Consider the following 55,829-nt stretch of genomic DNA (forward strand, 5'->3'; position numbering starts at 1 on the left):
ATCCGGCGAGCACTCCCGCAATCGGTGAGCAGACAGAGTGGCCGGGGGGTCAGAGCTCGTAGGCGGCGTCGAAGAACGCCAGCTCCAGGTCCACCGCGCGCACGAACAGTGCGGCGACCCGCTCGCGCCGCTCCGGGACGAGGGCGTCGGCGACCCGGTCCAGCTCGTCGCGGAGGAACGCCACCCACTCCTCGAACTCGATGCCGCGGTGCAGGTCGATCCACTCGCGGCAGACCGCGTCGTCCGGCGCGGTGGCACCCGGCCGCGTCGCCCAGTCCAGGTACAGCCACTCGGCGACGAGCAGCACCGCGAGCGCCTCGGCGTACCCGGCGTCGCGTGCCTCGCCCATCAGGTCGACGAACCCGACGGTCGGCGCCCGCCGGTCCGGGGCGCTCGTGCCGCCGAGCCGGTCGAGCGAGCGCTCGAAGTAGTCGTTCTCCGGCCCGGCGACGAGCCCGAGCTGCCGGGCCAGCCGCACCCGCGGTGCCGGCCGGTCCGCGTCCGCGACGGCCGCGCCGAGCAGCGCGAGGAAGGCGTCGACGAACTGGAGGTCCTGCTCCAGGTAGTGCCGCAGGACGTCGCGGTCCACCGACCCGTCCCACAGCTCGTCGACGAAGCGGTGCCCGACCGCCGCGTCCCACGCCGTCGTGCTCGACTCCCGCAGCTCCCCGGTGAACGACATGGCGTCCAGGCTAGGGGCGGTGGCAGACCGCCTCGACGTTGTGCCCGTCCGGGTCGCGCAGGAACACCGCGTAGTACGCGGGGTGGTACTCGGGCCAGAGCCGCGGCGCGTGCAGCACCTCGGTGCCGGCCGCCCGCGCGGCCTCGTGCACGGCGTCCACCGCGGCCCGGTCCGGTGCGGCGAGCGCGACGTGCAGCTCCGGCGGCGTGGCGGGCCCGCCGGGGCCGAGCCAGAACCGGGGCTGCCCGTCCGTGCCGCCGATCGCGACGACGGATCCGCCGTCGCGGGGGAACCGCATCATCTCCGACAGCCCGAGCGGGGCGAAGACCTGCAGGTAGAAGCGGGCCGACGCGTCCGGGTCCCGGACGGGCAGCGACAGGTGGTCGAGCACGGGCACCTCCTGGTCAGGGGGCACCAGCATGCCCCTGGGAGGGGGTGTCGCGTCAGGCCCCGGGGCCGATCTCGTCGTTCCGGTGGCGGCGGCCGTCGTGATGGTCGGTGTCGTGCTCACCCGGCGCCGGGAGCGTGCCACCCGCGGGTGAGCCGATCGTGCTCGCCTACGGTGTGCGGACCCCGGACGTCGTGACCGGGCGACGAGAGGTGACGGTGATGGGCGGGCGGACCCTGGTCCGCGGCGACGGGACGCCGCTGTGGCAGCAGCTGCTGGCGGACCTGCGCCGGCGGCTGGAGGAGGGCGAGTTCGACGCCGCCCTGCCCGGCGAGTTCGCGATCGCCGCCGAGTACTCGGTGAGCCGCTACACCGTCCGCGAGGCGCTGCGGCGCATGCGGGAGGACGGCGCCGTCGTCGCCAGCCGCGGCCGGGTCGCCCGGCCGGCCGGGCCGGCGCCGATCGAGCAGCCGCTGGACGAGCCGTACTCGCTCTACGTCGCCGTCGAGGCGGCCGGGCGGACGCAGCGCAGCGTCGTGCGGACCTTCGAGGTGCGGGCCGACGGGGTGATCGCGACCCGGATGGGCCTGGAGGAGTCCACCCCGCTCGTCCACCTGGAGCGCCTGCGTCTCGCCGACGGCGAGCCCCTGGCCGTCGACCGGGTGTGGCTGCCGGAGGACCTGGCCGCGCCGCTGCTCGACATCGACTTCACGCACACCGGCATCTATCCCGAGTACCGGCGTCGCTGCGGGATCCGGGTCGACGGCGGCAGCGAGAACATCCGCGCGACGATCCCGGGCCGCGGCGAGCAGGAGCTGCTCGGGATCGGCGAGGGCGTGGCCGCGCTGTCCATCGAGCGGCTCGGGCTCTCCGGGGACCGTCCGGTCGAGTGGCGGCACACCCTGGTGCGGGGCGACCGGTTCTCCGTCACCGCCCGGTTCTCCGCGCGGTCCGGCTACCGGGTCGACCTGTCCGAACCGTCCTGACCCCGCCCGGGGACGCTCAGGCCGGCACCGAGACGCCGATCCCGCCCGGGGTGTCGGCGCCGTAGCGGTCGATCTCGGCCTGGAGGTCGAGCCGGGCGGTCCGCATCCCGTCCCCGCCGTCGATCAGCGCGGCAGGCACCAGCCAGCAGACCTCGAACTCCAGCCCGTCCGGGTCGTGGGCGTAGAGGGCCTTCGTGGTGCCGTGGTCGGAGGCGCCGGCGAGGGCACCCGCCTCCTGCAGCTTCTGCCCGACCCGGGCGAGCTCGGCGAGGGTGTCGACCTCCCACGCCAGGTGGTAGAGCCCGACGGTGCCGCGCCCGGCCTGCGAGGCGCCCGCCCCGTCCCCGATCCCGAACAGGGCGAGGTCGTGGTCGTTCGACGAGCCGGCGGCCTGCAGGAACGCGCCCTGCCCGCCCGGGAGCTCGACGACCGTGCGGAAGCCGAGCGTGTCGGTGTAGAAGGCGACGCTGCGGGCGACGTCGCGGACGTAGAGGACGGCGTGGTTCAGGCGCTGCACGGGCATCGGTGGCTCCCAAGAAGTTGAACTCTCAACTCAGACGGTACGCCCGGCGCGGCGGGAGTTCAACGAGAGACCAGCCAGGTGAGGACGACGGCCGAGCGGGTGTGGTCGACGTTCGCCGCCATCCGGAGCCGCTCCAGGGCGTCCTCCAGGGAGCGCACGTCGCGCGAGCGCAGCAGGACCAGCGCGTCGGCCTCGCCGGTGATCGTCCCGGCCGTCACCACCTCGGGCACCGCCGACAACATCCGCTGCAGCTCGCTCGGCGCCACGGTGCCGCGGCAGAACAGCTCGACGTAGGCCTCGACCCCCGGTTCCCGCTCGGCGCCGGGATCGACGCGGACGCCGAAACCGGTGATCACCCCGCGCGCGGTGAGCCGGTCCACCCGCCGCCGCACGGCGGACGCGGAGAGCCCCACGCGCTCGCCGAGCTCGGCCCAGCCGGCCCGGCCGTCGATGCGCAGCAGGTCCAGCAGCTTCCGGTCGGTCGCGTCGATCTCGTTCACGGCGTCGGATGCTAGATCCGCGCGCCAGATCGGTACAGCACGCGCTGATCGTGCGCAGCAGGACGGGAAACGCACGGGTCATGCGCGGCACGATGTGCGCATGACCGCCGAGCCGATCGTGCCGCTCCCCGACGACGACCGCGCCCGCCCCGCGCCGTCGGTGCTGATGTGCCGGCCCACCCACTTCACCGTCAGCTACCGGATCAACCCCTGGATGCGGCCGGAGCAGGTCACCGACACCCCGCTGGCCGTGCGCCAGTGGCAGGACCTGCACGCCGTCTACCGCGAGCTCGGGTTCGACGTGCGGCTGGTCGAGCCGCTGCCCGGCCTGCCGGACATGGTCTACGCCGCGAACGGCGGCACCGTCGTCGGCGGTGTCGCGCTCACCGCGCGGTTCCGGTACGCCGAGCGCGCCGCCGAGGGGCCCGCCTACGGCGCGTGGTTCCGGTCGGCCGGGTTCGACGTGCGCGAGGCCGAGGCCGTCAACGAGGGCGAGGGCGACCTGCTGCTCGTCGGGGACACGATCTACGCGGGCACCGGGTTCCGCACCGATCCCGCGGCGCACCACGAGGCCGCCCGGGTGCTCGGCCGCGAGGTCGTGTCGCTGCAGCTCGTCGATCCCCGCTACTACCACCTGGACACCGCGTTCGCCGTGCTCGACCCGGCGGGCGGGCCCGGTGCGGTGGCCTACCTGCCGTCGGCGTTCGACGACGCGTCGCAGGAGGTCCTGCGGTTCCGGTTCCCGGACGCCGTGATCGTCGGCGAGGAGGACGCCGCCGTGCTCGGCCTGAACTGCTTCTCCGACGGGCGCACCGTCGTCCACGCGCCCCAGGCCGAGAAGTTCGCCGCGGAGCTCGCCGAGCGCGGGTTCGGCACCGTCGGCGTCGACACCTCCGAGCTCCGCCGCGGTGGCGGCGGGATCAAGTGCTGCACCCTCGAGCTGCGGGAGGCACCGTGACCGTCCTGGAGAACGGCACCGGCACCGGTGCGACCACCGAGCGGATCGCGCTCGACGAGCGGTACGGCGTCGCGAACTACGCGCCGCTGCCGGTCGTGCTGAGCGCGGGTGAGGGTGCCTGGGTCACCGACGTCGACGGCCGTCGCTACCTCGACGTCCTCGCCGGCTACTCCGCGCTGAACTTCGGCCACCGGCACCCCGCGCTGGTCGCGGCCGCACACCGCCAGCTCGACACCCTGACGCTGACCGCGCGCGCCTTCCACAACGACCGGCTGCCGGACTTCCAGCACGAGCTCGCCCGGCTGACCGGTACCGAGGCCGTGCTGCCGATGAACACCGGCGCCGAGGCCGTCGAGTCCGCGATCAAGGTCGCGCGGGCCTGGGGCTACCGGGTGCGCGGGGTGCGGCCCGGTGCGGCCCGGATCGTCGTCGCCGGTGGCAACTTCCACGGCCGGACGACGACCGTCGTCTCCTTCTCCGACGACCCGGCGGCCCGCGACGGCTTCGGCCCCTTCACCCCGGGCTTCGACCGCGTCCCCTACGGCGACACCGCGGCGCTGGCGGCGGCGCTCACCGACGACACCGTCGCGGTCCTGATCGAGCCGGTGCAGGGTGAGGCGGGCGTGATCGTCCCGCCGGAGGGGTACCTGCGCGACGTCCGGCAGATCACCGCGCGCCGTGACGTCCTGCTGGTCTGCGACGAGATCCAGTCCGGGCTCGGCAGGGCCGGCGCGACGCTGTGCAGCGACCTCGCCGGGATCCGGGCCGATCTCTACACCCTCGGCAAGGCGCTCGGCGGCGGGATCCTGCCGGTCAGCGCCGTCGTCGGGCGGCGTGACGTGCTCGGCGTGCTGCGTCCCGGTGAGCACGGCTCGACCTTCGGCGGGAACCCGCTCGCGGCGGCCGTCGGGTCCGCGGTGTGCGGGCTGCTCGCGACGGGGGAGTACCAGGCGGCGGCCCGCGACCTCGGTGCGCACCTGGGCGCGCGGCTGCGGGAGCTGCCCGGGCTGACCGCCGTGCGCGGGGCGGGGTTGTGGTTCGGCGTCGACGTCGACCCGCGGCTCGGATCCGGACGGGACGTCTGCGTCGCACTCGCCCGCCGCGGGGTGCTGGCGAAGGAGACGCACGGCGTCACCGTCCGGATCTCGCCGCCGCTGGTGATCACCCGGGACGAGACCGACGTGCTGGTGGACACGTTCGCGGACGTACTGCGAGACCTCGGCGCGGCCTAGCTGGCAGGCTGTGGCGCATGCCGACCCTCGTACTGCTGCGCCACGGCCAGAGCGACTGGAACGCGAAGAACCTCTTCACCGGCTGGGTGGACGTCCCGCTCTCCGAGCAGGGCGAGGCCGAGGCCCGCCGTGGTGGCGAGCTGCTGCGCGAGTCCGGCGTCGCCCCGGACGTCGTGCACACCTCGCTGCTGCGCCGGGCCATCTCCACCGCGAACATCGCGCTCGACGCGGCGGACCGGCACTGGATCCCGGTGAAGCGCGACTGGCGGCTCAACGAGCGGCACTACGGCGCGCTGCAGGGCAAGGACAAGAAGCAGACCCTGGCCGAGTTCGGCGAGGACCAGTTCATGCTCTGGCGCCGGTCCTACGACACCCCGCCGCCGCCCATCGAGAAGGGCAGCGAGTTCTCCCAGGACGCCGACCCGCGCTACGCCGGCGTCGACGCGCCGCTGACGGAGTGCCTCGCCGACGTCGTCGCGCGGTTCCTGCCGTACTGGGAGGAGTCGGTCGTGCCGGACCTGCGGGACGGTCGGACCGTGCTGCTCGCCGCGCACGGCAACTCGCTGCGCGCGCTCGTGAAGTACCTCGACGGGATCTCCGACGACGACATCGCCGGGCTGAACATCCCGACCGGCATCCCGCTGGTCTACGACCTCGACGACGACCTGCGCCCGACGAACCCGGGCGGTCGCTACCTCGACCCGGCCGCGGCCGAGGCGGCGATCGCGGGCGTGGCGAACCAGGGCCGCTGACCGCGGGAGCGGCGCGCGGCGTACGGGGTGTGGCTGCCGGGTGGCGTCCGGGTGGCGTCACCCGCTCCACCGGGTTTGCGATCACCTAGTGCTGAACCCGCGGTGAACGCGGGCCGAACAGTGTCGCGCGGGCGGGTCGCGGGCGTCACCATCCGGGGTCCGGCGCTGGCCAGAGGGCACCCCCGCTTGCCTACGATGCCCCCGTGACCACGCTCGCGTGGCTGATCGCGGTCGTCGCGCTCGGCCTGGGCCTGCTGGCCGGGGCCGCGCTGGCGCGGCGTCCGTCCGCCGGCCGCCCCGCCCGCCGCACCGCCGTCGCGTCCCGCACCCCGGACGACCGGCCGTCCGCCGCGGCCCCCACCCTCGGGGAGCTGCTGCACCGCACGTTCCGCCAGTCGGACTCCGGCCTGGCCGTCGTCGGTGCCGCGGGTGACGTGCTGCTGCACAACCCGCGGGCCGCCGCGCTCGGCGCCGTCACCGAGGACCGGCTGGACCCCCGCGCCTGGGCCGCCTGCCAGCGCGTGCAGGCCGGGGACCGGCTGCTCGAGGTCGATCTCTCCCCGCTGGACCGCACCCCGCGCGGGCCGGTCGCGGTGCAGGCGAGGATCCACGCCCTCGGCGACGGGTTCACCCTGGTCGAGGCCGTCGACACCTCCGAGGTGGCACGGCTGGAGGCCACCCGCCGCGACTTCGTCGCCAACGTCAGCCACGAGCTCAAGACGCCGGTCGGCGCGGTCGCGCTGCTGGCCGAGGCGCTGCTCGACACCCTCGACGGCCTGGACCCGGCCGAGGGCTCCGAGGACGACGCCGCCGAGGTCCGGCGGTTCGGCGAGAAGCTGCTCCGCGAGGCCACCCGGATGGGCAACCTCGTCTCCGAGCTGATCGCCCTGTCCCGGCTGACCGGCGCCGAGCGGCTGCCCGAGCTGGCCGCCGTCGAGGTCGACGACGTCGCCTCCGAGGCGCTGGCCCGCAGCCGCAACTCCGCGGAGTCGCACGGCGTCGAGATCACCGCCGACGGACCCTCCGGGCTGGTCGTCGACGGGGACCGGACGTTGCTCGTCACGGCGCTGACCAACCTCGTCGAGAACGCGATCGCGTACTCGCCCACCGACTCGTCGGTGTCGGTGAGCCGGCGGGAGGTCGGCGGCTCGGTCGAGATCGCCGTCACCGACCGCGGCATCGGCATCGCCCCGGAACACCAGAAGCGGGTGTTCGAGCGCTTCTTCCGGGTCGACCCGGCCCGGTCCCGCGCGACCGGCGGCACCGGGCTCGGCCTGGCGATCGTCAAGCACGTCTGCGCGAACCACGGCGGTGAGGTGCGGCTGTGGAGCCGTCCCGGCACCGGCTCGACGTTCACCATGCGGCTCCCCGCCCGGCTGGGCGTCGAGGGCCCCAGGGGGGCGGCCGGTAGCGAGACCCCCGAGACCGTGACAACCGGAGGATGAGATGACCAGGGTGCTGATCGTGGAGGACGAGGAGTCCTTCGCCGACCCGCTCGCGTTCATGTTGCGCAAGGAGGGCTTCACCACGGCCGTCGCGGCCAACGGCAACGACGCGCTGAGCGAGTTCGACCGCAACGGCGCCGACATCGTGCTGCTCGACCTCATGCTCCCCGGCATGAGCGGCACCGACGTCTGCAAGGCGCTCCGCTCCCGCTCCGCCGTCCCCGTGATCATGGTGACGGCCCGGGACAGCGAGATCGACAAGGTGGTCGGGCTGGAGCTCGGCGCCGACGACTACGTCACCAAGCCGTACTCGGCCCGCGAGCTGATCGCCCGCGTCCGCGCCGTGCTCCGCCGCGGCGGCGAGGCCACCGGCGAGACCGAGAGCGGCAACGGGATCCTCGAGGCCGGCCCGGTCCGGATGGACGTCGAGCGGCACGTCGTGTCGGTGAACGGCGACGACGTCCCGCTCCCGCTCAAGGAGTTCGACCTGCTCGAGTACCTGCTCCGCAACGTCGGGCGGGTGCTCACCCGGGCCCAGCTGATCGACCGGGTGTGGGGCGCGGACTACGTCGGCGACACGAAGACGCTCGACGTCCACGTGAAGCGCCTGCGCTCCAAGGTGGAGGACGACCCGTCGACGCCGAAGCACCTGGTCACCGTGCGCGGACTGGGCTACAAGTTCGATGTGTGACGTGGTGGCCGTCCGGGAGTGGATAACGGCTCGGTAACCTGACACCCGTGCGACTGGCCGTCCTAGACGTGGGGTCCAACACCGTTCATCTGCTCGTGGTGGATGCGCACCGTGGTGCCCACCCGAAGCCGATGTCCTCGGACAAGGACCAGCTACGGCTGGCCGAGCACCTGGACCGCAAGGGTGCGCTGACCAAGGAGGGCGTCAAGGCGCTCCTGGAGAGCGTGCACCGGGCCCGGGACACGGCCCGTGCCGCCGGGTGCGACGACCTGATGGCGTTCGCGACCTCGGCGCTGCGCGACGCCACCAACTCGGCCGAGGTGCTCGCGCTCGTGCAGCGCGAGACCGGGGTGACCCTCGAGGTGCTGCCCGGCGAGGACGAGGCCCGCTGGACCTTCTTCGCCGTCCGCCGGTGGTGCGGCTGGTCGGCCGGGCGCCTGCTGGTGCTCGACATCGGGGGCGGGTCGCTGGAGCTCGCCGTCGGCCGGGACGAGACGCCGGACGTCGCCGCCTCGGTGCCGCTCGGCGCCGGGCGCCTCACCCGCGAGGCGTTCTCCGCCGACCCGCCGCCCCGCGCCGAGCTGACGGCGCTGGCCGAGCGGGTCCGCGACGAGCTCGCCCCGGTGGCCGGACGGCTGCGCGCCGGTGGCCGCCCGGATCGCGCGGTGGGCACGTCGAAGACCTTCCGGACGCTCGCCCGGCTCGCCGGCGCCGCGCCGTCCAGCGCGGGCCCGCGGACCCACCGCACGCTCACCGCGCAGGGGCTGCGCCAGCTCTCCGGGTTCGTGACCCGGATGTCCGGCCCGGACCTCGCGGAGCTGGACGGGGTCAGCGCCAGCCGCGCGCACCAGCTCGTCGCCGGGACGGTCGTCGCGCAGGCCGCGATGGACGCGCTGGGGGTCGACGAGCTCGACATCTGCCCGTGGGCGTTGCGTGAGGGCGTGATCCTCCGGCGGTTCGACATGCTCGACGGAACGAACGGGGACGACCGCTCGGCGCACGTTTCCGGGGGTGGGCTTGGACCCTTGACAACACACAGGGCACGGTGGTCGGGATGAGTGTGGACAGCCCAGAGCCGCGGCAGCGGACGGTCGCCGAGCTGCTCGCCGCCAATGGCGGCTCCCAGAGCGGACGGCGCCGTCGCCGGCGTGCGTCCGAGGACGACGACGGCCCGCCGCCCGGCTCCGGTGGTCCCGCCCCCGAGACACAGGCGGGGCCCGCGGCGCCCCGCCGCCCGGCCCCCGCGGAGCGCGGTCCCGGCGGTCCCGCCGGGTGGCCGGCCGACGGCGTCGCCCCGCGCGGCGGGGACGCCCCGGCGCCGGGTGAGCACCCGTCGTTCCCGTCCCGCAGGCCCGCTCCGCCCGAGACCCCGTTCGTGCCCAACGGCAACGCCCCGAACGGGACCCCGCCGAACGGCGGTGCGCCCTATGGCACGCCCTTCGGTGCCCCGAACGGCGCCGGTCCGAACGGCGCCCCGCACGGTCCGAACGGTCACGGCCCGAACGGTGCCGGTCCGAACGGTCACGGTCCGAACGGTGCCGGGCCGCAGGCGTTCGCGCCGAACGGCCGTCCCGCCCCGAACGGCGCCCCGCCCGCACCCGACGGCGCGCAGCGTGGCCCGTTCCGGCCCGACGACGGCTACGGCCCCCCGGACGCGGGCCCGTACGGCTCCGAGGGCGCCGACGAGATCCCGACCAGCCGCATGAACGCCCGCCGCCCCGCGGCCGGCGACCCCGACGGCGGTCCGCCCACCCAGTTCGGCGCCCCGGCGCTCACCGACGACGACGGCGCCCCGTACGACGGCGCCCCGTACGGCAGTGCCCCCTACGGCAGTGCCCCGGCCGACGCGGGCCCGCCGACCGGCGCCTACGACCCGTTCGCCGACGACGGGGACAGCGGCGAGTGGGAGCGGGACCCGCGCGCCGACGGCGGCCGGACCGGTGTCCTGCCCCGCCCGCGCCCCGACGCCGACGAGTACGACGACTACGAGGACCACGGCGAGCTCGAACACGGCGCCCTCCCCGACGACGACGAGCAGCCGCGCCGCCGCCGCTCCCGCGACGAGGCCCAGCCGCCCGCCGGTCTGGACGACGCCGCGTCCGCGGGTGCCGCGGGTACGGGCCAGGCCTGGGCGGTCGTCATCGCGCAGTGGATCGGTGGCGCCGTCGCCGGTGCCGGGATCTGGGTGCTGTTCCGGTTCCTCTGGTTCTCCTTCCCGATCGTCGCGCTGGCGCTCGCGGTCGTCCTGACCGTCGGCCTCGTGCTCGGCGTGCGGGCGCTGCTGCGCAACGACGATCTGAAGACCACGCTGTTCGCGGTGCTGGTCGGGCTGCTGCTGACGGTGTCCCCGGCGATCCTGGTGCTGCTGGACAGGTAACGATGAGCGACCGGGAGACGACTCCACGTCATGTGACGTCGTCGCCCCTGCCCGGATCCGCCGTCGCCCCGCTCCCGGTTCCCGTCGCGCTGTCCACCGCCTCGGTCTACCCGGAGGGTGTGGCGGCCGGTTTCGAGATCGCCGCCGAGCTGGGCTACGACGGCGTCGAGCTCATGATCTGGACCGACCCGGTCAGCCAGGACCCGCGGGCGATCGAGCGGCTGGCGCACCGGCACGGTGTCCCGGTGCTCGCGGTGCACGCGCCCTGCCTGGCCGTCACCCAGCGGGTGTGGGGCGCCGACCCCGTGCACCGGCTCCGCCGCACCGTCGAGGTCGCCGCCCGGCTCGGCGCGCGGACGGTCGTCGTCCACCCGCCGTTCCGCTGGCAGCGCCGCTACGCCGACGTGTTCGGCGACGAGGTCGCGCGGGCGTTCGAGCACGACGGTGTCACGCTCCCGGTGGAGAACATGTTCCCGGTGAAGCGGGGCTCGATCAGCACCGTGCCGTACGCGCTCGGCCACGACCCGACCGACATCGGGTACGGCGCCTACACCCTCGACCTGTCGCACACCGCCGCCGCCGAGGTCGACGCGCTCGACCTCATGGCGCGGATGGGCGACCGGCTGACCCACCTGCACCTCACCGACGGTTCCGGGGCCCCGCGGGACGAGCACCTGGTCCCGGGCCGTGGCGCCCAGCCGTGCGCCGAGGTGTGCCAGGCACTCGCCGACGGCGCGTTCGCCCGCGACGGGGGCACCGTCGTCCTCGAGGTGTCCACCCGCCGCTGCCGCACCCGCCAGGAGCGCACCGGCCTGCTCGCCGAGTCGCTGCTGTTCGCGCGGCTGCACCTCGCGCCGACCGTCCCGGCCGGCGTCGGCGGCTCCCGCTGACCGTCCACCCCGGTTCTACCCATGGGTAACCTGAGCCCATGAGCGGCACGACGGTCGATACCGGACGTCCCTTCGCGGACGCGCACGTCCTCGACGATCTCGGCGACGGCAGGTTCCGCGCCGGCCTCGACGACGTCTGGGCGGTCGGCCCGAAGGCGTTCGGCGGGCTGCTGATGGTGCTGATGGCCAAGGCGGGGCTCACCCGGCTGTCCGCCGACGGCTCCCCGGCCGTCGACCCGCTGGCGGTCTCGGCGGACTTCCTGCGCGCGCCCGACCTCGCGCCCGTGGAGCTGGAGGCGACCCCGCTGAAGATCGGCCGCACGATCTCGTCGGTCGCGGTACGGCTGACCCAGGCCGGGAAGCTGATGCTGCACGCGACCGTCACCGCGGGCGTCCTCCCCGGCGGGGAGCCGCGCTGGGACACCGCGGTCGGGCTCGGTCCCGACCCGGCCGCCGACGCCGTCGACCCCGCGTCCGCGCAGGGCGGCGCCCGCGGGCTGGCCTCCGCCTGCGAGCTGCGCTACCCGGCGGACGCGCTGCCGTTCCTGCGCGGGGAGACCGGGCCCCCGGAGATGTCGGGCTGGGTGCGCCCGCGTGGCGAGGAGCCGGACGTCCTGTTCGCGCTGCTGGCGGGCGACATCCTCCCGCCGACCGTGTTCAACCTCGGCGGACGTCCGGGCTGGGCGCCCACGGTGCAGCTCACCGCGCTGCTGCGCGGCCGTCCGTCGCCCGGCTGGCTGCGTGTCGACTCCCGCTCCCGCACCGTGTCGGGGACCCAGTTCGACGAGGACGTCACCGTCGTCGACGCGACCGGGCGCACGGTGTGCCAGGCCCGTCAGCTCGCCCTCGCACCGCTGGGCGGGTAGCGGGTTCCTAGGCTGCCGCCCATGACTGGGACACGGATCGCGGTACTGGGTGGCGGACGGATCGGCGAGGCGCTGCTCGGCGGGTTGCTCGCCGCCGGGCGGGACGCCGGGGAGCTGGTGTTCTCCGAGAGGTTCCCGGAGCGCGCCGCCCAGCTGTCCGCCGAGCTGGGGGTGGCCGCCGAACCGGCCGCCGATGCGGTGCGCGGCGCCGGGACGGTCGTCGTCGCGGTGAAGCCGCAGGACGTCGTCGCGCTGCTCGGCGAGATCGGCGGGGCACTGGGCGAGGGCACCCTCGTGGTGTCGCTGTGCGCGGGCCTGCCGACGTCGCTGTTCGAGGGGGCGCTGCCCGCGGGGACGCCGGTCGTGCGGGTCATGCCGAACACCCCGATGCTGCTCGGTGCCGCGATGTGCGCGATCTCCCCGGGCGCCCACGCCGGCGACGGGCACCTCGCCGAGACCGAGGCGCTGCTCGGCACCGTCGGGGCGGTGCTGCGGATCGACGAGGCCAAGCAGGACGCCGCCACCGCGGTCTCCGGCTCCGGACCGGCCTACTTCTTCCTGGTCGCCGAGGCCATGATCGAGGCCGGGGTGGCGCTCGGGCTGACCCGGCCGGCCGCGACCGAGCTGACGGTGCAGACCGCGCTCGGTGCCGCCCGGATGCTGCGGGAGACCGGCGAGCACCCGGCGGTGCTGCGGGAGAACGTCACCTCCCCGGCCGGGACGACGGCGGCGGCCCTGCGCGAGCTGGAGCGGCACGGCCTGCGGTCGGCGTTCGCGGACGCCGTGACCGCCGCCCACGACCGGTCCGTGGCCCTCGGTCGGGGGTGACGACCACCGGAGGCCACCCTCCGTCATCCCCCGATCAGCGCATCGGACGACCCGTCGTCACCCCGACGCGCCCGACCGTTCCCCGATCGGGCCCCCCTCCGGCGGACCGATCGTCACATCCGTCCCGGTAGACTGCTCACGCATCCCCCACCACCGGGCGTCCGGGGGCACTGGTCGGGGGAGGAAGGCGGTGCCCGATGGCGGCGGAACGTCCCGAGCCCCTGCGGCCGGCCCAGGTCCAGTTCCTGACGGTGGCCGAGGTGGCCTCGATGATGCGGGTCTCCAAGATGACCGTGTACCGGCTGGTGCACTCGGGTGAGCTGCCGGCCGCGCGCGTCGGCCGTTCGTTCCGGGTGCCGCAGCGCGCCGTCGAGGACTACCTGCGCAACGCCTACTTCGACGCGGGCTGATCGCGGGACCGTCCCCCGTACGGTGGTCCCCCGGTCCCGGGGTGTCACGGCACCCCGGTAGACTCGTTCTTCGGCTGCCGACTCCCACCGGTCGCACGGCCTGCTCCGTCGTTCCGGCGGGTGCGGGCGGCCCGCCTCGAGGCCACCCGGTGGTGCGGTCGCGGGCGATCTGCGTCGATACAGGAGGAGCACCCATGGGCTCGGTCATCAAGAAGCGCCGCAAGCGGATGTCGAAGAAGAAGCACCGCAAGCTGCTGCGCAAGACCCGGGTGCAGCGCCGCAAGCTCGGCAAGTGACTCGCGCACCGGCCGCGTACCCGCTCATCGGCGGGTGCGCGGCCGGTGTCGTTCACGGGGCCGCACACGGCGTTCACAGACTCGTCACGCCGTTCCCGTCCGCGGCCGTGCCCACGACGACCGCCACGCACTAGGATCGGTCCGGTCGTCCACCGTTCCTGCGGTGTCTCCGCGTGGTCCGCAGGCTCCGTCCAGTGAGGTCGCCCCATGTCGTCGCCGACCCCGAACGTCGTGCTCGTCACCGGCGTGAGCGGTTACCTCGGCGGTCACCTCGCGGCGCGGCTGGCGGCGAACCCGGACATCGACCGGGTGCTCGGTGTCGACACCGTTCCGCCGCCGCGGGACCTGTTGCGGCGCATGGGCCGCGCCGAGTTCGTGCGCGCCGACATCCGCAACCCGCTGATCGCCAAGGTCATCTCCACCGCCGGGGTCGACACCGTCGTCCACGCGTCGCTGTCGGCCAGCCCCGCCTCCTCGGGCGGCCGCGCGACGATGAAGGAGGTGAACGTCATCGGCACGATGCAGCTGCTCGCCGCGTGCCAGAAGGCGCCGAGCGTGCGGCGGGTCGTGCTGAAGTCGACGACCGCGGTCTACGGCTCCAGCTCCCGGGACCCCGCGGTGTTCGACGAGGCGACCGGGGCGAAGGACCTCCCCTCGGGCGGCTACGCCAAGGACGCCGCGGAGATCGAGGGCTACCTGCGGGGGTTCAGCCGCCGCCGGCCGGACGTCACGGCGACGGTGCTGCGGTTCGCGAACTTCATCGGCCCGCGCATCGACACCGTGCTGACCCGGTACTTCGCGCTGCCCGTCGTGCCGACGGTGCTCGGGTACGACGCGCGGATCCAGCTCCTGCACGAGGAGGACGGGCTCGCCGTCCTGGAACGGGCCGCCACCCACGAGCTCCCCGGGGTCTACAACGTCGCCGCGCACGGTGTGCTGATGCTGTCCCAGGCGATCCGGCGCGCGGGCAAGATCGCGCTGCCGGTACCCAGCACCGCGGTCGCCCCGGTCAGCCGGGTGCTGCGCGGTGCCCGGGTGGTCGACTTCTCGCCGGAGCAGATGCGGTTCCTCAACTTCGGCCGGGTCGTCGACCTGACCCGGCTGATCGACGACTTCGGGTTCGAACCCCGGTGGACGACCACGCAGGCGTTCGACGACTTCGTCCGGGGCAAGGCGCTGAGCCCGGTGCTCGGCACGGAGCGGATCGCGTCGGCCGAACGCGGCCTGCTCGGTCTCGCACGGGCACTCCGCTGAGGGCGCCGGCATGAAGGCACGCGAGAAGCAGGAGGGCGACGGCATGGCCGAGGCGCGGGTGATCCCGATCCGGGGCAACCGGGGACCAGCCCGCCCCGCGCGGGACGAGGAACCGGCGCGCCCGACCGCGGTGCCACCGGTCCCGGACGCCGACGACGACGAGCAGCCGGCCTGGGAGGCGGGGCTCGAGCAGGTGCTGGAGTTCCTCCGGCGCCGCCTCGGCGGTGACTACCAGGTCGACGAGTTCGGGTTCGATCCCGAGCTGACCGAGGCCCTGGTGCTGCCCGTGCTGCGCCCGCTCTACCAGCGCTGGTTCCGGGTGGAGACGATCGGCACCCACCACATCCCGGAGACCGGGGGCGCGCTGCTCGTCGCGAACCACTCCGGCACCCTGCCGCTGGACGCGGTGATGACCACGGTCGCCGTGCACGACGACCATCCCGCGAACCGGCACCTGCGGCTGCTCGGCGCGGACCTGATGTTCACGATGCCGGTCTCGGGCTCGCTGGCCCGCAAGTCCGGCGCGACCCTGGCGTGCAACCCCGACGCCGAGCGGCTGATGAGCTCCGGCGAGATCGTCGGCGTCTTCCCGGAGGGGTTCAAGGGCATCGGCAAGCCCTTCCGTGACCGCTACAAGCTGCAGCGCTTCGGCCGCGGCGGCTTCGTCTCCGCGGCGCTGCGCACCGGCGTGCCGATCATCCCGTGCTCGATCGTCGGGGCCGAGGAGATCTACCCGAAGCTCGGTGACCTGGCGCCGCTCGCGCGGCTCCTCGGCGCGCCGTACTTCCCGATCACCCCGACGTTCCCGCTGCTCGGCCCGGCGGGTCTCGTCCCGCTGCCGTCGAAGTGGTACATCGAGTTCGGCGAGCCGATCCGCACCGACGGCCACACCGCCGCCGACGCCGAGGACCCGATGCTGGTGTTCAACCTGACCGACCAGGTCCGGGAGACCATCCAGCACACGCTGTACCGGCTGCTGTCCCAGCGCCGGAACGTCTTCCTGGGCTGACCGGGCGCCGGTCCCGGTGCCCGGTCACTTCTTGCGGTAGGCCATCCCGGCGGCGACGGCCCCCGCGACGGCGCCGGCGCCGAGCACCGACGGCACCCCGATCCGGGCCGCCTTGCGGCCGGTCCGGAAGTCGCGGATCTGCCAGTTCCGGGCCTTCGCGACGTCCCGCAGCTCCGAGTCCGGGTTGACCGCGACCGCGGTCCCCACGGCGGACAGCATCGGCACGTCGTTCACCGAGTCGGAGTAGGCGGTGCAGCGGCGCAGGTCGAGCCCCTCCGACGCGGCCAGTGCACGCACGGCGTGCGCCTTCGCCGGGCCGTGGAGGATCTCGCCGACCAGGCGCCCGGTGTAGAGGCCGTCGACGGACTCCGCGACCGTCCCCAGCGCTCCGGTGAGGCCGAGCCGCCGGGCGATGATGCGGGACAGCTCGATCGGCGTCGCCGTGACCAGCCAGACCCGCTGGCCGGCGTCGAGGTGCATCTGGGCGAGCGCCCGGGTGCCGGCCCAGATCCGGTCGGCCATCAGCTCGTCGTAGATCTCCTCGCCGAGGGAGACGACCTCGTCGACCGGCCGCCCCGCGACGAACGAGAGCGCGGTGTCCCGGTGCCCGGCGATGCCGCCCTTGTCCTCGCGGCCACCGATCCGGAACTTGAGCTGCTGCCAGGCGAACCCGGCCAGGTCCGAGGTGGTGAAGAACTTCCGTGCGGCGAGCCCGCGGGCGAAGTGGAAGATCGAGGCGCCGACCATCATCGTGTTGTCGACGTCGAAGAACGCCGCGGCGGTCAGGTCCGGCGGCGGGGCGTCGGCGTCGGGCGGTTCGTGCTCGGCGTGCTCCGCGGCGACGGCGGCCGCGGCGGACGCCTGACCCGCCCGCTGTGCGGGATCGAGCGCGGTCGCCTGTTCCAGCACGCCGGGCTCCTCCGCGAGCCCGGTGTCGGTCCCGGCGCCGGTCGCGTCGAGTCGGACCTCGTCCGGAGCGGACCCGGGATCACTCACCACGGCGGCCTTCCTGGTGCGACGGCGTCACGCGCTCCGAGGGGGCTCGGGCGCTCTCCCAGCCTACTGGCGGGACACGGGTGCGGGCCCGGCCCGGAGCGTGATGCTCCGGACCGGGCCCGCGTACCGACGTTCGAACGTCCTGGTCAGCCGAGGGTGACCGGGCCGAGACCCGGCAGCAGCGGCGGGATGGTGATCGACAGACCGTCGTCGTCCTGCGACTTCTCCTGCGACGGGCTGCTCGGCGAGCTGCTCGACGACGAACCGCCACCCAGCAGCGGCAGGCCGCCACCGGAGTCACCGGACCCGGTCTCGCTGGTCGGCGACTCGGACGTCGACGTCTCCGGGCTCGTGGTCTCCGAGGTCGGAGCCTCACTGCTCGACGGCGCCGTGCTGCCCTCCGGGGTCGCCGTCGCCGTCGCCGACTGCTTCGACGCGTCGACCGGAGCGCCGCCACCGGTGCGGCACTCACCCGGCACCGGGCCGAGATCGTCGACGGTGCCGCCGCTGTCCGCGGCACAACCGCTGTCGGCGCGCAGCGCCTCGGCCCGGGCGAGCACCCGGTCCAGCAGGCGGACGGCCTCGGCGGTCTCCGGACGGCTCTCGGCGGGCAGCTCCTCCTGGAGCCGCGAGATCCGGCCGGACTGGGCGGCGGCCCAGGTGCGCAGCTCGGCGAGCTCCGCCGCCTGGGCGCCACCGGTTCCGGAGCCGGTCAGCATCATGCGGCTGCCGGTGCTGGCGGCCCGGTCGAAGTCCTCCATGGCGGCGGCGACCGACGCCGGTGCGGGCGGGGTGGCCCGCGCCATCAGGTTCTCCAGCTCGTCCACCCGCGAGCGCGCGAGATCGAGCTGGCGGGAGGCCTCGGCCTGGTCGCCGACGGTGAAGGCGCCGCCGATGCTCTCGTTGGCCCGCTTCACCCCGTACATCGCGTCACCGGGCAGCGCGTCGCGGCTGACCGTCGAGGTCACGCCGGCGATCACGGCCAGCGCCGCGAAACCGCCGACGACGACGCCGAACCGCTTCCGGACGCTCGGCCGCCTGCGGTCGAGCATCCGCGGTCCCGACGGGCGCACGGTCTCCTCCCGGCCGGGGCCGGCGTCCGCGTCGCGGGCGGGGCCCGCGGCGGCGCCGACCGGCAGGCCGGGGTGGTCCGGGTGGTCGCTGGGCAGCACGTGCCTGCCGCCGCGCCGCGAGCGCGACGAGCGGGCGCCGGGGTCGTCCGCGACCGGGGTCCGCTCACCGGCGGACGCACGGTTCGAGACGGCCTCCCAGTCGAGGTCGTCGGCGATCGGCGGGCCGATCGGCGCGGTCAGGTCGGAGAGCTCGGAGCGGTTCCCGACCGGCCGCGGTGCCGGGGCACCGGCGGGCGGCTGCTCGGCGCGGCCCACGCCCTCCTGGGCCAGCACGTCGAACAGCCGCTGCCGCATCCGTGCCGACGCGTGCGGGTCCGGCGAGAGGTCGCGGCGCGAGCGGTCCAGCGCCGCGGCCAGTGCGATCTCGTGGGCCAGCTCCTCCGACGCAGGGGCACCCGCCGGGGCGCGGTCGAAACCGTCCTCCGCCGGATACCTGTCGTCCCATGCCCTGGGCATGCCGTCCGTCCTCACTGCAGTCTCGCGCTGCTCGTCGGCGCTAACCTGGCGCGCTCGTCTGCACAACGACCGATCGGCCGCGAGGTTACGGGTCCACTACCGTTCACCGCATCGAGTAGTGCGCTCACCGCAGTGTTTCGCACCCCCTCTCGCGTCCCGGCGGCTCGTGCCGCTGAGGCGCTCACCGCAGGCCGTCCGGGAGGAGCTGGGCCAGCCGGCGCACGGCGCGGTGCTGGAGGGCCTTCACGGCCCCCTCGTTGCGGTCCATCAGCTCGGCGGTCTCCGCGACCGACAGGCCGCGGAGGAACCGGTACTGGATGCACTCGCGCTGGTCGGCGTTGAGCTTGGCGACCGACGCGAGCAGCTCGTCGTTCGTCGCCATGTCGAGGACCTGCTGCTCCGGCCCGCCGGTGGCGGGGGAGTGCTCGACCATCTCCGACGTCGTCTGCTCCAGCCGGTACCGGCTGGACTTCACGTAGTCGAAGATCAGGTTCCGGGCGATGGTCACGAACCAGGCGCCGATGTCGCGGCCCTGGTAGCTGACCGAGGAGATCCGGCGCAGCGCGCGCACGAAGGTCTCCTGGGTGACGTCCTCGGCGAACGCGCGGTCGCCCATCCGGAACAGGACGTACCGGAACACCACGTCGTGGTAGCGCTCGTAGAGCTCGCCGAAGGCCCCGGCGTCACCGGCCTGGCACGCCTCGACGAGCGCCCAGGAGCTGTTCGCGTCCTCGACGGCACGGGCGGCCTCGTCGGCCGGGTCCTGCTCCGGGCGGGGCAGGTCCTGGGAGATCTGCGGCGCCTGGCGTGGTGCCGGCATCTCGCGCTCGGGACCCGATCGGGTGTTTCGGCCGTCGGGGGTGTGAGCGGCGGGCTGAGCGGGGTAGTCGGAGTGAGCGTCGACCAGGGGAGCGGACGCGATCGGCCCCGTCGGCTGGGACGGCGCTGAGGTCGCTGAAGTCACGGACACCTCCCCGTCCGGCTGGGGGCGGACGGCGTCGGGTCGGTCTCGGCGGGAATCGGGGGCCCCACCGGGACGGACGGCTGGATCAACTGCGGTCTCGGGTCGTTCTCGCGGCCGGAAGAGCCGCTGCGGTCGCATCGGCCGGGTCATGGATCCCGGGGGGTCGGACGCCGGCGTGCGCGACACGTCCCGGTGGGTCCGGCACGGCGCGGGGCGTCCTGCCCGGCGCGGTGCCGTGCGGCGCCGGCGGCGCTGCTCAGCGGTGCGCTGGCGACGAGCTGCATGCCACTCCCTCGGGTGAGTCGCGCGACGAACCGGCGGTTCGCGCGTTGAACCTCGTGTAGCGGCGGAGCATAAACGGTGATCGAGTGGTGCACGGCACTCGCCGCCTTTCACCGTGCCCCGGTCCGGCGAGCGGCCCCTTACGCGCGGTCAGTGAACCGTTAGCTGAGCGTGTCCGAATCGACACGGTTCGTATGCAGCGATGAGCGGTGCCGGTGTCGGGCAGCGGTTTGCCAGACTGTTCCCGCCGCCGTCCGCCGAGGAGAGACCCGTGCCGAGTTCCGCTGCCGCTGCCGCCGGTCCCACCGGGGACGACCCCGTCCACCTGGCGGACCTCGTCGCCCGCAACGCCGCCGGGCGTCCCGGGCACGACGCCGTCCGTGACCTGACCGGCGACACACCGCTCACCCTGTCCTGGGCCGCGTTCGACGGCGCGATCAGCGCCGAGGCGGCCCGGCTGCGTGCGGCGGGCGTCCGCCCGGGCGACCGGGTGGCGATCGGCCTGCCGGACGGGGCCGCGTACTGCGTGGCGGTGTTCGGCGCGCTGCGGGCCGATGCCGTCGCCGTGCCGTTCGGCGCGGGCTCGGTCACCCGCGAGCTGGAGATCGTGTTCGAGCAGGCGGGCCCGTCGGTCGTCGTGGCCGCTGCCGACGACCGCGTCGCCACCGGCTGCGCCGAGGGCGCCGGGGCGACCCTGCTCGCCCCGCCCGACCCGTCGGCGCCACCGCCGGACGCGCCGCCCGCCGAGCGTGGACCGGCCGACCCGGAGCGCATCGCCGTCATCGTCTTCACCTCCGGCACGACCGGCCGCCCGCGCGGGGTGCAGCTGAGCCACCGCGCGCTGCTGGCCAACCGGCGGCAGGCCGCCGAGCTGCGCCCCGCGCCGGTGAACGGCGTCGACCGGGTGCTGCTCGCGCTGCCGCTGTTCCACGTCTACGGGCTCGCCGCCGGCCTGCTGCAGGTCTGCTGGGCCGGGGCGACCGTCGTCCTCCCGGGCCGGTTCGAACCCGGCCGGGTCCTCGCCGCGGTCGTCGACGAGCGGGTGAGCGTGATCGCCGGGGTCCCGTCGATGTTCCGGATGCTGCTCGACCGGGCCGGTCCGGACGGGGACCCGGGCGACCTGCACCGGGCGATGGGCGGGGTGCGGCTGTGCACCTCCGGCGGCGCGCCGCTGCCCGCGGCCTGGCTCGCCGACTTCCGCGCCGCGACCGGTCTGGACCTGCACGAGGGCTACGGCCTGTCCGAGGGCGGCCCGGTGATCACCAGCAACGACCCCGGCCGGCCCGCCAAGCCGGGCTCGGTCGGGCGGCCGCTGCCGGGCGTCGAGCTGCGGCTGGTGGACGCCGCGGGCCGCCCGCTCGACGACCCGGAGCCCGAGCCCGACGCCGACGAGATCGACCTCGACGTCGGCTCCGACCCGGGCGACGACACCGGCCTGATCGCGCTGCGCGGGCCGAACCTGTTCTCCGGCTACTGGCCGGACGGCGCCGGCGGCCCGGACGCCGACGGCTGGTTCGTGACGGCCGACGTCGGCTACCTCGATCCGGACGGCGACCTCTTCCTGGTCGACCGCTCGTCGGACCTGGTGATCGTGAACGGGTTCAACGTCTACCCGCGGGAGGTCGAGCAGGTGATCGCCGAGCTCGACGCGGTCGCCGAGGTCGCGGTGGTCGGCGTGCCCGACGACCGGACCGGCGCCGCGGTGAAGGCCGTCGTGGTGGCCGTGGCCGGCTCGGGACTGACCGAGGACGCCGTCGCCGAGCACTGCGCGGCCCGCCTGGCCCGGTTCAAGCGCCCCGCGGTCGTCTCGTTCGCGGGCGAGCTGCCGCGCACCCCCACCGGGAAGATCGCCCGCCGGACGCTGGCGAGGATGTGACCGTGCGCGTGCGGCTGCTGACCCGCCACGGCTGCCACCTCTGCGAGGAGGCCGCCGAGGTGCTCGCACGCGTGTGCGGCGAGACGGGAACCGGCTGGGACACCCTCGACGTCGACACCGACGACGAGCTGCGCGCCGAGTACGGCGACCAGGTGCCCGTGGTGCTCCTCGACGGCCGGGAGCACGACTCGTTCCGGGTCGACGAGGCGCGCCTGCGGGCGGACCTCGCCGCAGGTCCGTGAGCCCCGCCACAGATGCCGCGGCCCCCGCGGACGCCGTGCGCCCGGTGGTGCCCGCGCCGCGCGGTGCGCTCGCCGGACTGGCCGCGACCGCGCTCGGCGTCGGGGCCGGGCAGCTCGCCGCGCTCGTCGTCGCACCGCAGGCCGCGCCGGTCGGCGTGGTGGCGGGACAGGTCGTGGCCCGCACCCCGCCCGCGGTCGCCGAGCTCGCGACCGTCGTCGCCGGCGTCGGCAGCCGGCACGCGGTCGTCGCCGGGGTGGTGGTCGTGCTCGCGCTCGCCGCCGCCGGGGCCGGGGCCCTGTCCCGGCGCTCCGACCGCCCGGGCGTCGTGGGCCTGGCCGTGCTCGGGCTGCTGGGCGTCGTCGCCGCCGTGACCGCACCCGGGGCCGGTCAGCTGGACCTCGTCCCCAGCGCTGTCGCGGTAGTCGTCACCGTGACGACGTTCCGGCGGCTGTACCGGCTGGCGGCCCGCGTGCCGTCACCGTCGGCCGCCGGGACGCTGCCCGACGGCCGCCCGCTGCGGGAGTCGCTGACCCGGCGGCGGTTCCTCCGGGCCGGGGCGCTGGCCGGTGCGGGCGGATTCGTGCTGGGCGCCGGCGCGGCACTGACGGCGCCGCTGCTCCCGTCCGGGCGGATCGGCCCGGCCCGCGACGGGCTCACCGCCCGGCTGCGGGCGCTCGCCGCCGGCGGCCGGGTCGCGCCGGCACCCCCGCTGCCCGCCGGCGCCGCGTTCCCGGGCGGCGCGGCGTTCGCGACGCCCGTCGCGGACTTCTACCGGATCGACACCGCGCTGCGGGTGCCCTCGGTGGACCCCGCCTCCTGGGCGCTGCGGGTGCACGGGATGGTCGGCCGCGAGCTCACGCTCACCCTCGACGACCTGCTGGGACGCCCGCTGGTCGAGCGCTGGGTCACGATGTCCTGCGTCTCCAACGAGGTCGGCGGCGATCTCGTGTCCACCACCCGGTTCACCGGTGTCGAGCTGGCGCCACTGCTCGCCGAGGCGTCGCCGGACCCGGCCGCCGACCAGGTGCTGTCCACCTCCGTGGACGGCTGGACGGCGGGCAGCCCGGCCCCGCTGCTGCTGGACCGGGCGCGCGGCGCGCTCCTCGCCGTCGGGATGGAGGGGGAGGCGCTCCCGGTCGAGCACGGTTTCCCGGTGCGGATCGTCGTACCGGGGCTCTACGGCTACGTCTCGGCCACCAAGTGGGTCACCGACGTCGAGTTCACGACGTTCGCCGCCCGGGCCGACTACTGGCGGGCGCGGGGCTGGGACCCGCCGGGGCCGATGGAGACGGCGTCGCGGATCGACTCCCCGGCGTCGTACGCGAGCGTCCCGGCCGGCCGCGTCGTCGTCACCGGTACGGCGTGGGCGGTGCCGCGCGGGATCTCCCGGGTCGAGGTCGGCACCGGCGACGGCCGCTGGGTGGACGCCGAGCTCGCGCCGGTGCCCGCGGGTGGGGCGACCTGGCGGATGTGGCGGGCCGAGCTGGAGCTGCCGCCCGGTGGCCACACGGTGCAGTGCCGCGCGACCGACGGCGACGGCGCCGTCCAGACCGACGAGCGCCGCCCACCGCTGCCGGGGGCCGCGACCGGCCTGCCGTCCCGCACCGTCACCGTCGTCTGACCGCCGGCCGGTCCGGCTCCGAGACCTGCGTCACGGATGGTGGCGGGCGTCCGGTGACGGAGGTGTCGTGGACCTCGAAGTGGCCTCGGTCGCACGGTGAGCGGTTCGTGAGCATCGATCACCGGTAGGTCCAGGTCAGAGCCCGGAGAGAGCACGCGGAGGACCAAGATCGCAACTTTGTGCGGGCCTTCACAAGCGGCTACCGTGGGTTCCCGTCGCCGTGCCCGGCGGCATCGCCGCTCGTGCGGCACCGTGCCACCGGGCCAGCCCGCGCGGCGTCGACCGGCCGTCCGCCGACCGGTCCGCGCACGGGCACCGGTGACCGCACCCCTGGTGCCAGAGGTGCGGACAGCACAGCCCCGACCCGGAGTGCGATCAGTTTCGATGACCGACCGTCCGCGGACAACCCCCCGCGAGCGGGACGGGAGCCGGAACGACATCGCGCCCCGCCCGCCCGCGACCGACGCCGGAGGAGGAAGGCCCGTGACCCTGCCGCCCGAGACCGGTGCCCCGGCCGTCCCGGCCGACCAGCCGGACGGCGAGCGCCCCGTCCGCCCGGTACCCGAGGCGACCGTCTCCCGGCTCGCCGTCTACCTGCGTGTGCTGGGTGAGCTGCGGGAGTCCGGCGTCGAGACCGTCTCCTCGGAGGAGCTCGCGGGTGCGTCCGGCGTGAACTCCGCCAAGCTGCGCAAGGACCTCTCCTACCTGGGGTCCTACGGCGTCCGCGGCGTCGGGTACGACGTGGCGTCGCTGCAGGCGCGGCTGCAGGGCGAGCTGGGCATGGACCACCGGCAGTCGGTGGCGCTGGTCGGGGTCGGCAACCTCGGTCACGCCCTCGCCGGGTACGCCGGGTTCGCCGGCCGTGGCTTCCCGGTCGGCGCCCTGTTCGACGTCGACGACGACCTCGTCGGCAGCGACATCAACGGCATCCGCGTGCGGCACGTCCGCGACATCCCCGAGGTCTGCGCCGCCGACGGCGTGACCATCGGGATGATCGCGACGCCCGGCCCCGCGGCCCAGGCGGTCTGCGACCTGCTCGTACGGAGCGGTGTGCAGTCCATCCTCAACTTCGCTCCGGTGCTGCTGCAGGTGCCGGACGACGTCGAGGTCCGCAAGGTCGACCTCTCGGTCGAGCTGCAGGTCCTCGCGTTCCACGTGGCCCGCCGGCACACCGCCGGTGAGACCACGGTCCCGGCCGCCGGCCGGGAGACGAGCGAGACGAACGGATCGGTGGTGTCCCCGCGATGAGCGTCCTCGTGGTCGGCCTGTCGCACCGCAGTGCGCCGGTCGAGGTGCTGGAGCGCCTCGCCGTCGCCCCGGGCGACGTGCCCAAGCTGCTCGAGGAGATGCTCGACCGCACGCACGTCGAGGAGGCCGTCCTCCTCTCGACGTGCAACCGGATCGAGATCTGTGCGGTCGTGGACGCGTTCCACGGCGGCCTGGGTGACGTCACCGACGTGCTCGGCGGCTACGCCGGCTTCCCGATCGGCGAGCTGTCCGACCACCTCTTCGTGCACTACGCGGGCTCGGCCGTCCAGCACCTGTTCCAGCTGGCCGCCGGCCTGGACTCGATGGTCGTCGGCGAGTCGCAGATCCTCGGCCAGCTGCGCAGCGCCTACGCCACCGCCGACGAGTCGGGCTCGGTCGGCAAGGTGCTGCACGAGCTGGTGCAGCAGGCACTGCGGGTCGGCAAGCGGGTGCACGCCGGCACCGGGATCGACGAGGCGGGCGCCTCGGTGGTCTCCGAGGCGCTGCGCGACGCCGACCGGGAGCTGGGCGGCACCGGTCTCGACGGCACCCGCGCCGTGATCGTCGGCGCCGGTGCGATGGGCGCGCTGGCCGCCGCGCACCTGCGCCGGGCCGGGGCGAGCGAGATCGTCGTCCTCAACCGTTCCGCCGAGCGCGGCGAGCGCCTGGTGGAGAAGGTGCTCGAGCAGGGCACCGCGGCGCGGTCCGCGCCGATGGAGGACCTGGCCGCCGAGCTGCGCACCGCGGACCTGATGCTCGCCTGCACCGGGGCGATCGGCCACGTCGTCGACGCCGGCCCGGTCGCCGAGGCACTGTCCGGTGCCGGTCGCGAGCGCCCGCTGGTCGTGTGCGACCTGGGCCTGCCCCGCGACGTCGACCCGGCCGTCGCCGACCTGCCCGGTGTCCGGGTGGTCGACCTGATCACGCTGCAGCGCCGGCTGCTCGACGCCACCGACGGCGGCTCGGTCGCGGCCGCCCAGAAGATGGTCGACGCCGAGGCGCAGCAGTACCTGGCCGGGCAGCGCTCGGCCGAGGTGACCCCGACCGTCACGGCGCTGCGCCGTCGGGCCTCCGAGGTCGTCGACGCCGAGCTGCTCCGCCTGGACGGACGGCTGCCCGACCTGGACGGGGATGTGCGCGAGGAGCTCTCCCGCACCGTCCGCCGCGTCGTCGACAAGCTCCTGCACACCCCGACGGTGCAGGTCAAGCGCCTGGCCGAGGGGCCGGACGGGGACAGCTACGCCGCCGCGCTGCGCACCCTGTTCGAGCTCGACCCGCAGGCCGCGGCCGCGGTCGCGGCACCCGTCCGCGGCTCCGACGCGACCGTCGACGGCAACGACGTGACGGCCGCACTGAACGCACCGGTCGACGGGCAGCCGTCGCTCGGGTCCCGCCCCCCGGAGCAGATCTCGTGAGCACGCTGAAGATCGGGACGCGACCGTCGAAGCTGGCGGTCGCACAGTCGACGACGATCGCCGACCGGCTGACCGCCGCCGGGCACCCGTCCGAGCTCGTCACCGTCTCCACCAGTGGTGACCGCTCGATGGCGCCGGTGACGCAGCTCGGCGTCGGGGTGTTCGTGTCGGCGTTGCGGGACGCGCTGGACGCGGGCGACATCGACGTCGCCGTGCACTCGTTCAAGGACCTTCCCACCGCCCAGCCCGAGCACCTGCGGATCGCCGCGGTCCCGGGCCGGGAGGACCCCCGCGACGCGCTCGTCACCGGTGGCCGCGTGCTGGGGGAGCTGGGCCGCGGGGCCCGGGTGGGCACCGGCTCGCCGCGCCGTGCCGCGCAGCTCTACGCGCTCGGCCAGGGGCTCGAGGTGGTGCCGATCCGCGGCAACGTGGACACCCGCATCGGGAAGGTCCGTTCCGGCGAGCTGGACGCGGTGGTCGTCGCCGCGGCCGGGCTCCGCCGGCTGGGCCGCATCGAGGAGGCGGACGAGCTGATCGATCCGCTGCAGATGCTGCCCGCCCCCGCCCAGGGCGCCCTCGCGATCGAGTGCCGCGAGACGGACACCGGGCTGGCGGACGTGCTGCGCTCGGTGCTCGACGACCCGGGCGTCCGCGCCGCCGTCGCCGCCGAGCGGGCCGTCCTGGCCACCCTCGAGGCCGGCTGCACCGCCCCGGTCGGTGCGCTGGCCGACGTCGTCTCGGACCTGGACGACGACGGGCGCGCGGTCGACCGGCTGTCGCTGCGTGCGGTGACAGGGGTCGGGGACATCACGGAGGGCGACGTGCTGCGCGCCTCCGTCACCGGAGAGATGGACGCCGCCGAGAAGCTCGGAGCCACGCTGGCACACGAGCTGCTCGACCTGGGAGGAGAGGACCTGCGCCCCGCGGGCCTCGGCTCCGTGAACCGCTGGATCGGGAGTTCTTAAAACGATGACAGGACCTGCCAACACCCCGGGGCGGATCGCCTTCGTGGGCAGCGGACCGGGTGACCCGGCACTGCTCACCGTCCGCGCCCGGGACGTGCTCGCCGGCTCACCGCTGGTGATCACCGACCCGGACGTGCCGGAGTCGATCCTCGCCCTCGCCGCCGACGGGGCCGAGGTGCGGCCCGCCGTCGGCCAGCCCGCCGACATCGCGAGCGACCTGCTCGGCGAGGCCGGCCAGGGCCGGTCGGTGGCCCGGCTGGTCTCCGGCGACCCGCTGACCAACGACGCGGTCGTCGCCGAGGCGATGGCCGTCTCCGCCTCGGGCACGGCGTTCGACGTCGTGCCGGGCGTGCCCGCGTCCACGGCGGTCCCGGCCTACGCCGGTGTCGCCCTGGGCTCGGCGCACGTCGAGGCCGACGTCCGCGCGGGCGTCGACTGGGCGGCGCTGGCCGCGTCGCCCGGGCCGGTCGTGCTGCACGCCACCGGTGCGCTCCTCGGCGACGTCGCGGCCGGGCTCTCCGCCCAGGGTGTGCCCGGCGAGACCCCCGTCGCGGTCACCTCGGGCGGCACCACCTCCACCCAGCGGACCGTCTCGTCGTCGGTCGGCAAGCTCGCCTCCGACGGCGGCGACCTCGAGGGCCCGCTGGTCCTGGCCGTGGGCGACGCCGCAGGCCGCCGTGGCGAGCTCTCCTGGTGGGAGTCCCGCGCGCTGTACGGCTGGCGGGTGCTGGTCCCGCGGACCAAGGACCAGGCCGGCGTGATGAGCGAGCGGCTGCGCATGCACGGCGCCATCCCGGAGGAGGTGCCGACGATCGCCGTCGAGCCGCCCCGGTCGCCCGCGCAGATGGAGCGCTCGGTCAAGGGCCTCGTCGACGGCCGCTACCAGTGGGTCGTCTTCACCTCGACCAACGCGGTGAAGGCCGTCTGGGAGAAGTTCCACGAGTTCGGTCTCGACGCCCGCGCGTTCTCCGGCGTGAAGATCGCCTGCGTGGGCCGGTCGACCGCGGAGAAGGTCCGCGAGTTCGGCATCGAGCCCGAGCTGGTCCCGGACATCGACGAGGCGCAGTCCTCCACCTCGGAGGGCCTGCTGGACATCTTCCCGCCGCACGACGACGTCCTGGACCCGGTCGACCGCGTCCTCCTGCCGCGCGCCGACATCGCCACCGAGACGCTGTCCGCCGGGCTGCAGGAGCGCGGCTGGGAGGTCGACGACGTGACGGCCTACCGGACCGTCCGCGCCGCCCCGCCGCCCGCGCCGATCCGTGAGGCGATCAAGACCGGCGGGTTCGACGCGGTCTGCTTCACCTCGTCGTCGACGGTGCGGAACCTGGTCGGCATCGCCGGCAAGCCGCACGCCCGCACCCTGGTCGCCTGCATCGGCCCGGCGACCGCGGAGACCGCGCGCGAGTTCGGCCTGCGGGTGGACGTGCAGCCCGAGGAGTCCCGGGTCCCGACCCTGGTCGACGCGCTGGCCTCGCACACCGCGAAGCTGCGCGCCGAGGGGAACCTCCCGCCGCCGAAGAAGGTCAAGGCCCGCCGCCGCTGAGCGGCGCATCGAGTCGGCCGCTGAGCGGCGCGCCCGTCCGGCCCCGTGTACCCCGCCCGCCGGGGGACGCGGGGCCGACGTGTGTTCGGGACGGTCGTAACCTGGAGCGCATGGGTTTCCCGGCGCAGCGCCCCCGTCGGTTGCGGACCACCCCCGCGATGCGGCGGCTGGTCTCCGAGACCGAGGTCCGTCCCCGGCAGCTGGTGCTGCCGATGTTCGTCCGTGAGGGCGCGACCGAACCGGTGCCGATCTCGTCGATGCCCGGCGTCGTCCAGCACACCCGCGACACCCTGCGCAAGGCGGTCGCGGAGGCGGCGTCGGCCGGCGTCGGCGGGGTGATGCTGTTCGGCGTCCCCGCGGTGCACGACGCGACCGGCTCCGGCGCCGTCGACCCCGACGGGGTCCTCAACGTCGCGCTGCGCGACGTGCGGGCCGAGGTCGGCGACGATCTCGTCGTCATGGCCGACCTGTGCCTCGACGAGTTCACCGACCACGGCCACTGCGGCGTGCTCGACGCCGAGGGCGGGGTCGACAACGACGCCACCCTCGACGTCTACGCGCGGATGGGCGTCGAGCAGGCCCGCGCCGGCGCCCACCTGGTCGGGCCGAGCGGGATGATGGACGGCCAGGTCGGCGTCATCCGGGAGGCGCTCGACGAGGCCGGGTTCACCGACACCGGCATCCTGGCCTACACGGTGAAGTACGCCTCGGCGTTCTACGGGCCGTTCCGCGAGGCGGTGAACTCGCAGCTCAAGGGCGACCGCAAGACCTACCAGCAGGACGGCGGCAACGCCCGCGAGGCGCTGCGCGAGCTCGCCCTCGACCTCGACGAGGGCGCCGACATGGTCATGGTGAAGCCCGCGCTGGCCTATCTCGACGTGCTCTCCCGCGTCGCCGACGTCGCCGACGTCCCCGTCGCGGCGTACCAGATCTCCGGCGAGTACGCGATGATCGAGGCTGCCGTCGAGAAGGGCTGGCTGGACCGCGACCGGACGATCCTGGAGACCCTCACGTCGATCCGCCGGGCGGGCGCCGACGTCGTCCTCACCTACTGGGCCACCGAGGCCGCGGGCTGGCTGGACTGAGCCTCTGCGCCGGGCCGCTCCCGGTCTGCTCCGCGTGGGGCGACCGCGTCCGCGCACCGATGCCGGGGTATGCGGGACGGGTGGGTTCTGCGAGATCGCTGCCTGGGGAAGCGATTCTCCGGAAGGAGTGGCCCGGTCCGCCGGGCGGAGGCCACGGGCCGCGAGCTGAGGCGAACCCGTCCGCGGTACCGCCGAACGTGGCAAACCGGACACCTGTCCGGCTACCGTGGTGGGCGTGAGCAACGACCCCGGACAGCAGGGCCCACCGCAGTACTACCGGCCGGGCCCGTCGTCGGGGGCCTACCCGCAGTACCCGCAGAACCCGTACCCGCAGGGCTGGACCCCGGGTATGCAGCCCGCGCCGTACCCGCAGCAGGCCCCGGACCAGGCCGGCCAGGCCCCGCAGTGGAACACCGCGGGCGCGCAACCGGCCGGCCTGACACCGTCGGGCCGCAGGGAGGTCACCCGGCCGCGGCAGGTCGTGTCGGCCTTGATCCTGCTCATCGCGTCGGCGCTGCCGTTCGTGTTCTTCGGGATCGCCGCGCTTCTCGTCCCGCTGGACGGGACCGTGCTGAATGACGATCTTCTGGCTCAGGCCGGTATGCCCCGGCCGGAGTTCGAGACGATGCTGGCTCAGGCCGGTATGACTGCGACCGAGTTCCTCGACGCGGTCGGCGTGGCGATGCGGGTATTCGGCGCAGTGGTGCTGGTCCTCGGGCTGGCGTACATCGGTCTCGGCGTGGCGGCCTTCCGCGGGAGTGCAGGGGCGCGGCTGTCGGCCGCCATCGTCACCGGAGTCTTCGGGCTGGTTCTGTTCCTCTTCCTCATGCTGGCTGGACGAGAAGCGCTCCTCTTCGCGGTTCTCGTCCTTGCGGTTGCCGCCGGCGGCATCACGTTGCTCTACAGCGCTCCGGCCAAGGAGTGGTATGCGTCGCGCAGGGTCGGGGCCGCACAGCGGCCTGCCTGACGGCTGGGAGACTGGCGGCGTGAGCACTCCGCAGAACCCGGAACCGAAGGAGTCGGCCCGCCTGTTCGAGCGGGCGACCGAGCTGATCCCGGGCGGGGTGAACTCCCCGGTCCGTGCGTTCAACTCGGTCGGAGGGACCCCGCGGTTCATGGTCGCCGCCGACGGCTGCCGGATGACCGACGCCGACGGCGGCCGCTACGTCGACCTGGTGTCGTCCTGGGGGCCGATGATCCTCGGGCACGCGCACCCGGCTGTCGTCGAGGCGGTGCGGTCCGCGGCGTCGCAGGGCCTGTCGTTCGGCACGCCGACGCCGGGGGAGATCGACCTGGCCGCCGAGATCGTCGACCGGACCCCGGTCGAGCAGGTCCGGCTGGTCAACTCGGGTACCGAGGCGACGATGAGCGCGATCCGGCTCGCCCGCGGGATCACCGGCCGCAGCGTGGTCGTCAAGTTCTCCGGCTGCTACCACGGCCACGTCGACGCCCTGCTCGCCGACGCCGGGTCCGGGGTGGCGACGCTCGGCCTGCCGACCAGCCCGGGCGTCACCGGGGCGCAGGCGGCCGACACGGTCGTCCTGCCCTACAACGACGTCGACGCCGTCCGTGCGGTGTTCGCCGAGCGCGGTGCGGACATCGCCTGCGTGATCACCGAGGCGGCGGCCGGGAACATGGGCGTCGTCCCGCCGGTCGAGGGCTTCAACGCCGCCCTGCGGGACCTGTGCCACGCGAACGGCGCGCTGCTGGTGGTCGACGAGGTGATGACCGGCTTCCGTGCGTCGAAGCAGGGCTGGTTCGGCTGCGACGGCGTCGCCGGCGACCTCTACACCTTCGGCAAGGTCATGTCCGGCGGGCTCCCGGCGGCCGCGTTCGGCGGCTCCGTCGAGCACATGTCGTTCCTGGCCCCGGCCGGGCCGGTCTACCAGGCGGGCACCCTCGCCGGGAACCCGGTCGCCGTCGCCGCGGGGCTCACCACGCTCCGCAACGCCGACGACGCCGCCTACGCGACCCTGGCGGCGAACGCCGACCGGATCGGCCGGATGGTCACCGACGCGCTGACCCGTGAGGGCGTCCCGCACACCGTGCAGTACGCGGGCACCATGTTCTCCCCGTTCTTCACCGACACCCCGGTCACGGGCTATGCCGATGCGAAGGCCGCCGAGACCTGGCGGCACCCGGCGTTCTTCCACGCCCTGCTCGACCACGGGGTCTACTCGCCGCCGTCGGCGTTCGAGGGGTGGTTCGTCTCCACCGCCCTCGACGACGCCGCGTTCGAGCAGATCGAGACCGGTGTCGACGCCGCCGCGAAGGCCGCCGCGTCCGCCACCCGTCCGGACGGGGCCTGAGCGTGGGCGACCGGACCAGCCCCGCCCCGAGCGGCCCGGTGACCGTCGTGCACCTGCTGCGGCACGGCGAGGTGCGCAACCCGGAGAAGGTGCTCTACGGCCGCCGACCGGGCTTCCGCCTCTCCGACCACGGCGAGGCGCAGGCCAAGACGGTCGCCCTGCACCTCGGTGACAACGACGTCGCGGCGGTCGTCGCCTCGCCGCTGCTGCGCGCGCAGCAGACGGCGGGCCCGATCGCGGACGCGCACGGTGTCGAGATCGGCACCGACGACGGGCTGATCGAGTCCGGGAACCTCTTCGAGGGCAAGCGCTTCGCCGTCGGCGACGGCGCGCTGCGGCGCCCGCACGCCTGGCGGCTGCTGCGTGACCCGTTCACACCGTCCTGGGGCGAGCCGTACCTCGACATCGCGCACCGGATGCTGGGCGCGCTGCACGCCGCGCGGGAGCTGGCACCCGGCCGGGAGATCGTCTGTGTCTCGCACCAGCTGCCGATCTGGACGGTGCGCCGCTACCTGCTCGGGCAGCGGCTCTGGCACGACCCGCGCCGCAGGCAGTGCGCGCTCGCGTCCCTGACCAGCGTCGAGTTCACCGGGGCGCGGATGACCGGGCTCCGCTACGCCGAGCCGGCCGGGCCCAGCGGCGCGATGGTGACCGGCGCATGAGGCGCGTCCTGCTCCCGCTGCTCGCCGCGCTGCTGCTGGTGGGGGGCTGCGGTGTCGGCCGCGACGCCGTCGGCTCCGGGCCGCAGGAGTTCCGGTTCGTCGCCCCGGGCGGCCAGACCCGGATCACCTACGACCCGCCGGAGAGCCGCAGCCCGATCACCGACCTGCGGGGCGAGAGCCTGCTGAGGCCCGGGACGGAGGTCGGGATCGGCGACCACCCCGGCATGGTCCGCGTGATCAACATCTGGGGTTCGTGGTGCGGCCCGTGCCGTACCGAGGCACCGGAGCTGCAGGCGGTGCAGGACACCGCCCGCGACGACGCCGTCGTGCTCGGCATCGACGTCCGCGACGACCGGCAGGCGGCGCAGGACTTCGCCAACGACCGCGGGCTCACCTACGACTCGATCTTCGACGAGTCCGGCCGCACCCTCGCCCGGCTCGACGGGTACCCGCGCAACGTCGTCCCGTCGACGATCGTGCTGGACCGCCAGGCCCGGGTCGCGGCGGTGTTCCTGGTGCCGGTGGGCAGCTCGGACCTGTTGCCGCTGATCACGAAGCTGGCCGCGGAACCGGCACCGGCCGCGACCGGGTGACCCACGGCGACCACACGGTCGCACTACACGTTGTAGAACCCGCTGAACGTTGCGGCGTGTCGCCCTTCTACCCTGGGATTCGATGGACGCGACCACCACACTGGCGATCTCGGGACCGCTGCTGCTCGCAGCGCTGGTCTCGGTCGCCGCCGGGCTGGTCAGCTTCGCCTCGCCGTGCGTCGTCCCGCTGGTCCCCGGCTACCTCGCATACCTGGCCGGGCTCGTCGGCGCGCAGTCCCCGCCGGTGACGCCGGCCGAGGCCGCCGAGCGCGCCGCCGCCCGGTCCGCCGGGCCGGGGTCCGCCGGGCCGGGCGGCACCGTCGTCGCCGGGCGACGCACCGCCGACGGCCGCTGGCGGGTCGCCGGCGCCGCGCTGCTGTTCGTCGGCGGGTTCACCGTCGTCTTCGGCGCGATCATGGTCGGTGCCGTCTGGCTGTCCGACGTGCTGATCGACAACGAGGCCGTGCTCCAGCGGATCGGCGGCGTCGTGATGATCGTGATGGGGCTGGCGTTCGCCGGGCTCATCCCCGCCCTCCAGCGCGAGTACCGCGCGCACTGGACCCCCCGCGCCGGGCTGGCCGGCGCCCCGCTGCTGGGCGCCGTGTTCGGGCTGGGCTGGGTGCCCTGCATCGGCCCGACGCTGGCCGGTGTCGTCGCCGTCGCCGCGGGCACCGGTGGCGGATCGCTGCGCGGCGTCGTCCTGATCCTCGCCTACTGCGCGGGGCTGGGCATCCCGTTCGTGCTGATCGCGCTCGGCGCCACCCGCGCGGTCGGTGCGCTGGGCTGGCTGCGCAGGCACACCCGGGCGATCCAGGTCGCCGGCGGGGCGCTGCTGGTCGTCGTCGGTGCCCTGCTGGTCTCCGGGCTCTGGGCCCGGTGGCTGGTCGCCCTGCAGGTCTCGATCGCCGGGTTCACCCCGCCCATCTAGATGAGCTCCCCGCCGACCGCCCCGCCGCAGCCGCCCGTGACGTCACCGGACGGCGAGCCACCGTCGCACCGGCCGGGACCGCTGTCCACGGTGTGGGCGTTCCTGCGCAACACCTGGCGTGGCCTGACCAGCATGCGCACCGCCCTGGTGCTGCTGTTCCTGCTGGCGCTGGCCGCGCTCCCCGGTGCGCTGCTTCCGCAGCGCTCGCTGAACGCGTCGCTGGTAGACGACTTCTACGCCGACAACCCGCTCGTGGCCCCGGTCGTCGAGGCCGTCGGCGGCTTCGAGGTGTTCGCGACCCCGTGGTTCGCGGCCATCTACCTGCTGCTGATGATCTCCCTGGTCGGCTGCGTGCTGCCCCGCTCGCTGGAGTTCTGGCGCGGCATGCGCCAGCCCCCCGTGCGGACCCCGCGGAACCTGTCCCGGCTGCCGCACCACACCGGGGGCGACAGCGCCGAGGACCCGGACGCGGTGCTCACCCGGGCCCGGACGCTGCTGCGCGGCTGGCGGCGGACCGAGCGCGTCGAGGACGACGGGTCCCGGACGATCTCCGCCGAGCGCGGGTACCTGCGCGAGACCGGCAACCTGATCTTCCACCTCAGCCTGATCGGGATCCTGGTCGGCATGGCGGGCGGCAAGCTCTACGGCTACGACGGCGACGTCATCGTCCGCGCCGACGGCAGCGAGTTCTGCAACAGCTCGATCCTCGGCTACGACACGTTCAACGCCGGCCTGCGCATCGACGGCACCGAGCTCAACGAGTTCTGCGTCAAGGTCGACCGGTTCGACGGGAGCTGGCTCCCCAACGGCCAGGCGTCGTCGTTCGCGTCGCAGATCGGCTACCAGACCGGCGAGGACCTCGAGAACGGCGTCACGACCTGGCGCCCCTACGAGCTCGCCGTGAACCACCCGCTGCGCACCGACGGCGACCGCGTCTACATGACCGGCTACGGGTACGCGCCGGAGTTCACCGTCACCTGGCCGGACGGCCAGAGCCGCACCGGCGACATCCAGTGGCGGCCGGTGGACCAGGGCGGCACCCAGCTGTCGGAGGGCGCGACCAAGTTCGAGCGACCCGGTGTCACCGACCCGGACGTGCGGCGCACCACGCAGCTCGCGGTGACCGGCACGTTCGCCCCGACCGGCGCGGTCGACCAGGAGGGGAACCTCGCCTCGGTGCACCCGGACCTGCGGGCGCCGACGGCGGACGTGGACGTCATGCTCGGCGACCTGGGCATCGACGACGGCCGCGGCCAGTCGATCTTCAGCGTCGACCAGCAGAAGATCGACGACGGCGAGCTGCGGTCGGTCGCCCAGGCCCGGCTGGGCATCGGTGACACGGTACGGCTGCCCGACGGGACGGTCGTCCGGTTCGACGGGGTGACGCCCTGGGTGAACCTGCTGGTCGGCCACGACCCGACGCAGTCCTGGGTGCTCGTGTCGGCGATCGTGATGCTGGGCGGGCTGACCCTGTCACTGACGATCAAGCGCCGCCGGTTCTGGGTGCGGGTCGTGCCCCGCGACGGCGGGAGCCGGATCGAGACCGGCGGCCTGGCCCGCACGGACCGGGCCGGGTACGGCGAGGAGTTCGACCGGCTCGCGGGGGAACTGCTCGAGAAGACGACGAAGAAGGACGGTTGAGGTCAGATGCTCGTCGATCCCGTGTTGTCGGAGTGGAGCGACCACCTGTTCCAGGCCACGCTCGTCGTGCTCCTGCTCGCACTGGTGTTCACCACGCTGGAGTACGCCGCCGCCCGGGTGGCGAAGGCGACCAGCAAGGAACCGGCCACGGTCGGGGGTGCGGGCGACGGCGACACGGCCGTCGCGGTGGCGGAGGCCCCCGACGACGCCGGTGCGGCGCCGGGCCGTCCCCGGTCGGACCGGTACGGCCGGATCGGCGTCTCGCTCATGGTCCTGGCGGCGCTCACCCACATCGGGTCGATCGTGCTGCGCGGGTTCGCCGCCTACCGCTGGCCGCTCGGCAACATGTACGAGTTCACCTCGGCCCTGTGCTTCATGGCGGTCGTCGCGTGGCTGGTGCTCCTCCGGAGGCACCCGGCCCTGCGGCCGGCGGGTGTGTTCGTGCTCACGCCGGTCGTGCTGCTGATGTTCGTCACCGGCACGGTGCTCTACCTCGAGGCGGCGCCCGTGCTGCCCGCGCTGCAGTCGTACTGGATCATCATCCACGTCACGACGATCACGCTGGCGTCCGGACTGCTGCTCATCCCCGGGGTGTCGAGCCTGCTGTTCCTCATGAAGCGCAGCGGGAAGCCGTCGGGGCTGGCGGGCAAGCTGCCGTCGGCGGAGGCGCTCGACCGGCTGGCCTACCGGGTCACCGTGCTGGCGTTCCCGCTGTACACGTTCGGGATCATCACCGGCGCCGTGTGGGCCGAGGCCGCGTGGAACCGGTTCTGGGGCTGGGACCCGAAGGAGACCGTCGCGTTCGTGGCCTGGGTCCTGTACGCGGCGTACCTGCACGCGCGGGCCACGTCCGGGTGGCGGTCCTCCCGGGCGGCCTGGATCAACGTCCTGGGCTTCGCCACGATCGTGTTCAATCTCTTCTTCATCAACATGGTGGTCTCCGGGCTCCACTCGTACGCGGGCTTCTGACGTCTCGACCACCCGGGTTCGACCGGGCTAACGTCGTGACCCGTGAGTGAGAACGGTTCCGGCGAGCAGCCCGACGGGTCGGTGGGCCGCTACGTGCGGGAGCGCTGGGGTGCGGCGGACAACGCCGGACGGTCCTTCGGACGGCGTCGCCGCACGGGCGGCGATGACGCAGCGCAGCCGGACGCGGGTCCGGCGCGCTCCTCCGGCGCGGCCGAGCAGCGCCCGCCGTCGGCGGCCGAGCGGGCCGCGTCCGCCCCGGCGCCGGGGCGGGCCGGTGTGGGCACCCGGACGCCACCGTCCGGGTCGGCGTGGGGCAGCGAGCTGCCCGACGTCGACGACGACCTGGTCGACGAGATCGACCCCTCCACCCCGCCGCACGGCCTGGACCTGTCCGCCCTGCACCGCGCGTCGCCCGACGTCGCCGAGGACCCTGCGCCCGGCACCTCGCCAGGCCCCGGGGAGGCGGACGGCTCCGGCGACGACGCGGCCGGTGGGGACCGGCACGACGACGGCAGGCACCGCGCCGCCGACCCGGCCGCGGCGTCGGAGACCGACCACGGGCCCGACGACACCGGGCTCTACCGGACGGGCGGTGGCGATCCGGAACCGTGGTGGACGGTGCCCGCGCCCGCCGCCCGCGACGACTCGGACGACGAGGTGATCTGGCGTCGCCCGGACGCACCGGCCGCCCGCGACGAGGCCGCCGAGCCCGGTGCCGCGGACCCGGTCACGGGGCAGGCCCCCGCCGGGACGCGGGCCCCGGACCCGGCGACCGACGAGGCGCCCGCGCCGCGCCAGGAGGCTGCGCCGCCCCGGGACACCGACCCGGTGGCCGGTGCCCCGTCCCGGGAACCGGCCCGCGGGTCCGCTCCGGCCGCGGAACAGGTACCGGCAGCCGCGGCGGAACCGGATCGTCGTCCGTCCCGCGCGGGTGACGGACCCGCGGCGCGGCCCGGGGAGCGGCCCCGTGGCGAGGACCCCGCCCGCTCCGACAGCGTGGCCCGGCCTGCGGTGGAGCGACCCTGGCGCGCGTCCTGGGACCGCGACGCTGCCGAGCGCGACGCCACCGACCGCGGCTCCCGGGAGGAGCCCCGGCGCCCGCGCTGGACGCCGCCGGAGGCCGTGGAGGCCCGCGCCGCCCAGCACCGTCGCGGCAGCGAGCCGCACGGCGGCCTGGACCTGGCCCCGTCCCGGGGCGCCCACGGGGCCCGCCGCGCTCCGGCGAGCGGCTGGCGCCGGCTGGTCTACGTGCTGACCCGCGGGCTCGTGAACCCGGGCGAGAGCCCCGCCGAGATCCACCGCCGCGAGCTGGTCTCCCGGCTGAACCGCCCCCTGATCAGCTCGCACAAGATCGCGATGCTGAGCCTGAAGGGCGGCGTCGGGAAGACGACGGTGACCGCCACCCTGGGCGCGACCTTCGCCTCGCACCGGGGCGACCGGGTCGTCGCGGTCGACGCGAACCCGGACCGCGGCACGCTCAGCCAGAAGATCCCGCTGGAGACGACGGCGACCGTCCGGCACCTGCTGCGCGACTCGGACAAGGTGCGCCGCTACAGCGACGTGCGCGCCTACACCTCGCAGGGCGTGTCCCGGCTCGAGGTGCTGGCCAGCGAGCAGGACCCGGCGGTGTCGGAGGCGTTCAGCGAGGACGACTACCGGCGCGCGGTCGACCTCCTCGAACACTTCTACAACCTGGTGCTGACCGACTGCGGTACCGGGCTCATGCACTCCGCGATGTACGGGGTGCTGGGGATGGCCGACCAGCTGGTCATCGTGTCGTCGGGCTCCATCGACGGCGCCCGCAGCGCCTCGGCGACGCTGGACTGGCTGGACGCGCACGGCTACGGCCCGCTGGTCCGCAACGCCGTCGTCGTGATCAACACGGTCTACCGGCGGGCCGGGGGCGGGGTCGACCTGGACCGGGTCGCGGAGCACTTCGCCGGGCGGTGCCGGGCGGTGGTGCGGGTGCCGTTCGACCCGCACCTGGAGGAGGGTGCCGAGATCGATCTCGACAGCCTGGAGGAGCCCACCCGGACGGCGCTGCTGGAACTCGCGGCGGCCGTCGCCGACGGGTTCCCGGTCTAGACCGTATGAAAGGCCGGCGCCTCGCTCGTAAGTTGGCGCGGGTCACCGTCAGCGGGTGGCGGTGCCGCAATTACGGGAGGCGCCGGTGTCTGGAGAGGGTACGTGGGTCGGGCTCGACGTTCACGCTCGTTCGGTGGTCGGCTCAGCCATCGACGAGGCCAGCGGGGAGATCTCGACTCGGCGGGTCGGGCCGCGGACCGAGCAGATCGTGGAGTGGGTCCGGAACCATCCGGGGCCGGTGATGGCCTGCTATGAGGCCGGTCCGACCGGGTTCGGCCTGGCCAGGGCTCTGGCCGCGGCCGGGATCGCCTGTGAGGTGGTGGCGCCGTCGAAGCTGGAACGCCCGGCCGGTGACAAGGTCAAGACCGACCGCCGTGACGCGGAGCGGCTGGCGCGGCTGTTGCGGATCGGGGAGCTGCCCGCGGTGCGGGTCCCGACCGAAGCCGAGGAGGCTGCTCGGGATCTGGTTCGGGCCCGCGAGGATGTCCGCACCGATCTGATGCGGGCCCGGCACCGGCTCTCGAAGTTGCTGCTGCGCCAGGGACTGGTCTGGGACGCCACGGCCTGGACCGGGGCGCACGAGCAGTGGCTCCGTGGGCTGCGCTTCGACCGCCGCGGCGTGCAGCTTGCTTTCGACGAGGCCTTGGACGCGGTGTTCACCGTCGGGGCACGGCGGGATCGTCTCGACGCCGCGATCGTGGAGATGGCCGAGACCGCTGCCTTGGCCGGGCCGGTGGGGCGGCTGCGCTGTCTGCGTGGGGTCTCCACCCTGACCGCAGTCGGGCTGTGTGTGGAAGTCGCCGACTGGCACCGGTTCACCGGCGCCACGATCGGCTCCTACCTCGGTCTGGTCCCCTCCGAGGCCTCCTCCGGGGCCCGACGGGTGCAGGGCCAGATCACCAAGACCGGGAACACCCACGCGCGTCGGCTGCTGGTCGAGGCGGCCTGGCACCACCGCCGTCCACTACGGACCAGTCGGGAGCGTGCACGGCGGGCCGACGGCCAACCCGCCATGGTCCGAGACCGGGCCGAGGCCGGAAACCGCAGACTGCACCAGCGATGGACCAGGCTCGACCGGCGCAAGAAGCGGCCCACGATCTCGGCGGTCGCGGTCGCCCGCGAGCTGGCCGGCTGGTGCTGGAGTCTCGCCGTGCTCGACGAACGCACCCCAGAATCCACAACGACTCCGCCGGGCTAACCCCGGCGCGGCACCACAGACCCCGGCGGGGTCCGGGCAGGAGCAGGCAGCGCGAGGAGCGACCCGCGACACAGCTATGAGCAGCTCAGGTCCCGCGACCACGATCGCGGACCCGGGGCGACGCTCGACCCTAGACTCGCGGACAGCTCCCGACGGATATCCGGTCATGCGGTAACCAACCCGCGCATATCAGCCTGACCGCGCGTCGCGACGACATGCCTCCACCAGCCCGGACCCGCCGGACCCATAGCCACCCTGACCAGCAACGATGCCGAGCCATCGAGGCCAACTCTCCCTGCCCACTTGACAGGAAAGGCCTCCATATCAGCTGTACTGCCCGGACACACGGAAGGGCGGCCCGCCGCAGCCGGCGGACCGCCCTTCGTGGAGAACGGTCGGGGTGGACCCGGGGGTCCTGGGAGGTGTCCGGGCGCGCGCCCGGGTCAGGCGCGGTCGGGCGGGTCCTCCTCGTTGCGGACCTTCTCGTCCAGCTGACGCAGGAAGTCGGGGTCGTCGTCGGGACCGGTCGTGCGTGGTCGCTCGGACTTCTGACCCGCGGACCACGGGAAGTCGGGTCGTGGGAGCCGGTCGGAGACCACCTGCTCGGACCGGAGGGTCCTCACGAGCAGAACAGCGACGACGGCCGCACCGAGCAGAAGGATCAGGAACAACATCAGGCCACCTCCGCTGTCCAGCGTAGCGAAGGTGGCCTGACGTACGGGTGAAGTCGTGCGTTCACCCGGAGGTCGTGTGACTCAGCGGAGGCCGGGGCTGGCCTCACTGGTCAGGTCGGCCAGGAGACCGCGGACCTCGGACTCGCGGAACCGGCGGTGGCCGCCCGGGGTCCGGATCGAGCCGATGCGTCCGGCGGACGCCCAGCGGGTCACGGTCTTGGGGTCGACGCGGAAGAGCGTGGCCACCTCGCCCGGGGTCAGCAGTCGCTCGGGGGCCTGCGTCGGAGCTGCCATGGAATCCTCCCGGAAGTGCAGCGTGGTGCCGTGTGCGGTGCCGTCCCGGCGAGATCGCCGACCGGGCACCGCTCGGTGTTCCGGGCCATCGTGACACCACAGACCCCAGGTACTCGAACGGTTGTCGGTAGGTAAAGGGTTCTTAAAGGGCAAACGCGACGATCCGAGTCAATCGGACAGCCCGGGCGAACGTGTCCCGTTCCGGACACCGTCACGCGATCCTGTGGCGCCGCCCATGGTGCCTGATCCCGGCGCGCGCTCGGGAGCCCTCCCGGGACCCCCGGACCACACTCCGGCCCGCCGGACCCGCTGCAGGAGCGGGTTCCGAGGACGTCGAGGCAGGGAGAGAACGGTGCGTGGACCGAGTCGTGTGATGGTGCTGGGGGTGGCCGCCGTGGCGGTCACGTCGTTCGTGGGGGCGCTCGGCCCGGCCCCCGACGCGGAGGCGGTCGCGTGCGGGTACAGCCGGCAGCTGGAGGACGTGCCCCCGACCGGGTTCAGCGCCGCGCTGGGCCCGATCAGCGCGCCGATCGGCGGGGGTCAGCGGCAGATCGGTCACTGGGGCAACTGCTCGCCCGGCAACCAGAAGGTCGCCGTGCAGCAGGCGAACGGGGCCGCCCCGACCGTCTGCGTGACCCCGGGGGACACCCGGCTGGGCCTCGCCACCGGCTCCGAGGGCATCACCGGTGCGACCGCGCAGGGAGGCTGCTGATGCGGCGCCGCCTGCGCGGGATCGTCGGGGGGACCGTGGCGGCGCTGGCCGTCGGGTCCGCGGTCGTGGCGGGCGCGGGAACCGCCGTCGTCGCCGGTGCGGGCACCGCGGAGGCGGCCAAGTGCGGGTACTCCACGCTCGAGAACGACACGACGAACAACAAGGCGAACTACCTCAACTGCTCGCCGGGGAACGAACGCATCCGGGTCGAGTACACCTACGCGACCGAGGAGAAGTGCGTGACGCCCGGTGACACCCCGCTCTTCGCGAACCCGGACCTGGGCGCCGTGCGCAACGCCGTCCCGATCGGGACCTGCTGAGCGACGCCGCCGGCCACCGGGGTCCGTGGCCGCTCGCCGGTCGCGCGGCGGTCCGTACCCTGGTGGCCATGACGTCTCCGACTCCGCCGCCGCAGGCCGCGGCGCGGGCCCGCGCCGGCGAGCCCGGGCCGGCCGCCACGGTGGCGCTCTACGCGTTCGCCCGGCTGGGCCTGGTCGCGGTCATCGCGCTGCTGCTCGGGTTCGCCGGGGTCCCGCTGCTGGTGGCCTTGCTCGTGGCGCTGGTCGTCGCGCTGCCGCTGTCGATGGTCCTGTTCCGCGGGCTGCGCGCCCGGCTGGACCGGGCGGTCGCCACGGCGACGGCCCGGCGCTCCGCGGAGCGCGAGTCGCTGCGCGCCCAGCTGCGCGGTGACGTCGGGCCGCCGCCCGCTCCGGAGCAGGACGCGCCGGCCGGCGCCGACGAGCCCCCGGCGCGGGACGACCAGGGCGGGGAGCGCGCCGACCGGTCCTGAGGACGGTCAGCCGATCGCCAGGCCCACCGCGACGGCGACCGCCCAGGCCAGCAGCAGCAGGCCGGTGTCGCGCAGCACCGGGATCAACGCCGGCCCGTCCGCGCCGCCGAGCACCGTGCGCACCGGCCGGACCGCCGCGGGCAGCGCGAGCAGCGCGACGACCAGGCCGGGCCGGTCGAACGCCGCCCCGACCGCGATCACGAAGGGCACCAGCGCCGTCAGCACGTAGAGCAGCCGCGTGCCGCGGTCGCCCAGCCGGACGGCGAGGGTCCGCTTGCCCGCGATCCGGTCGCCCGGGATGTCACGCAGGTTGTTCGCGACGAGCACCGCGCAGGTCAGCAGGCCCGCACCGGCCGAGGCCCCGACGGTGGCGGCGTCGACCGTGCCGGCCTGGGTGAACGCCGTCCCCAGCACCGCGACCGGTCCGAAGAAGACGAAGACCGCGATCTCGCCGAGCCCGGCGTAGCCGTACGGGCGGGTGCCGCCGGTGTAGAACCAGGCCCCGACGATGCACAGCGCGCCGACGGCGATCAGCCACCACTGTCCGGACACCGCGGTGAGCGCGAGCCCGGCGAGCGCGGCGACCCCGAAGCAGGCGAACGCGGCCGCCTTGACGGTGGCCGGCTCCGCCGCGCGGGAGCCGACGAGCCGCTGGGGGCCGACGCGGTCGTCGTCGGTGCCGCGGATGCCGTCGGAGTAGTCGTTCGCGAAGTTGACCCCGATCACCAGCGCGACCGCCACGACCAGGGCGAGCAGTGCTGCTCCCGGGGCCACGGCACCGGCGCCGATCGCGGCGCCGGTCCCGACGAGTACGGGGGAGATCGCGGTGGGCAGGGTGCGCGGGCGCGCTCCCTCGATCCACTCTGCCGTCGTGGCCACGGGGCGAATCTATCCCGATCCGGTTCCGGCCGACGCCGGAGCGCGGCCGGTGCGGGGGTGAACCCGGCCACCGGCCGGCGACGGCGGGGTCAGCGCGTGCCCGAGGGCCCCCGCTGGGCCGACCCGGGGACGGTCCCCGCGGCGGCCTGGCGGTCACCGTCGGGCACCGAGCCGTTCTCCGGGCCGTCGTCCGGGCCGTCGACCGGTTCGTCACCCGGCTCCCCGCCGGCGTCCGGCGTGGTGGAGGTCCCGCCCGTCGCGGTTCCGGACGGGGTGGCCGGGTCCGGGGTGTCCGAGGAGGGGCTCGACGGGGTGGCCGGGGCGGTGCCCGGCGTCTCCGGCTCGTCGGCCGGAGCGGTACCGGGGGTGGTCGGGGCCGCCGCGGCGTCGTCGTCCGCGGGGCCGGGTGCGGCACCGGGCCCGGCGGGGGCCGCGGCGCAGCCCGGCACGTCACCCGGGAGCTGCGCGAACGCCGACGACGGCAGGTACTGCTCGTCCCCGATCCGCACGAAGTCGCCCTCGGTGCACTGCACCGGCACCTCGGTCGCGTCGACGGCGATCCCGACGGACTCCGCACCGGCCTCGGGCCGGGCGAGGATCTGCACCTCCGGCGCGCCCTCGGTCTCGACCGCGGACAGCCGCTGCGAGCCCGTCCACAGGTAGTCGACCTGGACCTGCGAGTTGTCCTTCAGGCCGAGGACGTCCCAGAAGATCCCGTCGCCGAGGTCGATCCCGGCCGGGTTGGCGGGCTTGCGGTCGAACTGGTCCTTGCCGCCGTTGTGCCCGTCGTGGAAGGCGGCCGCGGCCTGCGGGAGGCCCTGCGGCAGGTCCTTCCACATCTGGCGCTCGTTCGAGGGGTTCCAGTAGTCGTCCTTGGTGTTCCACGGCCCGATGTCCCAGACCGGCGCGATGGCGCACCTGCCGTTCGGCGCGCACACCTTCACCGAGTAGTCGGTCTTGCCGTTGGCCGACAGCGCCCGGCGGGAGGGCAGCGCGACGAAGCGGTCCCGCGGCGCGATCTTGTGGCCGTTGGCCGTCGTGCCGCCCTCGAGGCCCTCGCGGGTCGCGAACACCGAGTAGCTGCGCGGCGCGGCCTCGGCCTGCGGACCGGACTCGGCGTCGGCCTCGGACTCGGTGGCGGGCTCGGCCGTGAGCGTCACCTCCCGCACCGACGGCGACGCCGTCCCGGTGGAGCTGAGCACGAGCCTGCCCTGCACCTCGCGGACGGTCTCCGGGAGCTCCGCGCGGTCGCCCTCGGCCGGGATCCACTCGGTCCAGCCGCCGCCGGGCTTGCGCCCGCGGACGTCCATCGTCGCGGACGACCCGGGCGGGGTGTCCGCGACCAGGGTGGACCCGACCTCGCGGGTGGGGGCGTCGAGAGTGTGCGGTTCGAGGGTCAGCAGCCCGGTCGGCACGACGCCGACCGGGTCGGCCGACGCCTCGGCGTCGCTGCTCTCGTCGGCCGGTGCACCGACCGCCGTCGCCCGGTCGAACCGGGCGCCGCCGTCGTCGACGACGACGCCGGGACCGCTGCCCCCTGACAGCTCCGGCTGCCAGCTCGCCCCGGGCTCCGCCGCGACGGCGGGCACCACGGCGACCGCACAGAGCGCGCCGGTGGCGGCGAGCAGACCGACACCCCGCAGCCCGGTCCGCGTGATCCTGCGCATGTCGACAAACCCCCGCTGCATCGTGTGACTCGTGTGACGACCGTGATTCCGGTGATCCCTGTGGACCGTGTGTCGTCAGTGGCTGAAGCACACTCGATGTACAGGCGGGGCGCAACGCACGCTGCGTTAACCAACTCCAAGGTGTGTACGTCCGTTTCACTGGACCGGGTGGCTCTCTCTCCACCCGGCGCGGCGCGTTCGGTAGCGCTCCGCGACCGGTGATTCCGGTGGGTGATCGGACCGGGCGGACGACGGCCCGGTCAGCTCGCCGGGGCGAACAGCCTGGCGACGGCGGCCCGGTCGGGCTTCCCGATCCCCCGCTCCGGGACGGCCGCGGCGCGGCGGATCGTCCGCGGGACCGCGGCCCGGCCGCACGACGCACGCACGGCGTCCTGCAGCGCGGAGTCCGGCGGAGCGCCGTCGTCGGTGGTCACCACCAGCGCGGCCACGACCTGGCCCCACTCCGCGTCCGGGAGCCCCACCACGCAGGCGCCGCCCACCCCGGGCAGCGCCAGCAACGCCCGCTCGACGGCCGCCGGGGCGACCTTCTCGCCGCCGGTGTTGATCACGTCGTCCGCCCGGCCGAGCACGGTCAGCCGCCCGTCGGGACCGAGCTCACCGAGATCGCCGGTGCGGAACCCGTCCGGCCCGAACGACGCGGCGGTGGCGTCCGGCGCGCCGAGGTAGCCGGCGGCGACGACCGCCCCGCCGAGCACCACCCGTCCGGAACCGGGCTCGATCGTCACCGATACACCCTCCAGTGCGACACCGTCGTAGACCGACCCGCCGCAGGTCTCGCTCATCCCGTAGGTGGCGACCACCCGGATCCCGGCCGCCTCGGCCCGGGCCCGCAGGGCGGGATCGAGCGCGGCCCCGCCGACCAGCACGGCGTCGTAGCCGGCGAGCGCGTACAGCGGGGCGGAGCCGTGGTCGAGGACGCGGCCCAGCTGGGTCGGGACGAGGCTCGTGTAGCGGCGGTCGCCGTGCCGCATCCGGCCGGTGGCCCGGGCGAACCCGGCGGGCCGGAATCCCTCGCGGACGTCCTGCACCACGCACGCCGTCCCGGCCAGCAGGGCCCGCGAGACCACCTGCAGTCCCGCGACGTGCTCGGCAGGCAGCGCGAGCAACCAGGCCCCCGGCCCGCCGAGGCGGTCGTGGGTGGCGGCGGCGGAGGCGCGTAGCGCGTCACCGGTCAGCGCGACGTGCTTCGGTTCCCCGGTCGATCCCGAGGTGGCGACGACGGCGGCGAGCCCGTCCGGCAGCGCCCCCGCGGCGACGGCCCTGGCGACCGGCTCCGGCAGCGGCGGCTCGCCGCCCGGCGCCGCCCGCACCGGCAGGACCGCGGGCCCGGCGCCGTCGAGCGCGGAGCGCAGCGCCGCGGCCAGGCGCGTCACCGACTCGGACGATCCGTCCACCCCGACCACACGCACGTCCATGGGGGACCAGCCTGCCACCGTGACGATCGCGACCGTCGGTGGCGTCCGAACGGAGCCTTCATCAGATGTGACGAATGAGGTAGGGGAGCTGCAACGGACCGCCGCTCCCGCACGACAGGCCGGACGAGAGCGGCGGCACCACGTCCCGCTCCGCGGAGGTCGAAGGAGCTCCCCATGTCGCACAGCGCACCCGCCGGCTCGTCCCCGACCGGCAGCCCGCGTTCCCTGCGTTGCCGCAGGCCGGCCGCGACCGGGCACCGCGCCGCCGCCGGCGAGCTGGCCGCACTGGCGTTCCTCAGCCCGGTGCCCGCCGCCCCGGCGGCCGCGCGGCCGGCACCGGTGCCGCACCCGCGCCCGTCGGCGGAGTGATCAGTAGTGCCAGGGGCACCGCTGCTGCGGTTCTCCTGGCACTGCGCTTGACCTGCGCGAGCGCTCCGAATCTGCCCGCTGGCCTGCGGGAGTTCGGTTCCCGCCCGCCTCTTCGCGTTCCCGACTCTTCCCGCCTGGCCCGTGTCGCGCACTGCCCACGCACGGCCCGGCGGTGTCCAACTCGGACACGTGGTCCTCCTGGTCTTCCGGACGTACCTCAGCCCGTCATGAAGACGGCCCGGGCCGGCGCAGCAACGCCGGTACCCCGGGCCTTGATCGCCCCAGGAGGCGACCCGTGTACGAGTACACCACCCCACGCGGCCGAGCGGCCGCATCTCGATACACCGAGCTCATCACGGCCGTGCGCTCCCGCCGGCTGAGCCGCGACCAGTCCCGCCGCATTATCCGCGCGCTCCGCGTGCTCGAGCAGGAGGCCGGCCACGACCAGTCGCCGCCCGAAGACATCCTCGCGCTCGCGATGGGCGTCGGCGTCGTTCGGGACGCGTCGTGAACGCCCCGAAGCCGACGCTGACCGACCGCGTCGAGAACCTCGAGGACAGCGAGGAGCGGCTCCGGCTGACCGAGGATGAGCTCCTCGCCTACGAGCGAGCAGAGGCCTATCTCCGGTTGCTCCACGCCCGCAGCAGCCTGGCGGCCGCCGCGCTCGAACCGCGGTGGTCGTTCGCCCTGGCTGCGGTTGACGCCGGCGCCAGCCTGACCCGGGTCGCCGACGCGGCCCACCTCGACGTCGACGAGCTGCGTGTCGGCATCAACGCCTGGATCGACCGACAGCTCGCCGCCGGGTACATCACCGCCGTGCACGCGACCGCGGCGCGCACGTTGCTCGCGGGGGCCGTCCGATGAGCGCGCCGACCCTGGCCCGGCCGGGCACGCTCTGCCTCGTGCCGGACGGGCTCACCGCCCGGGATGCCGAGGTGCTGCTGCAGGACGAAGCTGTTCGCCGCGAGAACGAGGAGATCCTTCGCCGCTACCTGTCCGCGGTCCGGCTGCGCTGGCGTCCGAACACGGTGCGGGTCCGCGAGATCCAGCTCGGGCGTTTCGCCAGGTGGCTCTACCCGACTCCCTTGACCGAGGCCAGCGAGGACCAGGTCGTGGACTTCCACGCTCAGCTGGACCTCAGCGCCGAGGGCGTCAACGGCTACGTGTCGGCGCTCAGAGGGTTCTACGGCTGGCTGTCGGTCCGGGCCCGCCCGAAGGTGCGCAGCGACGATCCGACCGAGCTGCTGGAGCGGCCCCGGGTCCCGCGACGTGCACCGCGGCCGGTGCTGGCCCGGGACTATCAGCTCGCTCTGGCCTGCGCGATGTCCGACCCGGTCATGTACGCCTGGCTCGGCCTGATGGGCTGCTCCGGGCTGCGTTGCTGTGAGGTCGCGTGGTTGCGCTCCAGCGACGTCGAGGAACGGGCGGACGGCACCGGCCTACTGCACGTGACCGGCAAGGGTGGGCACGTGCGCACCGTGCCGGCGGGCACGGACCTGATGACGGTGCTGCGCCCGTTCCTCGAGGCCCGGCCGACGGGACACGTGTTCGCTCGCCCGCTCGACGGCGGACCGCACACCCCGGACCGGGTGTCGCAGCTCGTCGCGAAGTTCCTCCGCGGGATCGGCGTGCAGGCGACGGCGCACCAGCTCCGGCACCGGTTCGGCACGGACTATCACGAGATCGATCAGGATGTGTTCCGGCAAGCCGAGCTGATGGGGCACGCCTCGGTGGAGATGACCCGCCGCTACAGCGCGGTGTCGGCGTCCGCGGCGTCGCGGTACGTGGAGCACCTGACCCGGTCACAGCTGGCTGGGACTGCAGGCCGGGTCGCGGTCCGGAAGCCGGCGGACCGGCACGGCCGAGCGGAGCGCTCGGGGCGTCGTGAAGGGCGGAGCCAGTGAGCGCGCCGCTGGAGGCGGTCCGGTGCCTTCCGGACTGCCGCGGTGCGTGGGTCGGACCGGACCACCGGTGCGTTACTCGACTGGTCACGCTGCCATGTCCGGCGCGCCCGGACGGCCGCGACCGCGCGCTCGTGGTTGAGGTGGACCGCGAGGACGACGGCCATCGGACCGTGGTCCTGGCGGCAGTGGACCGGTCATCCGGGCGGTACGTCGGCGACCCGGTCGAGGTTGCGCCGGGCACGGTGGTGCGCGCTGCGGCGGCTCTGCTGCGGGCCGGCGTGATGGCGGTCCGGTCGTGACCGGGCCGGACCGGGTGCTGACGATCGAGCTGGTCGACGCTGGCCTGGATCGCGTCAACCGGGCGATGGACCGAGGTCGGATCGCGCACGTCCGGGGACGGCTTGACCGAGCCGGACTGGCTGCCCGGATGACCGTCCTTCACCGCCGGCGGGCTCGCTGGTGGGCGGTGCTGGAACGGACCACGATCAACGATGCTGCGGTCCACGTCGTCTACCTGCGAGCCGTAGTGCTCGCGCGCGGTGAGGCCGAGGAATCGGCCCGGTGGTGGTCCGAGGAGGTCGCCCGGGTGGGGCCAGCCCGTCCGCGGGTAGCTCGGTGAGCCGGCGTGTGCGTGAGTCGACCGATGGCGGGGCATCGCGGCCGACCGTGCTTGGTTCGCGACCAACGTCAAGCACCGTTCGCTGCTAGGTATAGCAGCGGTGCTAGCAGGGCTACGGCGCTCTGACCTGCGAGCTAGCGGCTAGCGGGTGTGAAGCGCATCGCTGTCGATCCCCCTCTCGGGAGCAGCTGGAGGGGGATCGACAGCGCTTGTGCTAGCTCCGGGCGTCTGCAGCTGGCGTCGGCTGCCGTTGATCGCTCGGCTGAGGAGATCGGTTGCTGTCGGCGCGCCCTGCCGCACTCCGGGGAGCAGCCACGTCAGGGTGACGACGGTGATGTCCCATGCGCAGAACGTGACGACTCCGCGGCGGCGGTGGATCCAGCGGACGCGGAACCTTCTCGCGGGCGACGAACACATCGTCGCTCAGGTCCACCGCGGGTCTGGAACCGTCGGACTGTCCGTGGCCGGCGGGCCAACGGTCGTCCTGGAGCCATCTGAGGTCCAGCGATTGCGCGCGCTGCTCGCCGAGGCTGGCGCCCAGGCACTCACCGATCGCGGTGGTTGGTGACGAACAGTCGTGAAGCCGTGATGCGACACACCCGTTCGAGTCGTCACCGCGTGACAGGACTGAGACGTTGAGCAGGTAACAGTAGGAACTACGGGTGCGACAACACCCGGGCATACCCGCCGTTCGATCTAGGAAGCGAGGGAAGCCATCGATGGCACGCGTCGAAGACGTTGCCGCCTACATCCTCGCCCAGCGCGGCCGGATGACAGCCATGAAGCTGCAGAAGCTCTGCTACTACTCCCAGGCCTGGCACCTGGTCTGGCGGGAGATCCCGCTGTTCGACAGCGAGGTCGAGGCGTGGGCGAACGGCCCAGTCGTCTACGACCTCTACAAGCTCCACCGTGGGAAGTTCACGCTCTCCGGACCCGACGACATCCGAGGCGGCAACCCTGAGGCTCTCGACGAGCACGAGCGCTTCGCGATCGAGACCGTTCTCGACGCCTACGGCGACAAGTCAGCGCACTGGCTCAGCGAGCTCACCCACGCCGAGGACCCGTGGCGACTCGCTCGCGAGCAGGAAGGCCTCGCAGACCGTGAGCGCGGGAACGCCGTGATCTCGCTGGACTCGATGTTCGAGTACTACGACGGGCTGACGAGCTCCAACGCTGACGAGCTGTGAGCCAGAGGAACAAGCCGCCGAGGAAGAAGGCGGCGGTCGACAACCGTCAACGGCCTCGGATGGCCTCCGACGCGAAGCCGGGCGGCATCCCGACCCCGCGGCGGGAGCGCACGTTCAACCCGGGGAACACGGAGGGGAAGGTCGTCGTCCAGCTCGGGAAGGCGGACGTCGAGGGCCCGTGGTGCTTGAGCCGCATCACTCCGGATGATCACGTCGCTCTGCTCCAGCGGATCGCCAGTGTCGAGTCGATGACCGTCCGAGAGGTCTTCAACACCAGTGGCGGGGGCCTAGGGGTCGACTACCAGATCGACGCCCTACCGAACGCTGAGGCAGTACGACGCCTCGTCACGCTGGAGTACGACGACGAGACCCAGATCAGCAGGATCAGGGTTAGTGGGACGGGCCGGTTGTTCGGGTTCAGGAAGGGTGAGCGGTTCTACGTGCTGTGGTGGGATCCGCTGCACGAGATCTGGCCGAGCCAGCTGAAGCACACATAGCGGCGGGCGCCACGCGGTCGAGACGGGCACGGCGGAGGCATTGGAGGCTGAACGAATGGCTCTGCAAGACACCCCGAGCTCGGCCGGGGACAGCATGCGGATGGCCATCGAGCTCGTGATGAGCGCGCTCGTGCTGTCCGACGAGGAGTTCTTCCGGCGCCTTGTCGATGTACCCGAGGAGCAGCGGTTGCCCGTCCTCGCCGGACTCAGCAACCTGGGGCTGCACCTTGCGGAGCTGTTGGCGCAGGCGTCCGGGCGTCCGGGCGCTGGGCCGGAACATGTGCTGCAGCTCGTCTCGCAAGAGCTCGCCGCCCGGGGGAACTAACGTCGGGCTCGTCACCAGCCGCCGATCTCGCCGAGATCACGCACGCCGGCCGAGCGGGATGTCGAGGTCATGCGAGGCAGCACCGCGGCGAGACCTTCGAGGGCCTCGACGACATCGGGGCTGGGCGAAGCTGTGCGGCCGGCCGCCACGACGTCGCCGCGGAGTTGCTGCAGCCGCTGGTCGACGTGGCTCATGACGGCGAGCAGCGCGCCGAGCTGAGGCAGCTGCACTGTCGTTGACCCGGTCGAGCGGGCGATGACGGCGGCCTGGACGCGGGCCCGGATGTCGGCGAGCTGCGGGACCGAGGACGCGACCCCGGGCCCGCGCAGCGACGCCGCGGTGCTGATGCTCCCGGCCGGGACCAGGTCGTACCCCATGCGACCGGCGGCCACCTTCAGGATCGCCTTCGACCGCGTGGACGACGGGACCAGCGGGATGTACGCCTCGTCGCCCTGGGCCCGGTCGCCGACGACTCGCCACGTCTGCGGGCGCACGATCTGCGCGGTCGTCGACATCGGGTTGAGCCGGTTCCCGCCGAACGACTTCGGCATCGCTGGCCCGCCGCCGTCCGCCATCGGGATGACGCCGCCCTGCTCCATCGGGACGATGCCGCCCTCGGCGTTGAGGAAGCTCTTCACGACGTTGACCGTCATGGTCACCGCGGCGGAGGCGAGGGTGCGCAGAGCGTTGATCGAGGAGATCGCGCCGCCGGTGTTCGCGTTGACCGGCTTCGTCGCCGGGGCCTGCACCGCGCCGACCAGCGATTGGTTCTGGCCCATGCCGCCGGCGTTGTTGCCGTTGATCGGCTTCGTGGCCTGCGATTCGACCTGCTGCTTCAGCGCCTGATTCGAGGCGACGCCGCCGGCGTTGTTGCCGCCGATCGGCTTGGTCGCCGGGGTCTGCACGGCACCGGTGAGCAGCTCGTTTGCCGAGAGCCCACCGGTGTTGTTGCCGCCCATCGGCTTGGTCGCGGGCGCGCTGGCCTTGTTGTGCACGTCCTGCGCGGCCGCCAGCGCGGCGCCGGCGCTGCCCTCGATCGGCTTGATCGCCGGGGTCTGGATGGCGCCGGTGGCGGTGTCGTTCGCGCCGAGGATCCCGGCCGGGTCACCGACGAGCGGCTTCGTGGCCGGGGCCGTGATCGCCCCGAGGGCCGTGCCGTGGACGTTGAGCAGCGGCTGCGCGTTGCCGTTGATGTCCTTCACGACCGGCGTGCCGGTGTTCGCCGCCAGCGAGGACATGACCTGGTCGAACGGGATCTTGTTGCCGCCGATGTCGACGGTCGGCGACTTCGTGTCGATCGCCTGGATCAGCCCGTTCACGACCTGCTCGGCCGGGACCGCGTTCCCGCCGATCTCGATCTTCACGTTCTTGCCCTGCACCATGCCGAGCAGGTGCGACAGGACGCCGCGGGCGGGCTGGTCGTTGCCGTCGATGTTGATCCGCTCGCGCCCGGACGCGACCAGCTGCAGCACGTTCTGCAGCGCGGTCGCCGCGGGCGCGGTCTGCCCGTCGATCTGGACTTCGGCGCGCTGGTCGCGGGTCCCGTTGATGAACGCGGCCATGTTGGCCTGGGCCTGCGCGGTGTCCGCGGTGACCTTGACCGTGCCGTCCTTCATGGTCTCGACCTGGATGCCGAGACCGGTCAGTGCGGCCTTCGCGCCGTCGGTCATCGCGTTGACCGTGACCGACTTCCCGACCGGGACGTCGCGCAGCTTGTCCGCGACCTGCTGGACCTCGAGCGCGGTGGTGGCCGCGTTCGTGCGGAAGTTCGTCTCGGCGGTCTTCGGGATCATGCCGAGCTTGTCGGCCAGCTCCCCGGCGGCCTTCTCGGTCATCCCGGCGCCGGTCGCGGTCTGGATGAACGCGTCGCGGCTGGTCTGCATCGAGCTGGCCGCGGCCTTCGCGCCTGCGTCGACACCGCCGAGCTTCGCCGCGGACTCGCCGGCCTTCTGCGCCGCCTCACCGGCTGCCGTCGCGACGCCCTTCAGCGCGGTATCCATCTCCTTCGTCGGAGCGACACCGTCCTTGATCCCGGCCATCGCCGGGCCGATCAGCGCGAGGGAGTCGGTGACGCCCTGCGCCGCCTCCTTCGACTGGTCCATCGAGCCCTTGATCTGGTCGAAGGACGACCGGGCGATACCGGTCGCGCCGACCGACTCGTGCATGACCCGGTTCTGCTCTTCGATGGCGGCGTTGTAGGTGTCGACCGTCGCGACACCGAACAGCGTCGACCTGATCCAGTCGGCGGCCTTGTTCGCGGCCAGCTCGACGGCGTTCTGATTCCCGCCGAAGGCGTGGGTCTGCTCCTCGACCTTGCGGCGCATCTCGTCGGCGGCCGCCCCGCCGCGGTTGTGCGCGTCGACTGCCTCGTCCAGGGAGACCGTCGTCGCCTGGACCGCGGTGTCCGCGGCGATGAACGCCAGACCGACCAGCGGCAGCGCGTTCCCGAGCTTCCCGGCGACCGTCTGCACCCGGCCGAACGCCGTCGCCGCCCGGCCGGTGCTCGCCGCCGCGGTACCGGCGTTCGTCCCGACGGTCGTCGCTGCAGTAGCCGCGCCGCGCAGGTTCCCGGTCATCGACACCGCGGCCGAACCGAGGGTCTTCAGGCCGGTCGCGGCGGCGAGGAAGTTCAGCGTCGAGCTCGCGGCCTTCATCGCGAGCAGGCCGCCGACGACCGGGCCGATCACCGGGGCGAGGAAGCTCAGCGCCCCGGCCAGGGGCTGGATGCCGGCGGACACGACGCGGCTGATCGCCACGGCGGTCGGTGCGGCCGCGACCAGCAGGTCGGAGAACGCCGTCGCCATCGCCGTCAGCGCGCCGCTGGTGGCCTTGTTCGTCGCGATCTGCCCGATGGCCCGGCCGACCGCCTCCAGGCCCGGGGTGAGCGCGGTGACGGCCTGGTTGACGCCGGTGAAGATCCCGACCATCGCGGTCTGGCCCTGCGCGGACGACAGGAAATCCCGCATCCGGCCGGTGATGTTGACCAACGTGCCGAGGAAGTCGTTGCCCGAGACCTGCCCGGCCCGGTACATCGCGCTGACGATTCCGCCGACGTTCCCGGCGACGGTCCCGAACCGCTTGAGCTCGTCGAGGCCGCGCCGGATCGAGGCCTCCATCGCCCCGGACTCCCGGGCCCGGCTGACCATGTTCGCGAAGCTCGTCGCCGCGCCCTCGGCGCCACCGGTGATGTCGGCGAGGACCTTCGCGCCGACCGTGCCGACGTCGGTCAGCACCGAGGTGAGCGGCAGGATCGTCGGGGTCAGGTTCCCGATCACAGTGCCCAGCGAGGTGAACGACTCGCGGACCTGGCCGACGGTGTGGGCGTGGTTGAGGAACTGCAGGACCTGGTCGCCGGCGACGTTGAACTGTCCGGCGACGCGGGTCGTGGCCGCGGACACGATCGGCAGGTACTTCGAGCCGAGCTCCCCGATCCGGGGGCCGAGGCCGGCGAAGAACGTCTCCTGCACCGACTTCCGGATGTCGGCCAGGGCCGGCTTCATCCGGTTGATCTCGGTCGCGGCCGAGCGGGCGGCCGGGGTGAGCTTCGCCAGCGCCTCGGCGGCCTTCTCCGGGTCGTCCCCGACGGCCTCACCGAAGCCCTGGAAGGCCGTGACGAGGGTGCCGACCGCGAGGCCGGCGGCGTTCCCTGCTGCGGGGAGCAGCAGCAGGGAGCTGGCCGCGGACGCCGCAGCCCCGCCGAGGGACACCAGCGCCGGGGTGCCGACGAGGATCGCGGACGGGATCGCGATGGCCCGCATGGCCGCGCCGAGGCGGGTGATGTGCCGCGTCGAGTCGAGGATCGACCCGTCGGTGCGGACCCGCACGACCGCCTCGCGGCCGTCGAGCCGGTCGACCTCGCGGTTGATCTCGGCCAGGTCCCGCGCGGCCGCGTCGGTGTTCGCCCGGACGTCGACCCGCGGGTCGGAGCGCGAGATCTCCTCCAGCTCGCGCTGCAGGTCGCGGGAGCGGCGGATCGCCTCGTCCGCGGACAGGTCGATCCCGATGCGGACGTCGCGCAGCTCCTGCATCCGCCGACGGACGTCGGCGAGCTTCCGGTCGGCCTCGGTGCTGTTCGCGTCGATGTCGATCGGGGGGATCGAGTCGACGGCGTTCTGCACGCGCCGGCGCAGGTCGGTGGCGAACCGGCCGACCTTGTCCTCGGCGCGGCGGGTGT

The 55,829-nt window shown here is 74.2% G+C and carries 58 protein-coding genes (1 of these 58 only partly in view); 45 read left to right on the plus strand and 13 right to left on the minus strand.

The window, feature by feature from the left end:
- Positions 1 to 49: 49 nt before the first annotated feature.
- Together PP1_RS19725 and PP1_RS19730 are read right to left on the minus strand one after the other, a co-directional pair.
- Positions 50 to 682, minus strand: coding sequence for a TenA family protein (locus PP1_RS19725; RefSeq protein WP_010232274.1), 633 nt, complete (start codon positions 680 to 682; stop codon positions 50 to 52).
- A 10-nt stretch (positions 683 to 692) separates the two neighbouring features.
- Positions 693 to 1,103 carry a VOC family protein gene (locus PP1_RS19730; protein ID WP_010232272.1) on the minus strand — a complete coding sequence of 137 codons (411 nt, stop codon included), beginning with the start codon at positions 1,101 to 1,103 and terminating at the stop codon, positions 693 to 695.
- Here PP1_RS19730 and PP1_RS19735 point away from each other — a divergent pair.
- Both PP1_RS19735 and PP1_RS19740 read left to right on the plus strand, forming a co-directional pair.
- On the plus strand, positions 1,102 to 1,224 hold the full coding sequence (locus PP1_RS19735; RefSeq protein WP_283161940.1) for a hypothetical protein: 123 nt from the start codon (positions 1,102 to 1,104) through the stop codon (positions 1,222 to 1,224). The two genes, PP1_RS19730 and PP1_RS19735, sit on opposite strands and share 2 nt — an antisense overlap.
- A gap of 67 nt (positions 1,225 to 1,291) precedes the next feature.
- Positions 1,292 to 2,056 (plus strand): GntR family transcriptional regulator, encoded by a 765-nt coding sequence (locus PP1_RS19740; protein WP_050802404.1) that lies wholly within the window; start codon positions 1,292 to 1,294, stop codon positions 2,054 to 2,056.
- Positions 2,057 to 2,072: 16 nt separating this feature from the next.
- On the opposite strand, the gene PP1_RS19745 is transcribed toward PP1_RS19740, so the two are convergent.
- Together PP1_RS19745 and PP1_RS19750 are read right to left on the minus strand one after the other, a co-directional pair.
- Positions 2,073 to 2,579: a VOC family protein gene (locus tag PP1_RS19745; protein WP_010232270.1), complete on the minus strand. Its 507-nt coding sequence runs from the start codon at positions 2,577 to 2,579 to the stop codon at positions 2,073 to 2,075.
- A gap of 59 nt (positions 2,580 to 2,638) precedes the next feature.
- Entirely contained in the window at positions 2,639 to 3,079 is a 441-nt protein-coding gene (locus tag PP1_RS19750) for an Lrp/AsnC family transcriptional regulator (RefSeq protein WP_010232268.1), read from the minus strand.
- Positions 3,080 to 3,179: 100 nt separating this feature from the next.
- On the opposite strand from PP1_RS19750, the gene ddaH reads away from it, so the two are divergent.
- The 14 genes from ddaH to PP1_RS19820 all read left to right on the plus strand — a co-directional run bounded on the left by ddaH (position 3,180) and on the right by PP1_RS19820 (position 16,087).
- Positions 3,180 to 4,037 (plus strand): dimethylargininase, encoded by an 858-nt coding sequence (gene ddaH / locus PP1_RS19755; protein ID WP_010232267.1) that lies wholly within the window; start codon positions 3,180 to 3,182, stop codon positions 4,035 to 4,037.
- Positions 4,034 to 5,269: an ornithine--oxo-acid transaminase gene (rocD, locus tag PP1_RS19760; RefSeq protein ID WP_010232265.1), complete on the plus strand. Its 1,236-nt coding sequence runs from the start codon at positions 4,034 to 4,036 to the stop codon at positions 5,267 to 5,269. Before ddaH ends, rocD begins: the two co-directional genes overlap by 4 nt.
- Positions 5,270 to 5,286: 17 nt before the next feature.
- Positions 5,287 to 6,021 (plus strand): phosphoglyceromutase, encoded by a 735-nt coding sequence (locus tag PP1_RS19765; protein ID WP_010232264.1) that lies wholly within the window; start codon positions 5,287 to 5,289, stop codon positions 6,019 to 6,021.
- A 203-nt stretch (positions 6,022 to 6,224) separates the two neighbouring features.
- Complete coding sequence (locus PP1_RS19770) at positions 6,225 to 7,466, plus strand: sensor histidine kinase (protein WP_083697252.1); 1,242 nt, start codon at positions 6,225 to 6,227, stop codon at positions 7,464 to 7,466.
- Between the two features lies 1 nt (position 7,467).
- The gene (locus tag PP1_RS19775) at positions 7,468 to 8,157 is read left to right on the plus strand and encodes a response regulator transcription factor (protein ID WP_010234386.1); all 690 of its coding nucleotides are present in this window, start codon (positions 7,468 to 7,470) and stop codon (positions 8,155 to 8,157) included.
- Positions 8,158 to 8,204: 47 nt separating this feature from the next.
- A complete protein-coding gene (locus PP1_RS19780; protein ID WP_060574764.1) occupies positions 8,205 to 9,215 on the plus strand; it encodes a Ppx/GppA phosphatase family protein in 1,011 nt (336 codons plus the stop codon).
- Positions 9,212 to 10,534, plus strand: coding sequence for a hypothetical protein (locus PP1_RS19785; protein ID WP_139323974.1), 1,323 nt, complete (start codon positions 9,212 to 9,214; stop codon positions 10,532 to 10,534). Before PP1_RS19780 ends, PP1_RS19785 begins: the two co-directional genes overlap by 4 nt.
- Positions 10,535 to 10,536: 2 nt before the next feature.
- The gene (locus PP1_RS19790) at positions 10,537 to 11,424 is read left to right on the plus strand and encodes a sugar phosphate isomerase/epimerase family protein (RefSeq protein WP_139323973.1); all 888 of its coding nucleotides are present in this window, start codon (positions 10,537 to 10,539) and stop codon (positions 11,422 to 11,424) included.
- Positions 11,425 to 11,462: 38 nt separating this feature from the next.
- Complete coding sequence (locus PP1_RS19795; RefSeq protein ID WP_010241345.1) at positions 11,463 to 12,290, plus strand: thioesterase family protein; 828 nt, start codon at positions 11,463 to 11,465, stop codon at positions 12,288 to 12,290.
- A 21-nt stretch (positions 12,291 to 12,311) separates the two neighbouring features.
- Entirely contained in the window at positions 12,312 to 13,118 is an 807-nt protein-coding gene (gene proC, locus PP1_RS19800) for a pyrroline-5-carboxylate reductase (protein ID WP_010241347.1), read from the plus strand.
- A 197-nt stretch (positions 13,119 to 13,315) separates the two neighbouring features.
- Positions 13,316 to 13,528, plus strand: coding sequence for a helix-turn-helix domain-containing protein (locus tag PP1_RS19805; protein WP_010241349.1), 213 nt, complete (start codon positions 13,316 to 13,318; stop codon positions 13,526 to 13,528).
- Between the two features lie 194 nt (positions 13,529 to 13,722).
- Positions 13,723 to 13,824, plus strand: coding sequence for a 30S ribosomal protein bS22 (locus tag PP1_RS19810; protein ID WP_010241351.1), 102 nt, complete (start codon positions 13,723 to 13,725; stop codon positions 13,822 to 13,824).
- A 207-nt stretch (positions 13,825 to 14,031) separates the two neighbouring features.
- Entirely contained in the window at positions 14,032 to 15,078 is a 1,047-nt protein-coding gene (locus PP1_RS19815) for an NAD-dependent epimerase/dehydratase family protein (protein ID WP_010241352.1), read from the plus strand.
- A 10-nt stretch (positions 15,079 to 15,088) separates the two neighbouring features.
- Complete coding sequence (locus tag PP1_RS19820) at positions 15,089 to 16,087, plus strand: lysophospholipid acyltransferase family protein (protein ID WP_010241353.1); 999 nt, start codon at positions 15,089 to 15,091, stop codon at positions 16,085 to 16,087.
- Positions 16,088 to 16,111: 24 nt separating this feature from the next.
- On the opposite strand, the gene PP1_RS19825 is transcribed toward PP1_RS19820, so the two are convergent.
- The 3 genes from PP1_RS19825 to PP1_RS19835 form a co-directional block, all read right to left on the minus strand.
- Positions 16,112 to 16,996 (minus strand): HAD family hydrolase, encoded by an 885-nt coding sequence (locus PP1_RS19825; protein ID WP_033200521.1) that lies wholly within the window; start codon positions 16,994 to 16,996, stop codon positions 16,112 to 16,114.
- 233 nt (positions 16,997 to 17,229) lie between these two features.
- Positions 17,230 to 18,672 carry a DUF5667 domain-containing protein gene (locus PP1_RS19830; RefSeq protein ID WP_075314745.1) on the minus strand — a complete coding sequence of 481 codons (1,443 nt, stop codon included), beginning with the start codon at positions 18,670 to 18,672 and terminating at the stop codon, positions 17,230 to 17,232.
- A 181-nt stretch (positions 18,673 to 18,853) separates the two neighbouring features.
- Positions 18,854 to 19,492, minus strand: coding sequence for a sigma-70 family RNA polymerase sigma factor (locus PP1_RS19835; RefSeq protein WP_010237326.1), 639 nt, complete (start codon positions 19,490 to 19,492; stop codon positions 18,854 to 18,856).
- A gap of 697 nt (positions 19,493 to 20,189) precedes the next feature.
- Here PP1_RS19835 and PP1_RS19840 point away from each other — a divergent pair.
- The 17 genes from PP1_RS19840 (at position 20,190) to PP1_RS19920 (ending at position 40,302) form a co-directional block, all read left to right on the plus strand.
- Complete coding sequence (locus PP1_RS19840; protein WP_060574769.1) at positions 20,190 to 21,794, plus strand: AMP-binding protein; 1,605 nt, start codon at positions 20,190 to 20,192, stop codon at positions 21,792 to 21,794.
- Between the two features lie 2 nt (positions 21,795 to 21,796).
- Positions 21,797 to 22,036 (plus strand): glutaredoxin family protein, encoded by a 240-nt coding sequence (locus PP1_RS19845; protein WP_369821678.1) that lies wholly within the window; start codon positions 21,797 to 21,799, stop codon positions 22,034 to 22,036.
- A complete protein-coding gene (locus PP1_RS19850; protein WP_075314743.1) occupies positions 22,033 to 23,658 on the plus strand; it encodes a molybdopterin-dependent oxidoreductase in 1,626 nt (541 codons plus the stop codon). Before PP1_RS19845 ends, PP1_RS19850 begins: the two co-directional genes overlap by 4 nt.
- A 483-nt stretch (positions 23,659 to 24,141) precedes the next feature.
- Positions 24,142 to 24,906 carry a redox-sensing transcriptional repressor Rex gene (locus PP1_RS19855; RefSeq protein WP_010239773.1) on the plus strand — a complete coding sequence of 255 codons (765 nt, stop codon included), beginning with the start codon at positions 24,142 to 24,144 and terminating at the stop codon, positions 24,904 to 24,906.
- Entirely contained in the window at positions 24,903 to 26,321 is a 1,419-nt protein-coding gene (locus tag PP1_RS19860) for a glutamyl-tRNA reductase (protein ID WP_010239771.1), read from the plus strand. The genes PP1_RS19855 and PP1_RS19860 overlap by 4 nt, the downstream gene beginning before the upstream one ends.
- Positions 26,318 to 27,286 (plus strand): hydroxymethylbilane synthase, encoded by a 969-nt coding sequence (gene hemC, locus PP1_RS19865; protein WP_010239770.1) that lies wholly within the window; start codon positions 26,318 to 26,320, stop codon positions 27,284 to 27,286. The genes PP1_RS19860 and hemC overlap by 4 nt, the downstream gene beginning before the upstream one ends.
- A 4-nt stretch (positions 27,287 to 27,290) precedes the next feature.
- Positions 27,291 to 28,832, plus strand: coding sequence for a uroporphyrinogen-III synthase (locus tag PP1_RS19870; protein ID WP_029239855.1), 1,542 nt, complete (start codon positions 27,291 to 27,293; stop codon positions 28,830 to 28,832).
- 110 nt (positions 28,833 to 28,942) lie between these two features.
- Positions 28,943 to 29,917: a porphobilinogen synthase gene (gene hemB, locus PP1_RS19875; RefSeq protein WP_075314741.1), complete on the plus strand. Its 975-nt coding sequence runs from the start codon at positions 28,943 to 28,945 to the stop codon at positions 29,915 to 29,917.
- A 235-nt stretch (positions 29,918 to 30,152) separates the two neighbouring features.
- Positions 30,153 to 30,884 carry a hypothetical protein gene (locus PP1_RS19880; protein WP_139323972.1) on the plus strand — a complete coding sequence of 244 codons (732 nt, stop codon included), beginning with the start codon at positions 30,153 to 30,155 and terminating at the stop codon, positions 30,882 to 30,884.
- A 19-nt stretch (positions 30,885 to 30,903) separates the two neighbouring features.
- Positions 30,904 to 32,226: a glutamate-1-semialdehyde 2,1-aminomutase gene (hemL, locus tag PP1_RS19885; RefSeq protein WP_010239761.1), complete on the plus strand. Its 1,323-nt coding sequence runs from the start codon at positions 30,904 to 30,906 to the stop codon at positions 32,224 to 32,226.
- A 38-nt stretch (positions 32,227 to 32,264) separates the two neighbouring features.
- Positions 32,265 to 32,888, plus strand: coding sequence for a histidine phosphatase family protein (locus PP1_RS19890; RefSeq protein WP_029239854.1), 624 nt, complete (start codon positions 32,265 to 32,267; stop codon positions 32,886 to 32,888).
- On the plus strand, positions 32,885 to 33,481 hold the full coding sequence (locus tag PP1_RS19895) for a TlpA family protein disulfide reductase (protein WP_010239755.1): 597 nt from the start codon (positions 32,885 to 32,887) through the stop codon (positions 33,479 to 33,481). The genes PP1_RS19890 and PP1_RS19895 overlap by 4 nt, the downstream gene beginning before the upstream one ends.
- 82 nt (positions 33,482 to 33,563) lie before the next feature.
- The gene (locus PP1_RS19900) at positions 33,564 to 34,409 is read left to right on the plus strand and encodes a cytochrome c biogenesis CcdA family protein (RefSeq protein ID WP_075314739.1); all 846 of its coding nucleotides are present in this window, start codon (positions 33,564 to 33,566) and stop codon (positions 34,407 to 34,409) included.
- A complete protein-coding gene (resB, locus tag PP1_RS19905; protein ID WP_010225654.1) occupies positions 34,410 to 36,050 on the plus strand; it encodes a cytochrome c biogenesis protein ResB in 1,641 nt (546 codons plus the stop codon).
- A 6-nt stretch (positions 36,051 to 36,056) separates the two neighbouring features.
- Complete coding sequence (ccsB, locus tag PP1_RS19910; RefSeq protein WP_010225656.1) at positions 36,057 to 37,019, plus strand: c-type cytochrome biogenesis protein CcsB; 963 nt, start codon at positions 36,057 to 36,059, stop codon at positions 37,017 to 37,019.
- Positions 37,020 to 37,847: 828 nt separating this feature from the next.
- A complete protein-coding gene (locus PP1_RS19915; RefSeq protein ID WP_075315247.1) occupies positions 37,848 to 39,104 on the plus strand; it encodes a MinD/ParA family ATP-binding protein in 1,257 nt (418 codons plus the stop codon).
- Positions 39,105 to 39,189: 85 nt separating this feature from the next.
- The gene (locus PP1_RS19920) at positions 39,190 to 40,302 is read left to right on the plus strand and encodes an IS110 family transposase (RefSeq protein WP_083697246.1); all 1,113 of its coding nucleotides are present in this window, start codon (positions 39,190 to 39,192) and stop codon (positions 40,300 to 40,302) included.
- A 443-nt stretch (positions 40,303 to 40,745) separates the two neighbouring features.
- Here the strand turns inward: PP1_RS19920 and PP1_RS19925 are convergent, their stop codons facing one another.
- Together PP1_RS19925 and PP1_RS19930 are read right to left on the minus strand one after the other, a co-directional pair.
- Complete coding sequence (locus PP1_RS19925; RefSeq protein WP_010224112.1) at positions 40,746 to 40,976, minus strand: hypothetical protein; 231 nt, start codon at positions 40,974 to 40,976, stop codon at positions 40,746 to 40,748.
- An 81-nt stretch (positions 40,977 to 41,057) separates the two neighbouring features.
- Complete coding sequence (locus tag PP1_RS19930) at positions 41,058 to 41,270, minus strand: BldC family transcriptional regulator (RefSeq protein WP_010224110.1); 213 nt, start codon at positions 41,268 to 41,270, stop codon at positions 41,058 to 41,060.
- Positions 41,271 to 41,622: 352 nt separating this feature from the next.
- Between PP1_RS19930 and PP1_RS19935 the strand changes: the two genes are divergently transcribed.
- The 3 genes from PP1_RS19935 (at position 41,623) to PP1_RS19945 (ending at position 42,772) form a co-directional block, all read left to right on the plus strand.
- Complete coding sequence (locus PP1_RS19935; protein WP_139323971.1) at positions 41,623 to 41,982, plus strand: hypothetical protein; 360 nt, start codon at positions 41,623 to 41,625, stop codon at positions 41,980 to 41,982.
- The gene (locus PP1_RS19940) at positions 41,982 to 42,302 is read left to right on the plus strand and encodes a DUF6355 family natural product biosynthesis protein (protein ID WP_010224107.1); all 321 of its coding nucleotides are present in this window, start codon (positions 41,982 to 41,984) and stop codon (positions 42,300 to 42,302) included. Before PP1_RS19935 ends, PP1_RS19940 begins: the two co-directional genes overlap by 1 nt.
- Before the next feature lie 68 nt (positions 42,303 to 42,370).
- Entirely contained in the window at positions 42,371 to 42,772 is a 402-nt protein-coding gene (locus PP1_RS19945; RefSeq protein WP_083697245.1) for a DUF4229 domain-containing protein, read from the plus strand.
- Positions 42,773 to 42,778: 6 nt separating this feature from the next.
- Here the strand turns inward: PP1_RS19945 and PP1_RS19950 are convergent, their stop codons facing one another.
- The 3 genes from PP1_RS19950 to menE all read right to left on the minus strand — a co-directional run bounded on the left by PP1_RS19950 (position 42,779) and on the right by menE (position 46,754).
- On the minus strand, positions 42,779 to 43,651 hold the full coding sequence (locus PP1_RS19950; protein ID WP_060574778.1) for a 1,4-dihydroxy-2-naphthoate polyprenyltransferase: 873 nt from the start codon (positions 43,649 to 43,651) through the stop codon (positions 42,779 to 42,781).
- Positions 43,652 to 43,740: 89 nt separating this feature from the next.
- The gene (locus tag PP1_RS19955; RefSeq protein ID WP_010231339.1) at positions 43,741 to 45,318 is read right to left on the minus strand and encodes a hypothetical protein; all 1,578 of its coding nucleotides are present in this window, start codon (positions 45,316 to 45,318) and stop codon (positions 43,741 to 43,743) included.
- A 260-nt stretch (positions 45,319 to 45,578) separates the two neighbouring features.
- The gene (gene menE / locus PP1_RS19960) at positions 45,579 to 46,754 is read right to left on the minus strand and encodes an o-succinylbenzoate--CoA ligase (protein WP_337819675.1); all 1,176 of its coding nucleotides are present in this window, start codon (positions 46,752 to 46,754) and stop codon (positions 45,579 to 45,581) included.
- 174 nt (positions 46,755 to 46,928) lie between these two features.
- On the opposite strand from menE, the gene PP1_RS19965 reads away from it, so the two are divergent.
- The 9 genes from PP1_RS19965 to PP1_RS20005 all read left to right on the plus strand — a co-directional run bounded on the left by PP1_RS19965 (position 46,929) and on the right by PP1_RS20005 (position 51,655).
- On the plus strand, positions 46,929 to 47,123 hold the full coding sequence (locus PP1_RS19965; RefSeq protein WP_060574780.1) for a hypothetical protein: 195 nt from the start codon (positions 46,929 to 46,931) through the stop codon (positions 47,121 to 47,123).
- 295 nt (positions 47,124 to 47,418) lie between these two features.
- Positions 47,419 to 47,634, plus strand: a complete 216-nt coding sequence (locus PP1_RS19970; RefSeq protein WP_010231132.1) for a hypothetical protein — start codon at positions 47,419 to 47,421, stop codon at positions 47,632 to 47,634.
- Positions 47,631 to 47,987, plus strand: coding sequence for a hypothetical protein (locus PP1_RS19975; protein WP_010231136.1), 357 nt, complete (start codon positions 47,631 to 47,633; stop codon positions 47,985 to 47,987). Before PP1_RS19970 ends, PP1_RS19975 begins: the two co-directional genes overlap by 4 nt.
- On the plus strand, positions 47,984 to 49,027 hold the full coding sequence (locus PP1_RS19980) for a tyrosine-type recombinase/integrase (RefSeq protein WP_010231139.1): 1,044 nt from the start codon (positions 47,984 to 47,986) through the stop codon (positions 49,025 to 49,027). Before PP1_RS19975 ends, PP1_RS19980 begins: the two co-directional genes overlap by 4 nt.
- 140 nt (positions 49,028 to 49,167) lie before the next feature.
- Complete coding sequence (locus PP1_RS19985) at positions 49,168 to 49,326, plus strand: hypothetical protein (protein ID WP_010231142.1); 159 nt, start codon at positions 49,168 to 49,170, stop codon at positions 49,324 to 49,326.
- Positions 49,323 to 49,646, plus strand: coding sequence for a hypothetical protein (locus PP1_RS19990; protein WP_010231144.1), 324 nt, complete (start codon positions 49,323 to 49,325; stop codon positions 49,644 to 49,646). The genes PP1_RS19985 and PP1_RS19990 overlap by 4 nt, the downstream gene beginning before the upstream one ends.
- A 719-nt stretch (positions 49,647 to 50,365) precedes the next feature.
- Positions 50,366 to 50,833 (plus strand): Panacea domain-containing protein, encoded by a 468-nt coding sequence (locus tag PP1_RS19995; RefSeq protein WP_029239589.1) that lies wholly within the window; start codon positions 50,366 to 50,368, stop codon positions 50,831 to 50,833.
- Complete coding sequence (locus PP1_RS20000) at positions 50,830 to 51,330, plus strand: hypothetical protein (protein WP_139323970.1); 501 nt, start codon at positions 50,830 to 50,832, stop codon at positions 51,328 to 51,330. The genes PP1_RS19995 and PP1_RS20000 overlap by 4 nt, the downstream gene beginning before the upstream one ends.
- 100 nt (positions 51,331 to 51,430) lie before the next feature.
- Positions 51,431 to 51,655, plus strand: a complete 225-nt coding sequence (locus tag PP1_RS20005) for a hypothetical protein (protein ID WP_139323969.1) — start codon at positions 51,431 to 51,433, stop codon at positions 51,653 to 51,655.
- 11 nt (positions 51,656 to 51,666) lie between these two features.
- Here PP1_RS20005 and PP1_RS20010 read toward each other — a convergent pair whose 3' ends face one another.
- Positions 51,667 to 55,829 carry the 3' portion of a hypothetical protein gene (locus tag PP1_RS20010; RefSeq protein WP_010231158.1) on the minus strand. 145 nt of this gene lie beyond the right edge of the window, so only the last 4,163 of its 4,308 coding nucleotides appear in the window; the start codon falls outside the window, past its right edge — the gene reads right to left on this strand; its stop codon occupies positions 51,667 to 51,669.

Source organism: Pseudonocardia sp. P1 (genome assembly GCF_000178675.2).
GTDB lineage: Bacteria > Actinomycetota > Actinomycetes > Mycobacteriales > Pseudonocardiaceae > Pseudonocardia.

What these genes read in the sequence shown, in the direction of transcription:
- PP1_RS19980 (WP_010231139.1), top strand. Translation starts at nt 47,984, where the DNA reads ATGAGCGCGCCGACCCTGGCCCGGCCGGGCACGCTCTGCCTCGTGCCG.
- PP1_RS20005 (WP_139323969.1), top strand. Translation starts at nt 51,431, where the DNA reads ATGGCCATCGAGCTCGTGATGAGCGCGCTCGTGCTGTCCGACGAGGAG.
- PP1_RS19895 (WP_010239755.1), top strand. Translation starts at nt 32,885, where the DNA reads ATGAGGCGCGTCCTGCTCCCGCTGCTCGCCGCGCTGCTGCTGGTGGGG.
- ccsB (WP_010225656.1), top strand. Translation starts at nt 36,057, where the DNA reads ATGCTCGTCGATCCCGTGTTGTCGGAGTGGAGCGACCACCTGTTCCAG.
- PP1_RS19795 (WP_010241345.1), top strand. Translation starts at nt 11,463, where the DNA reads ATGAGCGGCACGACGGTCGATACCGGACGTCCCTTCGCGGACGCGCAC.
- PP1_RS19930 (WP_010224110.1), bottom strand. Translation starts at nt 41,270, where the DNA reads ATGGCAGCTCCGACGCAGGCCCCCGAGCGACTGCTGACCCCGGGCGAG.
- ddaH (WP_010232267.1), top strand. Translation starts at nt 3,180, where the DNA reads ATGACCGCCGAGCCGATCGTGCCGCTCCCCGACGACGACCGCGCCCGC.
- PP1_RS19940 (WP_010224107.1), top strand. Translation starts at nt 41,982, where the DNA reads ATGCGGCGCCGCCTGCGCGGGATCGTCGGGGGGACCGTGGCGGCGCTG.
- PP1_RS19735 (WP_283161940.1), top strand. Translation starts at nt 1,102, where the DNA reads ATGCCCCTGGGAGGGGGTGTCGCGTCAGGCCCCGGGGCCGATCTCGTC.
- PP1_RS19810 (WP_010241351.1), top strand. Translation starts at nt 13,723, where the DNA reads ATGGGCTCGGTCATCAAGAAGCGCCGCAAGCGGATGTCGAAGAAGAAG.
- PP1_RS19965 (WP_060574780.1), top strand. Translation starts at nt 46,929, where the DNA reads ATGTCGCACAGCGCACCCGCCGGCTCGTCCCCGACCGGCAGCCCGCGT.
- menE (WP_337819675.1), bottom strand. Translation starts at nt 46,754, where the DNA reads ATGGACGTGCGTGTGGTCGGGGTGGACGGATCGTCCGAGTCGGTGACG.
- PP1_RS19830 (WP_075314745.1), bottom strand. Translation starts at nt 18,672, where the DNA reads ATGCCCAGGGCATGGGACGACAGGTATCCGGCGGAGGACGGTTTCGAC.
- PP1_RS19860 (WP_010239771.1), top strand. Translation starts at nt 24,903, where the DNA reads ATGAGCGTCCTCGTGGTCGGCCTGTCGCACCGCAGTGCGCCGGTCGAG.
- PP1_RS19835 (WP_010237326.1), bottom strand. Translation starts at nt 19,492, where the DNA reads ATGCCGGCACCACGCCAGGCGCCGCAGATCTCCCAGGACCTGCCCCGC.
- PP1_RS19815 (WP_010241352.1), top strand. Translation starts at nt 14,032, where the DNA reads ATGTCGTCGCCGACCCCGAACGTCGTGCTCGTCACCGGCGTGAGCGGT.
- PP1_RS19785 (WP_139323974.1), top strand. Translation starts at nt 9,212, where the DNA reads ATGAGTGTGGACAGCCCAGAGCCGCGGCAGCGGACGGTCGCCGAGCTG.
- PP1_RS19740 (WP_050802404.1), top strand. Translation starts at nt 1,292, where the DNA reads ATGGGCGGGCGGACCCTGGTCCGCGGCGACGGGACGCCGCTGTGGCAG.
- proC (WP_010241347.1), top strand. Translation starts at nt 12,312, where the DNA reads ATGACTGGGACACGGATCGCGGTACTGGGTGGCGGACGGATCGGCGAG.
- resB (WP_010225654.1), top strand. Translation starts at nt 34,410, where the DNA reads ATGAGCTCCCCGCCGACCGCCCCGCCGCAGCCGCCCGTGACGTCACCG.
- PP1_RS19765 (WP_010232264.1), top strand. Translation starts at nt 5,287, where the DNA reads ATGCCGACCCTCGTACTGCTGCGCCACGGCCAGAGCGACTGGAACGCG.
- PP1_RS19995 (WP_029239589.1), top strand. Translation starts at nt 50,366, where the DNA reads ATGGCACGCGTCGAAGACGTTGCCGCCTACATCCTCGCCCAGCGCGGC.
- PP1_RS19925 (WP_010224112.1), bottom strand. Translation starts at nt 40,976, where the DNA reads ATGTTGTTCCTGATCCTTCTGCTCGGTGCGGCCGTCGTCGCTGTTCTG.
- PP1_RS19725 (WP_010232274.1), bottom strand. Translation starts at nt 682, where the DNA reads ATGTCGTTCACCGGGGAGCTGCGGGAGTCGAGCACGACGGCGTGGGAC.
- PP1_RS19945 (WP_083697245.1), top strand. Translation starts at nt 42,371, where the DNA reads ATGACGTCTCCGACTCCGCCGCCGCAGGCCGCGGCGCGGGCCCGCGCC.
- PP1_RS19870 (WP_029239855.1), top strand. Translation starts at nt 27,291, where the DNA reads ATGACAGGACCTGCCAACACCCCGGGGCGGATCGCCTTCGTGGGCAGC.
- PP1_RS19805 (WP_010241349.1), top strand. Translation starts at nt 13,316, where the DNA reads ATGGCGGCGGAACGTCCCGAGCCCCTGCGGCCGGCCCAGGTCCAGTTC.
- hemB (WP_075314741.1), top strand. Translation starts at nt 28,943, where the DNA reads ATGGGTTTCCCGGCGCAGCGCCCCCGTCGGTTGCGGACCACCCCCGCG.
- PP1_RS19955 (WP_010231339.1), bottom strand. Translation starts at nt 45,318, where the DNA reads ATGCGCAGGATCACGCGGACCGGGCTGCGGGGTGTCGGTCTGCTCGCC.
- PP1_RS19790 (WP_139323973.1), top strand. Translation starts at nt 10,537, where the DNA reads ATGAGCGACCGGGAGACGACTCCACGTCATGTGACGTCGTCGCCCCTG.
- PP1_RS19820 (WP_010241353.1), top strand. Translation starts at nt 15,089, where the DNA reads ATGAAGGCACGCGAGAAGCAGGAGGGCGACGGCATGGCCGAGGCGCGG.
- PP1_RS19730 (WP_010232272.1), bottom strand. Translation starts at nt 1,103, where the DNA reads ATGCTGGTGCCCCCTGACCAGGAGGTGCCCGTGCTCGACCACCTGTCG.
- PP1_RS19775 (WP_010234386.1), top strand. Translation starts at nt 7,468, where the DNA reads ATGACCAGGGTGCTGATCGTGGAGGACGAGGAGTCCTTCGCCGACCCG.
- PP1_RS19745 (WP_010232270.1), bottom strand. Translation starts at nt 2,579, where the DNA reads ATGCCCGTGCAGCGCCTGAACCACGCCGTCCTCTACGTCCGCGACGTC.
- PP1_RS19900 (WP_075314739.1), top strand. Translation starts at nt 33,564, where the DNA reads ATGGACGCGACCACCACACTGGCGATCTCGGGACCGCTGCTGCTCGCA.